The organism is Streptomyces sp. NPDC046900, from assembly GCF_040644975.1.
Taxonomy (GTDB): domain Bacteria; phylum Actinomycetota; class Actinomycetes; order Streptomycetales; family Streptomycetaceae; genus Streptomyces.
In genome coordinates, this window is sequence record NZ_JBEYXD010000039.1 from 1 (window position 1) to 55,623 (window position 55,623).

At 71.0% G+C, this 55,623-nt stretch carries 54 protein-coding genes (1 of these 54 only partly in view); 24 read left to right on the top strand and 30 right to left on the bottom strand.

Annotated features, from left to right (window positions below; translation table 11 throughout):
• Nucleotides 1-318: 318 nt before the first annotated feature.
• Nucleotides 319-960, bottom strand: coding sequence for a DNA-3-methyladenine glycosylase (locus ABZ904_RS30085; protein ID WP_359398936.1), 642 nt, complete (start codon nt 958-960; stop codon nt 319-321).
• A gap of 198 nt (nt 961-1,158) precedes the next feature.
• On the opposite strand from ABZ904_RS30085, the gene ABZ904_RS30090 reads away from it, so the two are divergent.
• From ABZ904_RS30090 to ABZ904_RS30100, 3 genes are all read left to right on the top strand, one after another.
• The gene (locus ABZ904_RS30090) at nt 1,159-1,944 is read left to right on the top strand and encodes a sporulation protein (protein WP_359398935.1); all 786 of its coding nucleotides are present in this window, start codon (nt 1,159-1,161) and stop codon (nt 1,942-1,944) included.
• Between the two features lie 45 nt (nt 1,945-1,989).
• Nucleotides 1,990-2,529 carry a YbhB/YbcL family Raf kinase inhibitor-like protein gene (locus ABZ904_RS30095; RefSeq protein WP_359398933.1) on the top strand — a complete coding sequence of 180 codons (540 nt, stop codon included), beginning with the start codon at nt 1,990-1,992 and terminating at the stop codon, nt 2,527-2,529.
• A gap of 163 nt (nt 2,530-2,692) precedes the next feature.
• Nucleotides 2,693-3,199 (top strand): HNH endonuclease, encoded by a 507-nt coding sequence (locus ABZ904_RS30100; protein WP_361826747.1) that lies wholly within the window; start codon nt 2,693-2,695, stop codon nt 3,197-3,199.
• A gap of 109 nt (nt 3,200-3,308) precedes the next feature.
• On the opposite strand, the gene ABZ904_RS30105 is transcribed toward ABZ904_RS30100, so the two are convergent.
• The 3 genes from ABZ904_RS30105 to ABZ904_RS30115 form a co-directional block, all read right to left on the bottom strand.
• Entirely contained in the window at nt 3,309-4,259 is a 951-nt protein-coding gene (locus tag ABZ904_RS30105) for an SPFH domain-containing protein (RefSeq protein ID WP_359398929.1), read from the bottom strand.
• 155 nt (nt 4,260-4,414) lie between these two features.
• Complete coding sequence (locus ABZ904_RS30110) at nt 4,415-4,843, bottom strand: NfeD family protein (RefSeq protein WP_359398927.1); 429 nt, start codon at nt 4,841-4,843, stop codon at nt 4,415-4,417.
• Between the two features lie 82 nt (nt 4,844-4,925).
• Nucleotides 4,926-5,723 (bottom strand): ABC transporter ATP-binding protein, encoded by a 798-nt coding sequence (locus ABZ904_RS30115; RefSeq protein ID WP_359398925.1) that lies wholly within the window; start codon nt 5,721-5,723, stop codon nt 4,926-4,928.
• 152 nt (nt 5,724-5,875) lie between these two features.
• Between ABZ904_RS30115 and ABZ904_RS30120 the strand changes: the two genes are divergently transcribed.
• A complete protein-coding gene (locus ABZ904_RS30120; protein WP_360999417.1) occupies nt 5,876-6,658 on the top strand; it encodes a hypothetical protein in 783 nt (260 codons plus the stop codon).
• A 325-nt stretch (nt 6,659-6,983) separates the two neighbouring features.
• On the opposite strand, the gene ABZ904_RS30125 is transcribed toward ABZ904_RS30120, so the two are convergent.
• The 3 genes from ABZ904_RS30125 to ABZ904_RS30135 all read right to left on the bottom strand — a co-directional run bounded on the left by ABZ904_RS30125 (nt 6,984) and on the right by ABZ904_RS30135 (nt 9,140).
• The gene (locus ABZ904_RS30125) at nt 6,984-7,232 is read right to left on the bottom strand and encodes a chaplin (protein ID WP_359398921.1); all 249 of its coding nucleotides are present in this window, start codon (nt 7,230-7,232) and stop codon (nt 6,984-6,986) included.
• Between the two features lie 128 nt (nt 7,233-7,360).
• On the bottom strand, nt 7,361-8,002 hold the full coding sequence (locus tag ABZ904_RS30130) for a response regulator transcription factor (protein ID WP_359398919.1): 642 nt from the start codon (nt 8,000-8,002) through the stop codon (nt 7,361-7,363).
• Nucleotides 7,995-9,140: a GAF domain-containing sensor histidine kinase gene (locus ABZ904_RS30135; RefSeq protein ID WP_359398917.1), complete on the bottom strand. Its 1,146-nt coding sequence runs from the start codon at nt 9,138-9,140 to the stop codon at nt 7,995-7,997. Before ABZ904_RS30135 ends, ABZ904_RS30130 begins: the two co-directional genes overlap by 8 nt.
• A gap of 189 nt (nt 9,141-9,329) precedes the next feature.
• Between ABZ904_RS30135 and ABZ904_RS30140 the strand changes: the two genes are divergently transcribed.
• The 3 genes from ABZ904_RS30140 (at nt 9,330) to ABZ904_RS30150 (ending at nt 12,205) form a co-directional block, all read left to right on the top strand.
• On the top strand, nt 9,330-10,025 hold the full coding sequence (locus ABZ904_RS30140) for an SDR family oxidoreductase (protein WP_359398915.1): 696 nt from the start codon (nt 9,330-9,332) through the stop codon (nt 10,023-10,025).
• Nucleotides 10,022-11,179 (top strand): S-adenosylmethionine:tRNA ribosyltransferase-isomerase, encoded by a 1,158-nt coding sequence (locus ABZ904_RS30145; RefSeq protein WP_361826754.1) that lies wholly within the window; start codon nt 10,022-10,024, stop codon nt 11,177-11,179. The genes ABZ904_RS30140 and ABZ904_RS30145 overlap by 4 nt, the downstream gene beginning before the upstream one ends.
• A gap of 312 nt (nt 11,180-11,491) precedes the next feature.
• The gene (locus tag ABZ904_RS30150; protein ID WP_361826757.1) at nt 11,492-12,205 is read left to right on the top strand and encodes a transglycosylase SLT domain-containing protein; all 714 of its coding nucleotides are present in this window, start codon (nt 11,492-11,494) and stop codon (nt 12,203-12,205) included.
• 85 nt (nt 12,206-12,290) lie between these two features.
• On the opposite strand, the gene ABZ904_RS30155 is transcribed toward ABZ904_RS30150, so the two are convergent.
• The gene (locus tag ABZ904_RS30155) at nt 12,291-14,768 is read right to left on the bottom strand and encodes an FHA domain-containing protein (protein ID WP_361826760.1); all 2,478 of its coding nucleotides are present in this window, start codon (nt 14,766-14,768) and stop codon (nt 12,291-12,293) included.
• 240 nt (nt 14,769-15,008) lie between these two features.
• Here ABZ904_RS30155 and ABZ904_RS30160 point away from each other — a divergent pair, with 240 nt between their 5' ends.
• Together ABZ904_RS30160 and serB are read left to right on the top strand one after the other, a co-directional pair.
• Entirely contained in the window at nt 15,009-16,868 is a 1,860-nt protein-coding gene (locus ABZ904_RS30160) for a streptophobe family protein (RefSeq protein ID WP_361826763.1), read from the top strand.
• A 161-nt stretch (nt 16,869-17,029) separates the two neighbouring features.
• Entirely contained in the window at nt 17,030-18,241 is a 1,212-nt protein-coding gene (serB, locus tag ABZ904_RS30165) for a phosphoserine phosphatase SerB (protein ID WP_361826766.1), read from the top strand.
• Nucleotides 18,242-18,317: 76 nt separating this feature from the next.
• On the opposite strand, the gene ABZ904_RS30170 is transcribed toward serB, so the two are convergent.
• The 4 genes from ABZ904_RS30170 to ABZ904_RS30185 all read right to left on the bottom strand — a co-directional run bounded on the left by ABZ904_RS30170 (nt 18,318) and on the right by ABZ904_RS30185 (nt 21,023).
• Nucleotides 18,318-18,836, bottom strand: a complete 519-nt coding sequence (locus ABZ904_RS30170; RefSeq protein ID WP_359398903.1) for a histidine phosphatase family protein — start codon at nt 18,834-18,836, stop codon at nt 18,318-18,320.
• A 162-nt stretch (nt 18,837-18,998) separates the two neighbouring features.
• On the bottom strand, nt 18,999-19,211 hold the full coding sequence (locus ABZ904_RS30175; RefSeq protein WP_359398901.1) for a hypothetical protein: 213 nt from the start codon (nt 19,209-19,211) through the stop codon (nt 18,999-19,001).
• Nucleotides 19,212-19,486: 275 nt separating this feature from the next.
• Entirely contained in the window at nt 19,487-19,603 is a 117-nt protein-coding gene (locus tag ABZ904_RS30180) for an SGM_5486 family transporter-associated protein (protein ID WP_311698178.1), read from the bottom strand.
• 67 nt (nt 19,604-19,670) lie between these two features.
• Nucleotides 19,671-21,023 carry a CynX/NimT family MFS transporter gene (locus ABZ904_RS30185; protein ID WP_361826771.1) on the bottom strand — a complete coding sequence of 451 codons (1,353 nt, stop codon included), beginning with the start codon at nt 21,021-21,023 and terminating at the stop codon, nt 19,671-19,673.
• Between the two features lie 88 nt (nt 21,024-21,111).
• Here ABZ904_RS30185 and ABZ904_RS30190 point away from each other — a divergent pair, with 88 nt between their 5' ends.
• Complete coding sequence (locus ABZ904_RS30190; protein ID WP_359398896.1) at nt 21,112-21,801, top strand: FadR/GntR family transcriptional regulator; 690 nt, start codon at nt 21,112-21,114, stop codon at nt 21,799-21,801.
• 7 nt (nt 21,802-21,808) lie between these two features.
• On the opposite strand, the gene ABZ904_RS30195 is transcribed toward ABZ904_RS30190, so the two are convergent.
• The 3 genes from ABZ904_RS30195 to fabG all read right to left on the bottom strand — a co-directional run bounded on the left by ABZ904_RS30195 (nt 21,809) and on the right by fabG (nt 23,869).
• Nucleotides 21,809-22,180, bottom strand: a complete 372-nt coding sequence (locus ABZ904_RS30195; RefSeq protein ID WP_359398894.1) for a hypothetical protein — start codon at nt 22,178-22,180, stop codon at nt 21,809-21,811.
• A 211-nt stretch (nt 22,181-22,391) separates the two neighbouring features.
• Nucleotides 22,392-23,159 carry an enoyl-ACP reductase FabI gene (fabI, locus tag ABZ904_RS30200; RefSeq protein ID WP_359398892.1) on the bottom strand — a complete coding sequence of 256 codons (768 nt, stop codon included), beginning with the start codon at nt 23,157-23,159 and terminating at the stop codon, nt 22,392-22,394.
• Between the two features lie 5 nt (nt 23,160-23,164).
• Nucleotides 23,165-23,869, bottom strand: coding sequence for a 3-oxoacyl-[acyl-carrier-protein] reductase (fabG, locus tag ABZ904_RS30205; RefSeq protein ID WP_359398890.1), 705 nt, complete (start codon nt 23,867-23,869; stop codon nt 23,165-23,167).
• 269 nt (nt 23,870-24,138) lie between these two features.
• On the opposite strand from fabG, the gene ABZ904_RS30210 reads away from it, so the two are divergent.
• From ABZ904_RS30210 to tyrS, 3 genes are read left to right on the top strand one after another with little or no spacing between them, the layout of a single operon-like run.
• Complete coding sequence (locus ABZ904_RS30210) at nt 24,139-25,662, top strand: TldD/PmbA family protein (protein ID WP_359398888.1); 1,524 nt, start codon at nt 24,139-24,141, stop codon at nt 25,660-25,662.
• Nucleotides 25,659-27,053 carry a TldD/PmbA family protein gene (locus tag ABZ904_RS30215; protein ID WP_359398886.1) on the top strand — a complete coding sequence of 465 codons (1,395 nt, stop codon included), beginning with the start codon at nt 25,659-25,661 and terminating at the stop codon, nt 27,051-27,053. Before ABZ904_RS30210 ends, ABZ904_RS30215 begins: the two co-directional genes overlap by 4 nt.
• Nucleotides 27,054-27,110: 57 nt before the next feature.
• Nucleotides 27,111-28,379, top strand: a complete 1,269-nt coding sequence (gene tyrS / locus ABZ904_RS30220; protein WP_359398884.1) for a tyrosine--tRNA ligase — start codon at nt 27,111-27,113, stop codon at nt 28,377-28,379.
• Between the two features lie 64 nt (nt 28,380-28,443).
• Here the strand turns inward: tyrS and ABZ904_RS30225 are convergent, their stop codons facing one another.
• Complete coding sequence (locus ABZ904_RS30225) at nt 28,444-28,722, bottom strand: GlsB/YeaQ/YmgE family stress response membrane protein (protein ID WP_359398882.1); 279 nt, start codon at nt 28,720-28,722, stop codon at nt 28,444-28,446.
• A gap of 241 nt (nt 28,723-28,963) precedes the next feature.
• Between ABZ904_RS30225 and ABZ904_RS30230 the strand changes: the two genes are divergently transcribed.
• Together ABZ904_RS30230 and ABZ904_RS30235 are read left to right on the top strand one after the other, a co-directional pair.
• Nucleotides 28,964-29,395 (top strand): DUF3099 domain-containing protein, encoded by a 432-nt coding sequence (locus ABZ904_RS30230; RefSeq protein WP_359398881.1) that lies wholly within the window; start codon nt 28,964-28,966, stop codon nt 29,393-29,395.
• Nucleotides 29,396-29,609: 214 nt separating this feature from the next.
• The gene (locus ABZ904_RS30235) at nt 29,610-29,846 is read left to right on the top strand and encodes a hypothetical protein (RefSeq protein ID WP_359398879.1); all 237 of its coding nucleotides are present in this window, start codon (nt 29,610-29,612) and stop codon (nt 29,844-29,846) included.
• Between the two features lies 1 nt (nt 29,847).
• Here the strand turns inward: ABZ904_RS30235 and moaA are convergent, their stop codons facing one another.
• The 3 genes from moaA to ABZ904_RS30250 form a co-directional block, all read right to left on the bottom strand.
• Entirely contained in the window at nt 29,848-30,837 is a 990-nt protein-coding gene (gene moaA / locus ABZ904_RS30240) for a GTP 3',8-cyclase MoaA (RefSeq protein ID WP_359398938.1), read from the bottom strand.
• 148 nt (nt 30,838-30,985) lie between these two features.
• On the bottom strand, nt 30,986-32,605 hold the full coding sequence (locus ABZ904_RS30245; RefSeq protein ID WP_359398877.1) for a cation acetate symporter: 1,620 nt from the start codon (nt 32,603-32,605) through the stop codon (nt 30,986-30,988).
• A complete protein-coding gene (locus ABZ904_RS30250) occupies nt 32,602-32,958 on the bottom strand; it encodes a DUF485 domain-containing protein (RefSeq protein WP_359398875.1) in 357 nt (118 codons plus the stop codon). Before ABZ904_RS30250 ends, ABZ904_RS30245 begins: the two co-directional genes overlap by 4 nt.
• A 289-nt stretch (nt 32,959-33,247) precedes the next feature.
• On the opposite strand from ABZ904_RS30250, the gene ABZ904_RS30255 reads away from it, so the two are divergent.
• The 3 genes from ABZ904_RS30255 to ABZ904_RS30265 all read left to right on the top strand — a co-directional run bounded on the left by ABZ904_RS30255 (nt 33,248) and on the right by ABZ904_RS30265 (nt 37,859).
• Nucleotides 33,248-34,777, top strand: coding sequence for a S8 family serine peptidase (locus ABZ904_RS30255; protein ID WP_359398873.1), 1,530 nt, complete (start codon nt 33,248-33,250; stop codon nt 34,775-34,777).
• A gap of 68 nt (nt 34,778-34,845) precedes the next feature.
• Nucleotides 34,846-36,366, top strand: coding sequence for a S8 family serine peptidase (locus ABZ904_RS30260; RefSeq protein WP_359398871.1), 1,521 nt, complete (start codon nt 34,846-34,848; stop codon nt 36,364-36,366).
• A gap of 92 nt (nt 36,367-36,458) precedes the next feature.
• Entirely contained in the window at nt 36,459-37,859 is a 1,401-nt protein-coding gene (locus tag ABZ904_RS30265) for a CoA transferase (RefSeq protein ID WP_361826781.1), read from the top strand.
• Between the two features lie 654 nt (nt 37,860-38,513).
• Here ABZ904_RS30265 and ABZ904_RS30270 read toward each other — a convergent pair.
• From ABZ904_RS30270 to ABZ904_RS30280, 3 genes are all read right to left on the bottom strand, one after another.
• Nucleotides 38,514-39,560, bottom strand: coding sequence for a zinc-dependent alcohol dehydrogenase family protein (locus tag ABZ904_RS30270; RefSeq protein WP_360999395.1), 1,047 nt, complete (start codon nt 39,558-39,560; stop codon nt 38,514-38,516).
• A 117-nt stretch (nt 39,561-39,677) separates the two neighbouring features.
• Nucleotides 39,678-40,556, bottom strand: coding sequence for a sterol desaturase family protein (locus ABZ904_RS30275; protein ID WP_361826784.1), 879 nt, complete (start codon nt 40,554-40,556; stop codon nt 39,678-39,680).
• Nucleotides 40,557-40,722: 166 nt separating this feature from the next.
• Nucleotides 40,723-41,433, bottom strand: a complete 711-nt coding sequence (locus ABZ904_RS30280; protein WP_360999391.1) for a VIT family protein — start codon at nt 41,431-41,433, stop codon at nt 40,723-40,725.
• 482 nt (nt 41,434-41,915) lie between these two features.
• Here ABZ904_RS30280 and ABZ904_RS30285 point away from each other — a divergent pair, with 482 nt between their 5' ends.
• The 4 genes from ABZ904_RS30285 to ABZ904_RS30300 all read left to right on the top strand — a co-directional run bounded on the left by ABZ904_RS30285 (nt 41,916) and on the right by ABZ904_RS30300 (nt 45,088).
• Complete coding sequence (locus tag ABZ904_RS30285) at nt 41,916-42,926, top strand: DEDDh family exonuclease (RefSeq protein ID WP_360999389.1); 1,011 nt, start codon at nt 41,916-41,918, stop codon at nt 42,924-42,926.
• Between the two features lie 78 nt (nt 42,927-43,004).
• Nucleotides 43,005-43,238, top strand: coding sequence for a hypothetical protein (locus tag ABZ904_RS30290; RefSeq protein ID WP_359398859.1), 234 nt, complete (start codon nt 43,005-43,007; stop codon nt 43,236-43,238).
• Between the two features lie 47 nt (nt 43,239-43,285).
• Nucleotides 43,286-44,074 (top strand): SURF1 family protein, encoded by a 789-nt coding sequence (locus ABZ904_RS30295; protein WP_360999387.1) that lies wholly within the window; start codon nt 43,286-43,288, stop codon nt 44,072-44,074.
• 258 nt (nt 44,075-44,332) lie between these two features.
• The gene (locus ABZ904_RS30300; protein WP_359398855.1) at nt 44,333-45,088 is read left to right on the top strand and encodes an SDR family oxidoreductase; all 756 of its coding nucleotides are present in this window, start codon (nt 44,333-44,335) and stop codon (nt 45,086-45,088) included.
• Nucleotides 45,089-45,127: 39 nt separating this feature from the next.
• Here the strand turns inward: ABZ904_RS30300 and amaP are convergent, their stop codons facing one another.
• The 5 genes from amaP to ABZ904_RS30325 all read right to left on the bottom strand — a co-directional run bounded on the left by amaP (nt 45,128) and on the right by ABZ904_RS30325 (nt 49,857).
• Complete coding sequence (gene amaP, locus ABZ904_RS30305) at nt 45,128-45,697, bottom strand: alkaline shock response membrane anchor protein AmaP (RefSeq protein ID WP_360999385.1); 570 nt, start codon at nt 45,695-45,697, stop codon at nt 45,128-45,130.
• A gap of 15 nt (nt 45,698-45,712) precedes the next feature.
• On the bottom strand, nt 45,713-46,378 hold the full coding sequence (locus ABZ904_RS30310; RefSeq protein ID WP_359398851.1) for a DUF6286 domain-containing protein: 666 nt from the start codon (nt 46,376-46,378) through the stop codon (nt 45,713-45,715).
• Nucleotides 46,379-46,743: 365 nt separating this feature from the next.
• Entirely contained in the window at nt 46,744-47,535 is a 792-nt protein-coding gene (locus ABZ904_RS30315) for an enoyl-CoA hydratase/isomerase family protein (RefSeq protein ID WP_359398849.1), read from the bottom strand.
• A 132-nt stretch (nt 47,536-47,667) separates the two neighbouring features.
• Nucleotides 47,668-47,889 carry a helix-turn-helix domain-containing protein gene (locus ABZ904_RS30320; protein ID WP_009337982.1) on the bottom strand — a complete coding sequence of 74 codons (222 nt, stop codon included), beginning with the start codon at nt 47,887-47,889 and terminating at the stop codon, nt 47,668-47,670.
• Between the two features lie 369 nt (nt 47,890-48,258).
• A complete protein-coding gene (locus ABZ904_RS30325) occupies nt 48,259-49,857 on the bottom strand; it encodes an ABC-F family ATP-binding cassette domain-containing protein (RefSeq protein ID WP_359398847.1) in 1,599 nt (532 codons plus the stop codon).
• 428 nt (nt 49,858-50,285) lie between these two features.
• On the opposite strand from ABZ904_RS30325, the gene ABZ904_RS30330 reads away from it, so the two are divergent.
• Complete coding sequence (locus tag ABZ904_RS30330; RefSeq protein WP_359398845.1) at nt 50,286-50,699, top strand: VOC family protein; 414 nt, start codon at nt 50,286-50,288, stop codon at nt 50,697-50,699.
• A 7-nt stretch (nt 50,700-50,706) separates the two neighbouring features.
• On the opposite strand, the gene ABZ904_RS30335 is transcribed toward ABZ904_RS30330, so the two are convergent.
• The 3 genes from ABZ904_RS30335 to ABZ904_RS30345 form a co-directional block, all read right to left on the bottom strand.
• Nucleotides 50,707-52,161 (bottom strand): hypothetical protein, encoded by a 1,455-nt coding sequence (locus ABZ904_RS30335; protein WP_360999380.1) that lies wholly within the window; start codon nt 52,159-52,161, stop codon nt 50,707-50,709.
• A gap of 201 nt (nt 52,162-52,362) precedes the next feature.
• Entirely contained in the window at nt 52,363-53,487 is a 1,125-nt protein-coding gene (locus ABZ904_RS30340) for an alpha/beta fold hydrolase (RefSeq protein ID WP_361826794.1), read from the bottom strand.
• A 109-nt stretch (nt 53,488-53,596) separates the two neighbouring features.
• Complete coding sequence (locus ABZ904_RS30345; protein ID WP_360999376.1) at nt 53,597-54,322, bottom strand: class II aldolase/adducin family protein; 726 nt, start codon at nt 54,320-54,322, stop codon at nt 53,597-53,599.
• A 231-nt stretch (nt 54,323-54,553) separates the two neighbouring features.
• On the opposite strand from ABZ904_RS30345, the gene ABZ904_RS30350 reads away from it, so the two are divergent.
• Nucleotides 54,554-55,623, top strand: the 5' portion of a protein-coding gene (locus ABZ904_RS30350) for an inorganic phosphate transporter (protein WP_359398837.1). Its footprint extends 190 nt past the window's final position; only the first 1,070 of its 1,260 coding nucleotides appear in the window; it begins with the start codon at nt 54,554-54,556; its stop codon lies off the right edge, out of view.

Below are 55,623 nucleotides of genomic sequence, written 5' to 3' on the forward strand. Positions count from 1 at the left end.
CCCTCTCGGGCTTTCCTCCGGGCGCTTCCCTTCGGTGTTTCCGACTCTATCAGATCTTTTTCTCGATCCGATTCCCGGCCGGAGCGGGTTGTCTTGGGCCCGGTGCTTTTCAGCTCCCGGCCTTTCGACATTCACTACGTTAGCCGATTTCCGTCGCTACTCATAATCGAGTCCGCGGATTCGAATTCGGGCATGCGGGCACGCCGAATTCGCCCTCGATGAGGGTGACGTAGTAGTGGGTTGGCCGCTTCCGGTTGCTGGCTGAAGCCGTACCCGGTTCAGCGGCTCGGGCTACATTACGCATCCTCCAGGGACGCGTCAACTTCGGCGTCGCCGTGGTGTGTGGGCCCGATAGGGACTCACCGTCGGGTCGTTGGCGATCCAGAAGCGCCACGGGTGGACCGCTCCGTCGCCGGCGACGCCGGTCCGCGGACCGTTGCGGACCTGGTCGGGCGGCACCGGTGTGCCGGTCAGGGCGCGCAGCGGGGTCTCCCCCGGGCTGCAGGCGTCCGTACCGTCCAGGGCCCGGTCCACGTCCAGAGCCGTGGCCAGGCGTGCCGGGCCTTTGGCCAGTTCCTTGTCATTGCGGGCCGAGAGTCGACGTGTGTGGGCGAGCTCCGCTCCCTCGGTGATCTCGCCGGCCCGGAGGAGTACCCCGCTGGCCTGCCCCACCGGACCGCACACCAGGTTCATGCAGTGCCACATGCCGTAGGTGAAGTAGACGTACACATGGCCGGGCGGTCCGAACATCACGTCGTTGCGGGGTGTGCGACCCCTATACGCGTGCGAGCCCGGGTCGTTCGGGCCGTCGTACGCCTCGACCTCCGTCAGGCGTAGGACGATCGGACCGTCCGGGGTGCTGCGGACGATCAGACGTCCCAGGAGGTCGGTGGCGACCTCCAGTACGGGCCGGTCGAAGAACTCCCTGGGCAGGGGCGTACGGTCAGGGGTCGCGATCACGGGGTACGAGCGTAGTCCAGACGGGTGCGTGCCAAAGGGTGGTCAAGAGTCCTCCCCCTTGGAAGGGTGAGGACCCGGAACCGGACCCGGCCGGATCGCGTATCTAGGGATCAAGGATCCACCGATGAGGGCGCGCGCGGTACGTGAGCGCGCATGGGGCAGGACGACGGATCAGGCGTTGCCTGGGAGGGAAGATTCATGGGGTTCAAGCGGCTGCTCGCGAGCCTGGGAGCCGGCGGGGCTTCGGTCGAGACGGTGCTGACCGAGGTCAACGTCGTTCCGGGCGGTGTCGTCCAGGGGGAGGTGCGGATCCAGGGCGGGTCCGTGAACCAGGCGATCGAGGGCCTGAACGTCGGTCTGCAGGCCCGGGTGGAGGTCGAGGGGCACGACGACACGGAGCACAAGCAGGACATCGAGTTCACGAAGGTGCGGCTCGGCGGCGCCTTCGAGCTCCAGGCGGGGGGCGTGCACGCCGTGCCGTTCGGGTTCGAGATCCCCTGGGAGACGCCGATCACCATGATCGACGGGCAGGCGCTCCGCGGCATGCACATCGGGGTGACCACGGAGCTGGAGATCGCGCGTGCCCTGGACTCCGGTGACCTGGACCCGATCAACGTGCACCCGCTGCCGGCGCAGAAGACGATCCTGGACGCGTTCATCCAGCTGGGCTTCCGCTTCAAGAACGCGGACATGGAGCGTGGCCACATCCGCGGTACACGGCAGCGGCTGCCGTTCTACCAGGAGATCGAGTTCTACCCGCCGACCCAGTACCGCGGTCTCCATCAGGTCGAATTGAGCTTCGTCGCGGACGAGCACGCGATGGACGTCATCCTGGAAATGGACAAGAAGCCCGGACTCTTCAGCGAGGGCAGTGACTCCTACCGTGCCTTCCAGGTGGGTCTGCACGACTTCCACGCCACGGACTGGGCCGCGTACCTCCACCAGTGGCTGTCCGAGGTCGGCAGCAAGCGCAGCTGGTTCTAGGCTCTGAACTGGAATCGGTTGATCCACTGACTTGGAGGTACCGAGGTGACCGAGTCCCAGAGGCGCCCGCTGCCGCATGACTTCCATCCGCCCGTGCCGTCGTTCACGGTGACGAGCGAGGACGTCGAGGACGGCGCCAGGCTCAAGGACGCACAGGTCTACGCGGCGGGGAACACCTCGCCGCAGCTGCGCTGGGAGGGCTTCCCGGCGGAGACCAAGAGCTTCGCGGTGACCTGCTACGACCCGGACGCCCCGACGGGCAGCGGGTTCTGGCACTGGGTCCTGTTCGACATCCCGGCCTCGGTGACCGAGTTGCCCGTGGGTGCGGGCAGCGGGAAGTTCGAGGGGCTCCCCGAGGGTGCGGTTCACGCACGCAACGACTACGGGACGAAGGACTTCGGTGGCGCCGCGCCGCCGCCCGGGGACGGGTCGCACCGGTATGTGTTCACGGTGTACGCCGTGGACCAGGAGACGCTCGGTCCGGACTCGGACGCCTCTCCGGCCGTGGTCGGCTTCAATCTGCGGTTCCACACGCTGGCGCGCACCCAGCTCATCGGCGAGTACGAGAATCCGGCCGCCGGCTGACGTACGTGCTGAAGACTGACGTTCATTGAACGTTTGCCCGCCTCCGGTCTTGGAAGTGATCGGAGGCGGGCATTTTTTATTGCGTTGTCCATCTCGGCGCGCCCGTCCAGAGTTGATCCAAGCCCGCCAGGGGGTGGGCAGGTGCACACGGGAGGTGGGCTGGATGCGTGACACGCTGGTTCTGAACGCGAGCTTCGAGCCGCTGTCGACAGTGACGCTGAATCGAGCCGTGGTCCTGGTGCTGCAGTCCAAGGCTGTCGTCGAGCAGGCCCACCCCGAGATCCGTATGCGGGGAGCCGATGTGGACATACCAGCGCCCCGGGTCATCAGGCTTTGCAGGTATGTAAGGGTGCCCTTCCGAAGACAAGCTCCTTGGTCGAGGCGGGGTGTCCTCGTACGGGACCGGCACAGGTGCGCCTATTGCGGGAGGCGTGCGACGACCGTGGACCACGTGGTGCCGCGGTCGCAGGGTGGAGGCGACACCTGGCTCAACACGGTGGCCTCGTGCGCGGAGGACAACCACCGCAAGGCGAACCGCACACCGGAGGAGGCGGCGATGCCGCTGCTCAGGAAGCCGTTCGAGCCGACGCCGGCGGACGCGATGCTGCTGTCGCTGGGACACGACAACGTCGACGCGCTGCCGGACTGGCTGGCGCAGCCGGCGGCCTAGGCGGTACACGGCGGCCGTCCTGACGGCCGCCCAGAGGTCGCGGATCCGTACATGAACCGGCGCCCGTCTCCGTGGGAGACGGGCGCCGTTGTCGTACGGGCAGCGCCCGTCAGTCGATCGACGGCTTCTCGCGCCGGTCCGTGTCGCCGCCCGACTTGGCGGAGCCGGAGCCCGAACCCCCGCCCAGCGGGCCGAAGTTGCCGATGGCTCCGGACAGGCCCTTCAGAGCGTCACCGATCTCGCTGGGGACGATCCAGAGCTTGTTGGCGTTGCCTTCGGCGATCTTCGGGAGCATCTGCAGGTACTGGTACGACAGCAGCTTCTGGTCGGGGTCGCCGGCGTGGATGGACTCGAAGACCGTGCGGATCGCCTGGGCCTCGCCTTCGGCGCGCAGCGCAGCGGCCTTGGCCTCACCTTCGGCGCGCAGGATCTGGGACTGCTTCTCACCCTCGGCGGTCAGGATCGCGGCCTGGCGCGTACCTTCCGCGGTGAGGATCGCGGCGCGCTTGTCACGGTCGGCGCGCATCTGCTTCTCCATCGAGTCCTGGATGGAGGTGGGGGGTTCGATGGCCTTCAGTTCGACGCGGTTGACGCGGATGCCCCACTTGCCGGTGGCCTCGTCGAGGACGCCGCGCAGGGCTGCGTTGATCTCCTCGCGGGAGGTCAGGGTGCGCTCCAGGTCCATGCCGCCGATGATGTTGCGGAGCGTGGTGACGGTCAGCTGCTCGATGGCCTGGATGTAGCTGGCGACTTCGTAGGTGGCCGCCCGGGCGTCGGTGACCTGGTAGTAGATGACCGTGTCGATGTTGACCACCAGGTTGTCCTGGGTGATCACCGGCTGCGGCGGGAACGGGACGACCTGTTCGCGCAGGTCGATGCGGTTGCGGATGGAGTCGATGAAGGGGACCACGATGTTCAGGCCCGCGTTCAGCGTCCGTGTGTAGCGGCCGAAGCGCTCGACGATGGCGGCGCTCGCCTGCGGAATGACCTGGATCGTCTTGATCAGGGCGATGAAGACCAACACCACCAGAATGATCAGGACGATGATGATCGGTTCCATCGTGATTCCCCGTACCCCTTCTCCGCCTTGGCGCCCCGTGTTCTCCGCCTCGGCGCCCTGTAGAAGATCTTATGGTTGTTGAAGATCTTGCTGGACGAGTCTGACAGACCGTGCCGTGCCCCGTGGGCTGTTCCGTTCAGTTGAGTCCCACGAGGTCACATGACGATCGCCGTGGCCCCCTCGATCTCCACGACGTCCACTTCCTGGCCGACTTCGTAGGTGAGTTGGGAGTCGAGAGCGCGCGCGGACCAGACCTCGCCGGCCAGTTTGATCCGGCCGCCGCTGCCGTCGACGCGCTCCAGGACCACGGCCTGCTTGCCCTTCAGGGCCTCGACGCCGGTGGCGAATCGGGGTCGTTGGGCGCTGTGCCGGGCGGCGATGGGCCGGACCACGGCGATGAGCGCCACGGAGACGACGGCGAAGACGACGACCTGGAAGACGGCGTCGCCACCGAGGCCGGCGATCACGGCGGCCGCGACGGCGCCCACCGCGAGCATGCCGAGCTCCGGCATCGCGGTGATCACGAGCCCGATCCCGAGCCCCGCCGCGCCGATCAGCCACCACACCCAGGCGTCGATGTCCACGCGGTCATGGTAGGGCCGGGGGTCCGCCCGCGGACAGGGCGCAGATCGGGTCCGAGCGGGCTTCCCAAGGGGTTTGCGGCGGTCAGGACAGGGGCAGGCCCTGGGCCGTCCAGCGCTCGCCGACCTGCTCGACGACAAGCGGGAGACCGAAGCAGAGGGAGAGGTTGCGCGAGGTCAGCTCGAGCTCCAGCGGACCCGCGGCGAGCACCTTGCCCTGACGGATCATCAGGACGTGGGTGAAGCCGGGGGCGATCTCCTCGACATGGTGCGTGACCATGACCATGGAGGGGGCGATCGGGTCCTGGGCGAGGCGTCCGAGACGGCGTACGAGGTCCTCGCGGCCGCCGAGGTCGAGACCCGCGGCGGGCTCGTCGAGGAGCAGCAGCTCGGGGTCGGTCATCAGGGCGCGTGCGATCAGGGTGCGCTTGCGCTCGCCCTCGGAAAGTGTGCCGAACTTCCGGTCGAGGTACTCGCTCATGCCGAGGCGGTCGAGGAAGGCGCGGGCGCGCTGCTCGTCGACTTCCTCGTAGTCCTCCTGCCAGTGGGCCGTCATGCCGTACGCGGCCGTCAGCACGGTCTCGAGGACGGTCTGGCGCTTGGGGAGCTTTTCGGACATGGCGATGCCGGCCACACCGATGCGCGGGCGCAGCTCGAAGACGTCGGTGCCGGGCTTGCCGAGGGTCTCGCCGAGGATGGTGGCGGTGCCCTTGGAGGGGAAGAGGTAGCTGGAGGCGACGTTGAGGAGGGTCGTCTTCCCGGCGCCGTTCGGGCCGAGGATGACCCAGCGCTCCCCCTCCTTCACCGACCAGGAGACCTGGTCCACCAGAGCGCGGCCCTCACGGACCACGGATACGTCCTCCAGCTCCAGAACATCGCTCATGAGCGCGTTGTCTCCCCTTGCAGTGTGGCCGGTATCGGCTCTCGCGTACGCCTGTGGGCGTGGTCCGCCACGCCTGTGGGCGCAGCCCCGCAAGAAATCTACGCCACCTGCCGCCCGGACCATTCCATAGGTCAGGTCCTTAGGGTGGGGGCATGCTCTCGGAACCACGCTCAGGACGGCTGGCCGCATGGGGAAATGCCCTATTGGCCGGACTTGTTTCGCCGGACGACGCCGCGTCCGCCATCGTCGAGGACGACGCGGTGCACCGGGTCGAGGGACTGCCGGCCGAGCCGGCGCCCGTCGGGCTCACGCTCGCGCTGGGGCGGCTGCGGACGCTCGGGGTGAACGGGCTGCGGGTCGCGCTGCCCGCGCCGGGGCATCCGCTGGGGCTGAGCGGTCCGCCGGAGTTCAATGCGCGGGCGCTGGAGGCGGAGGAGGCGGTGGTCTGCCAGGGGGCCGCCTTCGGGCTGGTGCCTGAGGTGTACGAGGCCGGGCCCGACGGTGATGTGCACGTCGAGGTCGTCTGGCACTGTCTGCCGGTGCGCGAGGCGCCGCCCGCCGATGTGCCCTCGCTCGGGGAGGCCGAGCGGGAGCTGGCCGAGGCGCTGCGCGATGCGACGGAGGCGCTGTCGCGGCTGGACGTGGCGGGGTCGGGGCCGGTGGCGGAGGCCGCCGTCGACGCGTACCGGGCGCGGGCCGAGCGGGGGCGTGAGGTCCTGGCGCCGGGCTATCCGCCGCGGGCGGTTCGGGTGCTGGAGCTGGCCCAGCGAGTGGGGCTGCTGATCTCGGTGGCGTCCGAGAACGGGCACGGGGGTGCGGTGAGCGCCTCGGAGATGGCGGCGCGGGCCCAGGCGCTGCGGCCGGTGGAGCGGACGGCTCGGCGGGCGCAGGTGGCGGCGTACAACTCGATCGTGGAGCAGCGGGAGATTCGGTGACGTTGGGTGTCCTGGCGTCCGGCCTTCGGCGTACTGTCCCTGGGGGCTGCCGCCCCCAGGCCCCCGCTTCGGCCTGAACGGCCTCGTCCTCAAACGCCGGACGGGCTGATCCTCGGTTCCCGGTACCCATCCCTGAGGGCTGCCGCCCCCAGACCCCCGCTTCGGCCTGAACGGCCTCGTCCTCAGACGCCGGACGGGCTGATCTTGACTCGGCCCGTCGGTGTGACATTCGACCTCACACGCCGGACCGGCTGTGTCGCATCACACGGCCGGCCTCCCGGGAGTGTCCGGGAGGCCGGTGGTCACAAGGTGCCCCTTGGTGGGCTCAGTGGTTGAGGCCCAGGTTGCCGAAGGCCGGGTTCAGGGCGCCGATCACGTTCACGGTGTTGCCGACCACGTTCACGGGGATGTGCACCGGAGCCTGGATGACGTTGCCCGACACGACGCCCGGGGAGCCCGCGGCCTTGCCGTGGGCATGCGCGCCGCCCTCGCAGGCGGAGGCGAGACCGGTGCTCGCGGCGACCAGACCACCGGCCACCATCGAGACGGCAACGGCCTTCTTCAGGTTCTTCACTTCTGAGCCCTCTCCTTGCGATCACTGCGGCAGTCGCCGCAGCACGCCCTGGAGAACGGCCGGAGTCCGCCGAGGATGCGCCGTCCGGGGGACATACACACGACGGTATGAAGATCCGCTCAGTCGTTTCAGCCGTCGCCGCCGTGCCGCACCGCCCAGAGCGCGGCCTGGGTGCGGTCCGCCAGGTCCAGCTTCATCAGGATGTTCGAGACATGGGTCTTCACCGTCTTCTCCGACAGCACCAGGGCCCGGGCGATCTCCCGGTTCGACCGGCCGTCGGCGATCAGACCCAGCACCTCACGCTCCCGCTCGGTGAGTGAGCCGGCCCTGCCCTGGCCAGAGTTCCCCTCCTCCTGTGAGAGCAGCGCGCCCGCGACCTCCGGTTGCAGCAGGATGTGCCCGGCGTGCACCGAGCGGATGGCTCCGGCGAGCGCGTCGGGGTCCACGTCCTTGTACACATATCCCGCGGCGCCCGCGCGCAGGGCGGGAACCACCGTGCGCTGCTCGGTGAAGCTGGTGACGATCAGCACGCGTGCGGGATTGTCGAGCTGGCGCAGTCTGCGCAGCGCGTCGATCCCGTCCATGCCCGGCATCTTGACGTCCATGAGGACGACGTCCGGCTTGAGCTCCTCGGCGCGGGCCACTCCCTCGGCGCCGTCGGAGGCCTCTCCGACGACCTCGATGTCGTCCTGCACCTCGAGGAAGGTGCGCAGTCCACGGCGGACCACCTGGTGGTCGTCGACGAGCAGCACCTTGATTGCGTCAGCCACCAGGGACCTCCATCTCTATCGTGGTGCCCTTCCCGGGCGCCGATTCCACGGTCAGGGTGCCTCCGACCCCGCCCGCCCGGTCGCGCATGGAGACCAGGCCGAGGTGGCGGCCCGCGCGGCGGATCACCGTCGGGTCGAAACCGCTGCCGTCGTCCGTGACGCGCAGGACGGCGCCTGGTCCGCACTTCTCCAGGGTCACCTCGACCCGTCCGGCGCCGGAGTGCCGCAGGGCGTTGTGCAGGGCCTCCTGGGCGACGCGCAGCAGCGCCTCCTCCTGGGCGGCCGGCAGCGCGCGGACGCCACGGCCGGCGAAGGTCACGCGGGCGGTGTGGGCGCGGTCGAGGACCTGGATCTGGGTGCGCAGGGTGGCGACCAGTCCGTCCTCGTCGAGGGCCGCGGGGCGCAACTCCACGACGGCCGCGCGCAGTTCGTCGACGGCCTCCCCGGCGAGCGTGGCCACCTGGTGCAGCTCGCCCTTGGCGCGCACCGGGTCGCGGTCGATCAGGGCGGCCGCGGCCTGGGCGGTGAGCCGCAGGGAGAAGAGCTTCTGGCTGACCGCGTCGTGCAGCTCGTGGGCCAGCCGGGAGCGTTCCTCGGCGATGGTCAGCTCTCGGCTGCGCTCGTAGAGCCGGGCGTTGGTGAGGGCGATCGCGGCATGCTGAGCCAGGATCGAGAGCAGCTCCTCGTCATCCTCGGTGAAACCGCATCCGCCCTGCGGCTTCGGGCACCTCTTGTTGGCGAGGAACAACGCGCCGATGATCTCGTCGCCGTCGCGGATGGGCAGGCCGAGGAAGTCGGACAGGTCGGGATGGGCGGCCGGCCAGCCCTCGAAGCGGGGGTCCTTGCGGACGTCGGCGAGCCGCTCGGGGCGCGACTCGTGCAGCATGGCGGCCAGGATGCCGTGCTGGCGCGGGAGCGGGCCGATGGCCTTCCACTGCTCGTCGCTGACCCCGTCCACGACGAACTGGGCGAAGCCTCCGTGGTTGTCCGGGACACCCAGCGCCGCGTACTCCGCGTCGAGCAGCTCGCGGGCCGAGGCCACGATCGTCTTGAGGACGTCGCGCACCTCGAGGTGCCTGCTCATGGCCAGCAGCGCGGAGCTCACCGCGTACAGGCCCGACCGGGGTCCATGGCTCATGACCTCACCGTACCGGTGGGATGTGACCGTGCGTATCCGACGTGTGGCGGGCGTATCTGGGGCGAAGGGCCTAGGGCGAAGGACCCCCGTACCTTGCGGCCCGCGTCCGAGGCGGCCGGCAGGGACCGGTTCCTACGTTGAGGTCACCGCCGATCAGCGGTGACCGAGGGACCGAAGGGGACGGTAGTCATGCCGGTTGCGATCATCACAGGGGCTTCCAAGGGGCTGGGGCGGGCGCTCGGCGCGGCTCTGGCGGAGCGCGGCTGGGACCTGGTGCTGGACGCCAGGACCGCACCGGTTCTGGCCGAGACGGCCGAGAAGCTGGCCGGGCACGGGACCAGGGTGGAGGCGCTGCCCGGGGATGTGACGGACGCGGGGCACCGGGCCGCCCTGGTGCGGGCGGCCCGGCGGCTGGGCGGGCTGGACCTGCTGGTGAGCAACGCGAGCGCGCTGGGCGCGCAGCCGCTGGTACGGCTGGAGGAGTTGCCACCGGACGGCTTGCGGCGGGCGCTCGAGGTCAATGTGGTGGCCGCGCTGGGCCTCGTCCAGGAGGCGCTGCCGCTGCTGCGGGCGTCGCAGGCGGGCACCGTCGTCGCCGTCAGTTCGGACGCGGCGGCCGAGGCGTACGAGACCTGGGGCGGGTACGGGGCGTCCAAGGCGGCGCTGGACCATCTGGCGGCGGTGCTCGCCGTGGAGGAGCCGGGACTGCGGGTGTGGGCGGTGGATCCGGGCGACATGGCCACCGACCTGTATACGGCGGCCGTACCGGACGACGGCGGTCCGCGTCCGGCGCCGGAGAGCGTGGTGCCCGCGTTCCTCAGGCTGCTGGACAGGCGTCCGGCGAGCGGCCGCTACGGTGCTTCCTCGCTGCTGGAGACGCGATGAGGACGGGGACGGGGATCCCTCAGGCCGAGCGCGTCCGGAAGCAGTGGACACTCCCGGAGGAGCTGGCGGCGCGGGTCCCGGCCGAGCAGCGCGGGCCGGGCCTGGACCGGGACAGCGTGCGGCTGCTGGTCTCCCGCGGTACCGACGTCTCGCACCACGCGTTCGTGGAGCTGCCGCGGCTGCTGCGGGCCGGGGACCTGCTCGTCGTCAACACATCGCCGACGCTGGCGGCCGCGGTGGACGGCTGGCTCGGGCACGCGCGCGTGGTGGTGCACTTCTCGACGCGCGGGGACGACGGGCGGTGGGCGGTCGAGCTCCGGGATCCGGACGGACGGGGCACCACGCGCGCGCGTGCGTCGATCGGGTCGCGAGGTGCTGCCCGCAAGAGCGGCGGCGGGCGGCGGGCGGCAGGGGCCGCCGGCGCGGAGGTGCGGCTTCCGGGCGACGTGCGGCTCGTCCTCGAGGAGCCGCTGTCGCCGGGGAGCGACCGGCTGTGGTGGGCCCGACCCTCGAACGGGGACCTGGCCGGGCTGCTGGGCCGACACGGGCGTCCCATTCGGTACTCCTACACGGAAAGGGACCAGCCGCTGTCCGCGTACCAGACGGTGTTCGCGCTGCCGTCCGCCGACGGCTCGGGCAGCGCGGAGATGCCGAGCGCGGCTCGGCCGTTCACCTCGCGGACCGTGGTGGAGCTGGTGAGCCGGGGTGTGCAGGTCGCGCCGGTCACGCTGCACACGGGAGTGGCATCGGCGGAGGCACATGAGCCTCCCTCTCCGGAGCGCTTCTCGGTGCCGCAGGCGTCGGCGCGACTGATCAACGCGGTCCGGGCCGGGGACGGCCGGGTGGTGGCGGTGGGGACGACGGCCGTGCGGGCGGTGGAGTCTGCGGTGGGCGCCGACGGGGTGGTGCGGGCCCGGGAGGGCTGGACGGATCTGGTGGTGACGCCCGGGCACGGGGTGCGGGTGGTCGACGGGCTGCTGACCGGCCTGCACGAGCCGCAGGCGTCGCATCTGCTGATGCTGGAGGCGATCGCCGGGAGGGAGGCGATCGACCGTGCCTACGAGGCGGCGCTGGCCGAGCGGTACCTGTGGCACGAGTTCGGTGACGCCCACCTCATCCTGCCCCCGGATTCGCATCACACTGTGCGTTGCTAGAGCAACTGCACGTGAAGAACCCGTGACCTCGATGTGAGGACGCGCATAGGACCCACATCACATACGAAGCAGCATAGGACCGGGATAAGCCCCTCATGAACGGGGAAGACGGGGCGGTCTGCCCTGTTTTGCCCCTCCTGGGCCCACTAGCCGGGGTAGTACGTCACACCTTTGCCTGGTGTTTTTGCGGCCGCTAAGAATTGCTTCCGTCGCTCGGCGCCGTGGCTCATTACCCGCGGCGCTTGTGCTGGAAGCATCCGAATCCACCGGCACCAGAGCGACCTCCGCGCAATTCGAAGAGGTCACTCCGACATGCCCCAGATCACCAATATTCGTAGTCGTGCTCGTGCGCTGACCAAGACGCAGAAGCTGTCGGCCGCATGCTGCGCCGGCCTCGGTATCGCGACCCTCGCGATCACCGCCACGCCGAGCGAGGCGCAGACCACGACCCACGAGGCCCCGGCCGCCGCCGCGGCCCCGGTGACCATAGGCAACCAGCCGGTGAAGGCGATCAAGGCGAGCATCACCGACCAGGAGGCCGCCTCGATGCTGAAGGCCGAGGCGATCGCCGCGAAGCAGAAAGCCGCCCAGAAGCCGGCCGCCCAGAAGGCACAGCAGCAGGCGGTGCAGCAGCGCAGCACGGAGCAGCCCGCGAGCCGCTCCGCCGACCGCGCCCCCGTCCGGCAGTCCTCCCCGAAGTCCTACGCCAACAACCTCGACGGCTGGATCCGCCAGTCGCTCGACATCATGGCGCAGAAGGGCATCCCGGGCTCGTACAACGGCCTGTACCGCAACATCATGCGGGAGTCCTCGGGCAACCCGATGGCCATCAACAACTGGGACATCAACGCCCGCAACGGCATCCCCTCCAAGGGCCTGCTCCAGGTGATCGACCCGACCTTCCGGGCGTACCACGTGGCGGGCACGTCGATGAACATCTACGACCCGGTCGCGAACATCACCGCCGCCTGCAACTACGCGGCGCACCGCTACGGCTCGATGGACAACGTCAACAGCGCGTACTGAGGCCTGCGCGGACCTCTTCTCGCTGAGCAGAAGAAAGGGCGGCACCCTCTGACGGGTGCCGCCCTTCCGCGTTGTACGGGAGTGACTACTTCCGCATGACCTCGGGCTCGTGGCGGCGCAGGAAGCGGGCCACGAGGATGCCGCAGATCACACCGATGGCGATCAGGGCGGCCATGTCCAGGGTCCAGGCGCCCGCCGTGTGGTTCCACAGCGGATCCGTGCTGGTCGGGTCGCTCGTGTTCGGGAAGATGTTGTTGAAGTCGAGCGTCGCACCGGCGGCGCCCACCGCCCAGCGGGACGGCATCAGGTACGAGACCTCGTTGGCTCCGACCGCGCCGTGCAGGGTGAAGAGGCAGCCGGTGAAGACGACCTGGATGATCGCGAACATCACCAGCAGCGGCATGGTCTTCTCGGCGGTCTTCACGAGCGCGGAGATGACCAGGCCGAACATCATCGAGGTGAAGCCCAGCGCCATGACCGGCAGGCAGAGCTCGAACAGCGTCGAGCCGCCCAGGACGACGCCCTCCTTGGGGATCTCGCGGCTGGAGAACCCGATGAGGCCGACCATGAGGCCCTGCAGCACGGTGATGACGCCGAGGACGAACACCTTCGACATGAGGTAGGCGGAGCGGGACAGGCCGGTGGCGCGCTCCCGCTCGTAGATGACCCGTTCCTTGATCAGCTCGCGGACGGAGTTGGCGGCGCCGGCGAAACAGGCGCCCACCGCGAGGATCAGCAGGACCGTGGTGGCCGTGCCGTTCGGGACGGGCACGCCGGTCTTCGGGCTGACCGGGTTGACCAGCAGGCCCTTGTCACTGTCGATGAGCAGGCTGACGGCGCCCAGCACCGCCGGCAGGATCACCGTCAGTGCCAGGAACCCCTTGTCGGAGGCGATGACCGCGGCGTACCGCCGGATCAGGGTGCCCAGCTGGGAGAACCAGCCCTGCGGCTTGGGCGGCTTGATCGCCTGCGGCGGCGGCATGTGCACCGACTGCGGGGCGACGGCGTCGATGTCCGCGGCGTACATCTGGTAGTGCTGCGAGCCCTTCCAGCGGCCCGCCCAGTCGTAGTCGCGGTAGTTCTCGAAGGCGGAGAACACATCGGCCCAGGTTTCGTAGCCGAAGAAGTTCAGCGCCTCCTCCGGCGGGCCGAAGTAGGCGACGGACCCGCCCGGCGCCATCACGAGCAGCTTGTCGCACAGGGCGAGCTCGGCCACGGAGTGCGTGACGACGAGGACCGTGCGGCCGTCGTCGGCCAGGCCGCGCAGCAGCTGCATGACGTCGCGGTCCATGCCCGGGTCGAGACCGGACGTCGGCTCGTCGAGGAAGATCAGCGACGGCTTGGTGAGCAGCTCCAGGGCCACCGAGACACGCTTGCGCTGACCGCCGGAGAGGGAGGTGACCTTCTTCTCCTTGTGGACGTCCAGCTTCAGCTCGCGCAGCACCTCGTCGATGCGGGCCTCGCGCTCGGCGGCCGTGGTGTCGGCCGGGAAGCGCAGCTTGGCCGCGTACTTGAGGGCCCTCTTGACGGTCAGCTCCTTGTGCAGGATGTCGTCCTGCGGGACCAGACCGATGCGCTGGCGCAGCTCCGCGAACTGCTTGTACAGGTTGCGGTTGTCGTAGAGGACGTCACCCTCGTTCGCGGGGCGGTAGCCGGTGAGCGCCTTCATTAGCGTCGACTTGCCGGAGCCGGACGGGCCGATGACCGCGATGAGCGACTTCTCCGGGACGCCGAAGGAGACGTCCTTGAGGATCTGCTTGCCGCCGTCGACGGTCACGGTCAGGTGGCGGGCGGAGAAGGAGATCTCACCGGTGTCGACGAACTCCTCGAGCCGGTCGCCGACCAGACGGAACGTCGAGTGGCCGACGCCGACGATGTCATTGGGTCCGAGCAGCAAGGAGCCGCCCTTGCCGATCGGCATACCGTTGACGAACGTGCCGTTGTGCGAGCCGAGGTCACGGATCTCGAAACGGCCGTCGGGCGTGGCGTGGAACTCGGCGTGGTGGCGGGAGACTTGGAGGTCCGAGACGACCAGTTCGTTCTCCAGCGCACGGCCGATGCGCATCACACGGCCGAGGGCGAGCTGGTGGAACGTGGTCGGACTGCGGTCGCCGTAGACCGGAGGCGCCCCCGCGCCACTTCCGGGGCCCTGCTGTTGCGGGATCTGTGCGGCGGCCTGCGGCGCAGCCTGGTCGGCCCAGCCCGGGTCGGCGCCGTGGGCGGCGTACGGCTGCTGCTGGGGCCTGGCCTGCGGCGCGGCCACGGCGGCCGCGGCACCGGACAGGTTCAGGCGCGGTCCGTCGTTCGCGTTGCCCAGATGCACGGCCGAGCCGGGGCCGATCTCCAACTGGTGGACCCGATGGCCCTGTGCGAACGTCCCGTTGGTGCTTCCGTGGTCCTCGATGACCCAACTGCGGCCGTTCCAGCTGATCGTGGCGTGACGCCAGGAAACCCTGGCGTCGTCGAACACGATGTCTCCCTGCGGATCACGTCCGAGGGTGTATGGCCTGGACGGATCCAGCGTCCAGGTGCGTCCGTTCACTTCGAGTACGAGTTCAGGCACTCCATGCCCCACTGAGTTGTCCCCCGAATTGCCCCCATCACAGGGAGTCTAGGGATGTCGAACATCGTGGGGAACTATTTCAGGCTGAGCCCTCTGACCGAAAGTCAGGCTTTATGACCCATGCGTGGACCCGCAGGAACGCGTCCCGTTGACGGGGTTGAAACCGCCCCGGAGAGTGGTAATCCCCCGCGAGGGGGGACATCCGCGGTGGATCACCGCGGCGCGGACCGGGGGGCAGGCATGGATGTCGGAACAGCGGGAGAGGGCCGGCGGCTGCCGTGGACGGACGTGCTCCTGTCCGCGATCGCCTCGGTGAGCTGGGCCTTGATCGGGATGGCGGGGACGGCCGCGCTCGGACTGCATCTGCTCCAGGCCGACGCCGCGGGCTCGCTCGGCCCGATGACCGCGGCGGTCGTGGCACTTGGGGCGAACGGGTCGGTCACACCCTCCGGCGACGTGTCGGCGTTCGGCCTGAAGGGGGCGGAGGCGACGACCGCCATGGAGATCACGCCCTTGGGTGTGAGTCTGGTCGGGGCGCTGCTGCTCTGCTGGTTCTTCCTGCGTTCCCTGCGTGCGGCGGGAGTTGTGGTCGCGCCCGCCGAACTCCTTGTGCGTGCGGGCGCGGTGGTGGTGCTGTTCGTGGCGATGCTGGGCGGTCTGGCCTGGGCCGGACACGACGTCATCACCATCGACGGGGGCTCCCTCGGGCTCGGTGGGCTGCCGGGCCGGGGCGGCGGCGGGGGCATCGGCATCCCCGGTCTCGGCGACATCGGGGGGCTGCTGCCGAGCCGGATCGGCGACCTGGTCGACGCCAAGGCAGCGGTCGGCTTCTCCGTGGACACGGTGCCCACGCTGTTGGGTGGCGCCGCATGGGCCGCGGGCGTGCTGCTGATCTCCCTGCTCGCGTCCCGGCGCACCCCTCTGCCACGCGGCTGGGACGCGGTGCACCGAGTGGTGCGTCCGGCCGTGTCCGCGCTGGTGACCGCGGTGCTGGTGGCGGTGGTCGCCGGCCTCGCGGCGGCCGCCTACGCCGCGATCGGCGACGACCATCCGGCGCGGATCGCGGGGGCGGCCCTCCTCGGGGTGCCCAACGGAGTGTGGCTGGGCCTGCCGCTCGGCCTGTTCGTGCCCTGGGACGGCAGGGCCACGGGTGAGCTGGCGAAACTGCTGCCCGATCCGCTGGACCGGTTGCTGAGCGTGCGGACACAGCAGCCGGTCACCCTCGGACGGCTGGCCGAACTGGACGGCAAGGTATGGCTGCTGGCGGTCGCCGCGGCCCTCCTGATGCTCTTCGCGGGCGTGCTGACCGCGGCGCGTACGCCTCTGGTACGAGCACGGGATGCCGCGGCCGCACCAGTCCCGCCTGCTGTCGGTGTACGGGACCCCGGTCCTCTCGGCTTCGCAGGGCGCTGTGCGCTGCGGCTCGGGATCGTGACGGCACTGGCGCTGCCGCTGCTGGCCTGGCTGACGGATGTGTCCGTGGACGCCTCGCTGTCCGTGTTCGGATTCGACGCGTTCGGTGCCGGCATCGAGTTGCACGGGCACCTCGCCATGGCGCTGCTGATGGGTGCGGTGTGGGGCGCGGGCGCGGGCGCGGCCGGGGCACTGATCGCGTATGCGACCGGGTCGGCCGGGAGCCGGGCGGCGCGGCAGGCACGCGGTGAGGCCGGGCCGACGGTTCCTCCGCTCCCCTTGTTCGCGCGGGTGCCGCAGGGGCCGGGCCCGTACGAGCCGGTCACGCCGTTCCGCCCGCCGAACCCCGACACGAACCCGTATCTGCGGCTGCCGGAAGGGCTGCGCGAACCGGAGGACGCACGGCCGGACGAGCGCGGGCGCAGGCCCCGCACGTCGCCCGGCGGGGCCGCGCACGGCCCTCGGCCCCCGCAGACGCGGTCCGGCGAGCCGGCGCCGCCTCCGCGCGGCGCTGTGCCGCCCACTTCCGAGGACGTATACGGCGCCCCCACGGTGATCCAGCCGATCGAGCCGCCCGCGCCGTCCCCGGGCCGGCACGGGCGGGGCCCGTCGTCGGACCAGGGCGGCCCGCCCCCGCCTCCCCCGCCCCCGCCTGGGTCACCCGGGCGGCCCCGGGGACGCGGCTGACCGGCCGGGTCTCCCTCCGGGCCGCAGCGGGGATCAAGCCGTGGCCTGCGTCTTCTTCGTCGCTCAAGACACACGTCATCCGTCAGCCACCCACTGTTCCCTGTCCGCTGGGCGGACCGGGAACGCGCAAGGCACTGGGTGCCGGATACGGTGGAAACACCATGAGCGCTTCGCAGACCTCCGACGCCCCCACGCTCCTTGTCAAGATCTTCGGCAAGGACCGGCCGGGTCTGACCGCCGGCCTGTTCGACACCCTGGCCGCCTACAGCGTCGACGTCGTCGACATCGAGCAGGTCGTCACCCGGGGCCGGATGGTGCTGTGCGTCCTCGTGACCGTGCCCCCGTCCGGGCTCGAGGGAGATCTGCGGGCCACCGTCCACAGCTGGGCGGAGTCCATGAAGATGCAGGCGGAGATCATCTCCGGAATCGGCGACAACCGCCCGCGGGGCCTCGGGCGCTCGCTGGTCACCGTCCTCGGCCACCCGCTGACGGCCGAGTCGACGGCCGCCATCGCCGACCGCATCGCGACCGCCGGTGGCAACATCGACCGTATCTTCCGGCTCGCCAAGTACCCGGTGACCGCCGTCGAGTTCGCCGTCTCCGGTGTGGAGACCGAGCCGCTGCGCACCGCCCTGGCGACCGATGCCGCGGCGCTGGGTGTCGACGTCGCCGTGGTCGCGGCGGGTCTGCACCGCCGGGCCCAGCGTCTGGTCGTCATGGACGTGGACTCGACGCTCATCCAGGACGAGGTCATCGAACTGTTCGCGGCGCACGCCGGCTGTCAGGCGGAGGTCGCCGAGGTGACCGCGGCCGCCATGCGCGGCGAGCTGGACTTCGAACAGTCGCTGCACGCCCGGGTGGCGCTGCTCAAGGGGCTCGACGCGTCGGTGGTCGACAAGGTGCGCGCCGAGATCCGGCTCACTCCGGGCGCGCGCACCCTGATCCGGACGCTGAAGCGGCTCGGTTTCCAAGTAGGGGTCGTCTCCGGTGGGTTCACCCAGGTCACGGAGGACCTCAAGGAGCGGCTCGGGCTCGACTTCGCGCAGGCCAACACGCTGGAGATCGTCGACGGGAAGCTGACCGGAAAGGTCGTCGGCGAGATCGTCGACCGGGAGGGCAAGGCGCGGCTGCTGCGCCGGTTCGCGGCGGAGGCGGGCGTGCCGCTGGCGCAGACCGTGGCGATCGGTGACGGCGCCAACGATCTCGACATGCTGAACGCGGCCGGGCTGGGTGTCGCCTTCAATGCCAAGCCCGTCGTCCGTGAGGCCGCGCACACCGCGGTGAACTTCCCCTTCCTGGACACCGTGCTCTATCTGCTGGGCGTCACCCGGGAAGAGGTCGAGGCGGCCGACATCCAGGACGCCCTGCACTGAGTCCGCGCGGGAGCGGCCCAGGACTCCGGGCGGGCCCGGCACCACCGGGGTGCCGGGCCCGATGCCGCTCCCGCGGCTACTCGCTCGGCGCCCAGTAGTCGGACAGCGTGGCCGTGCCCGGCTCCAGTGACTTCCAGGGACCGTCGCAGGAGAGCACGGCGAAGGCGCCGGCCGGGAAGCCGCGCCGGCTCAGCCGTTCGCCGGCCTCCTCCTCGGCCGCACCGGCGAGGATCTCCGCGAGGCCCTGGACGCCCGGGTTGTGCGCGATCACGATCACGTTCCGCGCATCGTCGGGGATCTCGTTGAGCACGGCGATCAGCTCGCCCGGCGAGGCTTCGTAGAGCCGCTCCTCGTAGACCGTTTTCGGCCGGTGCGGGAACTCCTGGACGGCGAGCTTCCAGGTCTCGCGGGTGCGCGTCGAGGTGGAGCACAGGGCCAGGTCGAAGGGGACGCCGGTGTCGGCCAGCTTGCGTCCGGCGACAGCCGCGTCCGTGCGGCCCCGGTCGGCTAGCGGCCGCTCATGGTCGGGAACCTGCGGCCAGTCGGCCTTTGCATGCCGGAAGAGGACAATCCTGCGGGGTTCAGCGGAGCTCATGAGTCCCAGCTTCGCATGAAACACGCCAGGGAGCGCAGGGAGTTGGCGGCACCGGCCACGAGTCCGCGCGCGAGTGGCTCAACCGGTCGCCCGACCGCCCCACCTGCGAGGACGGGGCCGCCGCCGATGGCCGGGCGCCGCCGGGGCCCTGCGCGGACCGGATCACGAGACGCCGTGTGTCAGCGTCTGCCGGATGTGCTCCACAAGGTGGCTGAGGGCGGGACCGCCGCCGGCGTGCGCGTCCGCGGGGTTGAGGATCAGCGCCAGCAGCACGACGAACGCCAGCGTGGGCAGGACGAGAGCCCACCAGGGCAACCGGATGTCGACGCCGCCCGTGGTCGCCGGGTGGGGCCGGGTGTGCGTATGGGCCGACATGCCTGCCTCCGCTGGTCCTCGAGGTGGTCCGCGGGCCGCCCCTCGCGGCCACACTTCGAAGGTAGGGAGTGGCGGGCATCCAACCCATCCGGTGATCCACCCACTTGACCCTGACCCTGGCCCCCTAGGGGATGGTGGGGCCAGCCCCACCATCGACGCCGGGCGCCGATCTCACGGCCGCACCGGGCACGCGGCTGCTCGGCCGCACGGCAGGAGACAGCCGCCACGCGAGCGGGACAAGAGAGAGTCAGGACCTCAGGGTGACCGGTGGTGCGTCACGGGGAGGCGATCGTCGCGATGATGGCGATGATCACGAAGATGGCGAAGAACGCGCCGAAGACGAGCAGCATCTTCTTCTGGCCGTTCTGCGGGTTCGGGTCGAGCACGGGCATGCCCCAAGTTTCGCACCCCTGCTTCGTCCGGCTTCCGCCGGGGTCCGCGACACCCCGGCGCGGCGTGCTACCCGCGGGCCGCCTCGTCCTCCACGGTCCGGTCGCGGCCCGCGAGGACGCCCATCAGCGTCTGCGGCACCATCAGCGCGGCCATGAGCGCGAGCGGCGCGCCCCAGCCGCCGCTGTGCTGGTACAGCACGCCGACCAGCAGCGGTCCCGGGATCGACAGCAGATACCCGGTGCTCTGCGCGAACGCCGACAGCTTGACCACACCCGCGCCCGTCCGCGCCCGCATCCCCACCATGGTGAGTGCCAGCGGGAAGGCACAGTTGGCGATGCCGAGCAGCAGCGCCCACGCCCAGGCACCGGCCGCGGGGGCCCAGTACAGGCCCGCGTAGCCGCCGAGACCGCAGATACCGAGCGCGACCGCGATCGGGCCCTGGTGCGGCAGCCGGGTCGCCAGCCGGGGGATGACGAAGGCGAGCGGAACGCCCATGACCATCGTGACGGCCAGGAGCAGGCCGGCGGTACCGGCGGACACCCCCGCGTCACGGAAGATCTGCGCCATCCAGCCCATCGTGATGTAGGCGGCCGTGGCCTGGAGCCCGAAGAAGACGGCCAGCGCCCATGCGGTACGGCTCCGGGTGATCCGCAGCCCGTCGGGCTCTTCCGGGCTGGAGGCGGCGCGGCCGCCGTCCGCGGAACCGGCACCACGCGCGCGTGCGAAGGGGATCCACGGCAGGACGGCCGCCGCCGCCAGCGCCGCCCAGACGGCGAGTCCCGACTGCCAGTTCCCGCCGAGCGCGTCGGTCAGGGGCACCGTGACCGCCGCCGCCGCGGACGTGCCGAGGGCGAGCGCCATCGAGTACAGGCCCGTCATGGAGCCCACCCGGTGCGGGAACCAGCGCTTGACGATCACCGGCATCAGGACGTTGCTGACGGCGATGCCCATCAGGGCGAGCGCGCTCGCGGCCAGGAATCCGGCGGTGTTGCCCACGTAGGGGCGAATGACCAGACCGGCGGTGATGGCCACCATTCCGGCGCAGACCACGGCGCCCGGGCCGAAACGGCGGGCGAGCCGCGGCGCCATGACTCCGAAGGCGGCGAAGCAGAGCGGCGGCACCGAGGTGAGTACTCCGGCGACACTGCCGCTCATGCCGAGCCCGTCGCGGACCTCCGGCAAGAGGGCGCCCAGGCTGGTGATGGCCGGACGCAGGTTGAGGGCCGCGAGGACGATGCCGACGACGAGTACCCGCGTCGTCCACGCGCGCGTGGCGGACGTCTCCGTCCCTGTCGTGGTCTCCGTCACCGCTTTCGTCGCCGTTCCCCTTGTCGTCGTCGTCTCTGTGCGCACCCCGTCGGGGCTGCCGATCGGTGGGGACGCGGTCCCGGTCTCCTCGCCTGTCATGCGACCCATCATAGATTCATGGGATGATTGGCTGTCCACTCCCGCTGGGTCAGGCTCCGGATCATCCGGCCCTGACCCCAGGCCCGTACGAAGGACCCTCATGCCGCTGAGCCATCCGCGCCGATCCGCGCTGTCCGAACAGGTCATCGCCGAGCTGCGGAACCAGATCGCCTCGGGCGAGTGGCCGGTGGGCTCCCGGATCCCCACCGAACCCGAACTCGTCGAGCAGCTCGGGGTCGCCCGCAACACGGTCCGCGAGGCCGTCCGCGCGCTCGCGCACAACGGTCTGCTGGACATCCGCCAGGGGTCGGGCACCTATGTCGCGGCGACCAGCGAACTGGCCGGGGTGATGCACCGCCGGTTCGCCGGCGCCGACCCGGACCACGTCGCCGAACTGCGCTCGACCCTCGAGTCGGGCGCCGCCCGGCTGGCCGCCGAGCGGCGTACCGAGCGTGACATCAAGCAGCTCGACGGGCTTCTCCTGCGCCGCGAGGAGGCCTGGCGGTCCGGTGACGCGGAGGCGTTCGTGACCGTCGACGCCACCTTCCACATGGCGGTGGTGGCCGCTTCCCACAACGACGTGATGACGGCGATGTACGCGGACCTGGGCGAGGTCCTGCGGGATTGGCTGCGCGGCGACGTCGGCGAGGAGCTGACACCGGAGTCGTACATGGACCACACGGGTCTGGTGGACGCCATCCGTGCGGGTGACGCGGCCGCGGCGGCCACGGCGGCGGCCGGCTATCCGGTGGTGTGCCGTCCGGGGCGCGGGAAGCCCGCCGGTCGCTGACCGCGGCTCACCGGGCGTGGCCCACCCACGCCGAGCGCACGTTCTGCCAGCACCGGCCGCTCAGTCGTACGGTCATCGCGGGCCCCGCGTCCACGGGCGCGGTGTCGGTGTCGATGTCCCACCACTGGTCGCATTCGATGTGCAGACTCACGTGGTCGGTGTCGGGATAGGCGTTGTGGCAGTCGGCGACGACCTCCGAGCCGGTGACGCGGACACGGCAGTCGGATCCGAAGGGCTGCGGATCCTGGGTCTTTCCGGCCTTTGCGCGCGCGTGCGCAGCGGCGTGCTTCCCGGGCGTCTGCGGCATGGCGTCGTACGGCAGGACCGTCAGCAGGGCGAGGGCGAGGAACGCCGGACCGAAGCGGCGGGACAAGCGCACAAGGGGAACCTCCTGGGCCGTTCGGCTGCGTGGCGGTGCGTACTCCCAGCCTGCGTGCTGCGCGGCCCGCGGGTCGCCGTCAGTTGCTCCGAACGGGCGACGCCCCGTCCCCCGCGTTCGCGGGGGACGGGGCGTCGGCGCCCGTGGGCCGAGAGGGATCACAACGGGCCCTGAGCACCCGTGCGGTCGCCTCTGCGGCGATCGCGGACCGTCAGGCGCCGATGGCGTGCAGACCGCCGTCCACGTGGACGATCTCGCCGGTGGTCTTCGGGAACCAGTCGCTGAGCAGGGCGACGACTCCGCGGCCGGCCGGCTCGGGGTCCGTGAGGTCCCACTCCAGCGGGGCACGGTTGTCCCAGACCGAGGCCAGCTCGGAGAAGCCCGGGATGGACTTGGCGGCCATGGATCCGATGGGGCCGGCGGAGATGAGGTTGCAGCGGATGTTCTGCTTGCCCAGGTCGCGCGCCATGTAGCGGCTGGTGGCCTCCAGGGCGGCCTTGGCGGGGCCCATCCAGTCGTACTGCGGCCAGGCGTACTGCGCGTCGAAGGTGAGGCCGACGACCGAGCCGCCGTTCTGCATGAGCGGCAGGCAGGCCATGGTCAGCGACTTCAGGGAGAACGCCGAGACGTGCATGGCGGTGGCCACCGACTCGAAGGGCGTGTTGAGGAAGTTGCCGCCGAGCGCGTCCTGGGGCGCGAAACCGATGGAGTGGACGACACCGTCGAGGCCGCCGAGCTCCTCGCCGACGATGTCGGCCAGGCGCCCGAGGTGCTCGGCGTTGGTGACGTCGAGCTCGATGACCTTGGTGGGCTTGGGGAGCTTCTTGGCGATGCGCTCGGTCAGCGTGGGCCGCGGAAAGGCGGTCAGGATGATCTCCGCACCCTGCTCCTGAGCCAGCTTCGCGGTGTGGAACGCGATGGAGGACTCCATCAGCACACCGGTGATCAGGACACGCTTGCCCTCGAGAATTCCGCTCATGGTGATCAGTGACCCATTCCCAGTCCGCCGTCAACGGGAATGACGGCTCCAGTGATGTACGAGGCGTCGTCGGAGGCGAGGAACCGCACCGTTGCGGCGATCTCCTCCGGCTTCGCGTACCTGCCGAGCGGTACCTGCGACGTGATGTTCTCGCGCTGCTCGTCGGTGAGCACCCGGGTCATGTCCGTGTCGACGAAACCGGGGGCGACGACATTGAAGGTGATGTTGCGCGAGCCCAGCTCACGGGCGAGTGAACGGGCGAATCCGACCAGAGCCGCCTTGGAGGCGGCGTAGTTCGCCTGCCCGGCCTGGCCGAGCAGCCCCACGACCGACGAGATCAGCACCACGCGCCCCTTCCTGGCCCGCAGCATGCCGCGGTTGGCGCGCTTGACGACGCGGAAGGTGCCGGTGAGGTTGGTGTCGATGACCGAGGTGAAGTCCTCCTCGGACATGCGCATCAGAAGCTGGTCCTTCGTGACGCCGGCGTTGGCGACGAGGACCTCGACCGGGCCGTGGGTGGCCTCGATCTCCTTGTAAGCCTGCTCCACCTGCTCGGTGTCGGTGATGTCGCACTTGACGGCGAGGAAGCCGGCCGGCGGTTCACCCGAGCGGTATGTGATCGCGACCTTGTCGCCGGCGTCGGCGAACGCGCGGGCGATGGCGAGGCCGATGCCCCGGTTGCCTCCAGTGACGAGAACCGAGCGGCTCAACGGATCACCCTTTCGATAGCGGTCTGTAAACCCCTGCAAGCAGGTGCCTTCGCCAAAAACCTATCGGTCCGGCCCGCCGCGCGGACAATCGGGCACCGACAGTGGCTAACGGGACTCACTGTCGGATCCCTACAGAATTAACGGCCACGATCCGCCCGGGGAGGGCCACCGGGGGCGAAGGCCGGGCCGCGGAACGCAAACGTGTGGTCCGGGCGCCCGCCCGCGCGACATGATCGGACCCGACAGGCCACGACAGCAGGGAGACCTCCGTGCCTCATTCCATCGACGAAGCCTTCACGGCACTGCCGCTGCGGGCACTGGCCGACGCCGCGCTGGCACGAGCGCGGTCGCTCGGGGCCGAGCACGCGGACTTCCGGTTCGAACGGGTGCGCAGCGCCGCGTGGCGGCTGCGGGACGGCAAGCCCTCGGGGTCCTCGGACACGACCGACCTGGGGTACGCGGTACGGGTCGTGCACGGCGGGACCTGGGGGTTCGCCTCGGGTGTCGATCTGACACCGGACGCCGCCGCCAAGGTCGCGTCCCAGGCGGTGGCGATGGCGAAGCTGTCGGCGCAGGTGATCAAGGCCGCGGGTTCCGACGAGCGGGTCGAGTTGGCCGACGAGCCGGTGCACGCCGAGAAGACTTGGGTCTCGTCGTACGAGATCGACCCCTTCACCGTGCCCGACGAGGAGAAGACAGGGCTGCTCGCCGAGTGGAGCGCGCGGCTGCTGGCGGCCGAGGGGATCAACCACGTGGACGCCTCACTGCTGACCGTCCACGAGAACAAGTTCTACGCCGACACCGCGGGAACCGTGACGACCCAGCAGCGCGTGCGGCTGCACCCGCACCTCACCGCGGTCTCCGTGGACGAGTCGACGGGCGAGTTCGACTCCATGCGCACCCTCGCGCCGCCGGTCGGCCGCGGCTGGGAGTACCTGACGGGAACCGGCTGGGACTGGGACGCGGAGCTGGCCGGCATGCCGGAGCTGCTCGCCGAGAAGATGCGCGCGCCGAGCGTCGAGTCGGGCATGTACGACCTCGTGGTCGACCCGTCCAACCTGTGGCTGACCATTCACGAGTCCATCGGGCACGCCACCGAGCTGGACCGGGCCCTCGGGTACGAGGCCGCCTACGCGGGCACCTCCTTCGCCACCTTCGACCAGCTGGGCAAGCTCAAGTACGGCTCCGGGCTGATGAACGTCACCGGTGACCGCACCGCCGAGCACGGCCTCGCGACGACCGGGTACGACGACGAGGGCGTCGCGGGCCAGTCCTGGGACCTGGTCAAGGACGGGACGCTGGTCGGGTACCAGCTGGACCGGCGCATCGCCAGGCTGACCGGGTTCGAGCGGTCCAACGGGTGCGCCTACGCCGACTCGCCCTCGCACGTGCCGGTGCAGCGCATGGCCAACGTGTCGCTCCAGCCGGATCCCGCGGGGCTGTCCACCGAGGACCTGATCGGCGGTGTGGACCGCGGGATCTACGTCGTGGGCGACCGTTCCTGGTCCATCGACATGCAGCGGTACAACTTCCAGTTCACCGGTCAGCGCTTCTTCAAGATCGAGAACGGGCGGATCACCGGCCAGCTGCGGGATGTCGCCTACCAGGCGACCACCACCGACTTCTGGGGCTCGATGGCGGCCGTCGGCGGTCCGCAGACCTATGTCCTCGGCGGTGCCTTCAACTGCGGCAAGGCCCAGCCGGGCCAGGTTGCGTCGGTCTCGCACGGTTGCCCTTCGGCCCTCTTCATGGGCGTCAACATTCTGAACACCACGCAGGAGGCCGGCCGATGACCGCCCGTACGAACAAGCCGCACGAGATCGTCGAGCGTGCCCTCGACCTGTCCCGCGCGGACGGGTGTGTGGTCATCGCGGACGAGCACTCCACCGCCAATCTGCGGTGGGCGGGCAACGCACTGACCACGAACGGTGTCACGCGCGGGCGCACCCTCACCGTCGTCGCGACCGTCGACGGCAAGGAGGGCACGGCGTCCGGGGTCGTCTCCCGTTCCGCCGTCACCACGGACGAGCTGGAGTCGCTCGTACGGTCGGCGGAGGCCGCCGCCCGCGGCGCGGGGCCGGCCGAGGACGCGCAGCCGCTGGTCACGGGGGTGCCCCAAGCGCCGGACTTCACCGACGCGCCCGCCGAGACCTCGTCGGCCATCTTCGCGGACTTCGCTCCGGCGCTCGGCGAGTCCTTCGCCCGCGCGCGTGCGGGCGGCCGCGAGCTGTACGGGTTCGCCAACCACGAGGTCGTCTCGACCTATGTGGGTACGTCGACGGGGCTGCGGCTGCGGCACGATCAGCCGAGCGGCACGCTGGAGCTCAACGCCAAGTCGCCGGACCGGGCGCGCTCGGCCTGGGCGGGACATTCGACCCGGGACTTCAAGGACGTCGACCCGGCGGCGCTGGACGCGGAGCTCGCCCGGCGTCTGGCGTGGGCGGAGCGCCGGATCGAACTGCCGGCGGGCCGGTACGAGACGCTGCTGCCGCCGACCGCGGTGGCGGATCTGCTGATCTACCAGATGTGGTCGGCCGCGGCCCGGGACGCGGCCGAGGGCCGCACGGTGTTCAGCAGGCCCGGCGGCGGCACCCGCGTCGGCGAGAAGCTCTCCGAGCTGCCGCTCACCCTGCGCAGCGATCCGCACGAGCCCGGTCTCGAGACGTCGCCCTTCCTCATCGCGCACGCCTCGGGCGACGACGCGTCCGTGTTCGACAACGGCCTGCCGCTGAACGCCACCGAATGGATCAGCGCGGGCGAGCTCAGGCATCTGACGACGACCCGGCACAGCGCGGGACTGACCGGTCTTCCGCTCGCGCCGTCGATCGGGAACCTGATCCTGGACGGCGGCGCCGACCGGTCCCTCGAGGAGATGGTCGCCGGCACCGAGCGCGGGCTGCTGCTCACCTGCCTGTGGTACATCCGGGAGGTCGACCCGGCGACCCTGCTGCTCACCGGCCTGACCCGGGACGGCGTCTACCTGGTCGAGAACGGCGAGGTCACCGGCGAGGTCAACAACTTCCGCTTCAACGAGTCACCGGTGGACCTGCTGGGCCGGGCGGCGGAGGCCGGGCGCACGGAAAAGACGCTGCCGAGGGAATGGAGCGACTGGTTCACTAGGGCCGCGATGCCCGCCCTGAGGGTGCCGGACTTCAATATGAGCTCCGTCAGTCAGGGCGTATAACCTCGTAGCCGGTGGTCGTTCGACTGCCCCAGGATCATCCAAGGAGATACGAGAACCGTGACGGACATCGTCGACGAGCTGAAGTGGCGCGAGCTCATCGCCCTCTCCACGGACGAGGACGCACTGCGCAAGGCGTTCGCGGACGGTCCTGTCACGTTCTATTGCGGCTTCGACCCGACCGCGCCCAGCCTGCACCTCGGCAACCTCGTGCAGATCCTGACGATGCGCCGGATCCAGCAGGCGGGCAACCGCCCGCTGGGCCTGGTCGGGGGCGCCACGGGGCTGATCGGCGACCCGAAGCCGACCGCGGAGCGCACGCTGAACGATCCCGAGGTGGTGGCCGGCTGGGTGGCGCGGCTGCGCGGCCAGATCGAGAAGTTCCTGGACTTCGAGGGCCCGCACGCCGCGACGATGGTCAACAACCTGGACTGGACCCAGGGCCTGTCGGCCATCGACTTCCTGCGGGACATCGGCAAGCACTTCCGGGTCAACAAGATGATCTCCAAGGAGGCCGTTTCCCGGCGGCTGCACTCGGACGCGGGTATCAGCTACACCGAGTTCAGCTACCAGATCCTGCAGGGCATGGACTTCCTGGAGCTCTACCGGAGGTACGGCTGCACGCTGCAGACCGGCGGCAGCGACCAGTGGGGCAATCTCACGGCGGGCGCGGACCTGATCCACAAGGTGGAGCCGCACGTCGCGGTGCACGCACTGGCGACGCCGCTGATCACCAAGGCGGACGGCACCAAGTTCGGCAAGACGGAGTCCGGCACGGTATGGCTCGACCCGGAGCTGACCACGCCGTACGCCTTCTACCAGTTCTGGCTGAACGCCGACGACCGGGACGTCTCGAAGTTCCTGCGCATCTTCAGCTTCAGGTCCCGCGAGGAGATCGAGGAGCTGGAGAGGCAGACCGAGGAACGCCCGCAGGCCCGCGCCGCCCAGCGCGCGCTGGCAGAGGAGCTGACGACGCTGGTGCACGGCGCCGACCAGACGACCGCCGTGGTCGCCGCGTCCAAGGCCCTCTTCGGCCAGGGCGAACTGGCCGAGCTGGACGACAGGACGCTGACCGCGGCCCTCGCCGAGGTGCCGCACATCCAGGTCGCCGAGCCGGGCCCGGTCGTGGACCTCTTCGCGGAGGTCGGTCTGGTGGCCAGCAAGTCCGCCGCGCGGCGCACGGTCAAGGAGGGCGGCGCGTACGTCAACAACGTCAAGGTGACCGCCGAGGATGCGGTCCCGGCGACGGACGACCTGCTGCACGGCCGCTGGCTGGTGCTGCGCCGCGGCAAGAAGAACCTGGCCGCGGTCGAGATCACCGGCGCCTGACCCCACGCCCGTACGCCTCGAGAAGGGGGCGGTCGCTCCGGCGGCCGTCCCCTTGTCCGCGGCGTCATGCCCGCTCTCTGCGCCTCCCCCTCATCGACGTGTACACCATCTCGCCCAGGAAGACGAGGACGACCGCGGCGGCGAGCTGCAGACCATGGCGGCCCCAGTCGATACCCCGGGTCTCCGCGATACCGATGGAGCGAGCGATCGCGTTGCCGATGATGCCGCCGATCAGGCCCATCAGAGTGGTCAGCCAGAGCGGGCTGTGCTGTTTGCCCGGCAGGATGAGCTTGGCCAGCAGGCCCAGCACGAATCCGACGATGATCGCCCACAACCAGCCCATGGCTGCCTCCTCGTACGGTGCGTGAGCAGTACGCCCAGTTTCGGGCTGTCCGCCATACGGCGCATGTCGGGTACGCCCGTACGCGGTAGACCGCAGCGCCTTCGCGCAGACAGACCGTGCCCCGGTCTCGAAGGCGGCGGATGCGCGGCGTAACGTTATGGGTGTTCGGGCCCGGCTTCTGACAGGGCGCGGGCGCGGTACGGGCTGGGGAGTGTCCGAGGCAGGCGGGTGGTGGAATGTGATGCGGAAGCTGAACAGCGGCGGTCACGCCGAGGTGTTCCGGATCACGGGTGCCCGGCAGGGTCTCGCGGCGGACGTACGCGGCCGGCAGCGCCGCTATGTCATCTCGATGGGCATCCGCACGGTCTCGGTGATCCTCGCGGCCACGCTGTGGAACGTCTCCCGGCCGGTCGCCGTGGTCGCACTCGTCCTGGGGGCCGTCCTCCCCTATGTCGCGGTCGTCATCGCCAACGCGGGGCGGGAGAACGCTCCGTCACTCCCGTCGACGTTCGTCAGTGCCCCGATGCGCCCCATGATCACTTCGCAGCAGGAGGAAGGCACCTCACGCCCGGGCGAAGCCACCCATGACAAGGGCGCCGCGGAATCCATCCCGGAAGACGTCCAGGCCGAATCCGCGGCGGGCGTCCGGAGCGAAACACGCGAAAGAACCTGATCACGGGCCCTCGCCAGGCGCTGAATCGCACCCGGCGCCAAGCTCAGGAAAAGCTCAGATCAATCATGTTGTTCCGGTGCCGGGCAATGGGTTACCCGTGACATACTGCGTACGCGCTCCGCATCCCCCGTCGGAGCGACAGACCGACGCCGGGCAGCTCCCCCCGTGGCTGCTCGGCGTCGCCTTTGATGAGCACGTTAGGGTCGTGGATGTGATGGTCCCTGACCCTGAATCGCCCATGTGTTCCGCCAAGGGCTGCCGTGCGGACGCCGTGTGGGTGCTCGCCTGGAACAACCCGAAACTGCACACGCCCGAGCGGCGCAAGACGTGGCTGGCGTGCGAGGAGCACCGCGAGCATCTGTCGAAGTTCCTGAGCGTGCGGGGGTTCTTGAAGGACGTGGTGAAGCTGGAGGAGTGGGAGTCCCCCGGCACCGGCACACCGACGGACTGAGTCAGCCGCCGATCGCCGACATCGGCCGCTCGGGCTGCAGGAACGACGGGTCGTCGAGCCCGGAACCGGCCTTCTTCCCCCACATCGCGAGCCGCCAGATCCGGGCGATCTCCTCGTCCGGGGCACCGGAGCGCAACGCCCCGCGCAGATCGGTCTCCTCGGTGGCGAACAGGCACGTCCGTATCTGGCCGTCGGCCGTCAGCCGCGTACGGTCGCAGGCCGCGCAGAAGGGCCGGGTCACCGAGGCGATCACGCCGACGCGGTGGGGGCCGCCGTCCACGATCCAGCGCTCGGCCGGGGCGGAGCCACGTTCCCCGGCGCCCTCGGGGGTCAGTTCGAAGCGGGTGCGCAGCGAGGCCAGGATGTCCCCCGCGGTGACCATGCCCTCGCGCTTCCAGCCGTGCTGGGCGTCCAGGGGCATCTGCTCGATGAAGCGAAGCTCGTAGTCGTGCTCGACGGCCCAGGCCAGCAGGTCGGGGGCCTCGTCGTCATTGAGGCCCGGCATCAGCACGGAATTGACCTTGACGGGCGCCAGCCCCTCCTCGCGGGCGGCCATGAGTCCCTCGATGACGTCCTTGTGGCGGTCCCGGCGGGTCAGCGCCTTGAAGACGTCCGGCCGCAGGGTGTCCAGTGAGACGTTCACCCGGTCGAGGCCCGCCGCCTTCAGAGCCGCCGCCGTCCGCCTGAGGCCGATGCCGTTGGTGGTGAGGGACATCTGCGGGCGGGGACTCAGCGCGGCGGCCCGCTCGACGATGCCGACGAGACCCGGGCGCAGCAGCGGCTCGCCGCCCGTGAAGCGGACCTCCTCGATCCCGAGGGAGGTGACCGCGATGTCGATCAGGCGGACGATCTCGTCATCGGTCAGCAGATCGGGCTTGGCCAGCCACTGCAGGCCCTCCTCGGGCATGCAGTACGTGCATCGCAGATTGCACCGGTCGGTCAGCGAGACTCTCAGGTCGGTGGCCACCCGGCCATAGGTGTCGATGAGCACGTGGGCCCCCTCCCTCGTCGCGATCACACATTTTCCGTTCACTGCGAGCCTACGTGACCGCACCGACACAGACCTCGGAACGAACCCACCAGACACACGGCGGCCGCGTCGTAGGGATCTACGACGCCGGCCGCCGTGTGCGGGTCCGTCAGTGCGCCCCGGTGCCGGTCAGCGACCGGACCTCCAGCTCCGCGTACTTTCCGGCGTCCGGCTCCTCCTTCGACAGGAGCGTGCCGAGCCAGCCCAGCAGGAAGCCGACCGGGATGGAGATGATCCCCGGGTTCTCCAGCGGGAACCAGTGGAAGTCGACGTCCGGGAACATCGACGTCTCCTTGCCGGAGACCACTGGCGAGAACAGCACCAGGCCGACGGCCGTGACCAGGCCGCCGTAGATCGACCACAGTGCGCCGCTGGTGGTGAACCGCTTCCAGAACAGGCTGTAGAGGATCGTCGGCAGGTTGGCGGAGGCGGCGACCGCGAAGGCGAGGGCGACCAGGCCCGCCACGTTCAGGTCACGGGCGAGGGCGCCCAGGGCGATGGACACGGCGCCGATGCCGACCGTCGCCCAGCGAGCCGCCCTCACCTCCTGCTGTTCGCTCGCCTGTCCCCGCTTGATGACGTTCGCGTAGATGTCGTGCGCGAACGACGAGGAGGAGGCCAGGGTCAGGCCGGCGACCACCGCGAGGATCGTGGCGAAGGCGACGGCCGAGATGGAGGCCAGCAGGATCGCGCCCCAGTTGGAGTCGACGCCTCCCAGATGCAGGGCGAGCAGGGGCGCTGCCGTGTTGCCCGCCTTGTTGGAGGCGATGATCTCGTCCGGCTTGATCAGCGCGGCGGCGCCGAAGCCAAGGGCGAGGGTCATCAGGTAGAAGGCGCCGATGAGGCCGATGGCCCAGTTCACGGACTTCCGGGCGGCCTTGGCGGTCGGCACCGTGTAGAAGCGGATCAGGATGTGCGGCAGTCCTGCGGTGCCGAGGACCAGGGCGATACCCAGGGAGATGAAGTCCAGCTTGGTCGTGCTGCTGGCGCCGTACTTCAGGCCGGGCTCCAGGAAGGCCGAGCCCTTGCCGCTGTTCGCCGCGGCCTTGCCGAGCAGGTCCGAGAGGTTGAAGTTGAACTTGAGGAGCACCAGGAAGGTCAGCAGCAGGGCGCCCACGATCAGCAGGACCGCCTTGACCATCTGCACCCAGGTGGTGCCCTTCATGCCGCCGATGGTCACGTACACGATCATCAGAACGCCGACGAGGGCGACGATGCCGATCTTGCCGCCGTCGCTGGTGATGCCGAGCAGCAGGGAGACCAGGACGCCCGCGCCCGCCATCTGCGCGAGCAGGTAGAAGATCGACACGACGATCGTGGAGGTGCCGGCCGCCGTGCGCACCGGGCGCTGACGCATGCGGTACGCCAGCACGTCGCCCATGGTGAAGCGGCCGGAGTTGCGCAGTGGCTCGGCGACCAGGAGAAGGGCCACCAGCCAGGCGACCAGGAAGCCGATGGAGTACAGGAAGCCGTCGTAGCCGGCGAGGGCGATCGCGCCCGCGATGCCGAGGAAGGACGCCGCGGACATGTAGTCGCCGGAGACGGCGAGACCGTTCTGGAAGGCGGTGAACTGGCGGCCGCCCGCGTAGAAGTCGACGGCGTTCCTGGTCTGGCGGCCCGCCCAGACAGTGATGACGAGGGTCGCGAGGACGAACACCGCGAACAGGGTGATGATCAGCGACCGGTGCTCGCTCGCCTCACCGGCGGCCAGGACGAGTTGGGGACTCATGCGTCGCCCTCCATCCGGGACTTGATGGCTTCGGCCTTGGGGTCGAGCTGCGCGGCCGCGTGCCGGGAGTACCACCACGCGATGAGGAACGTGGTGAGGAACTGGGCGAGGCCGAGCACCAGGGCGACGTTGACGTTGCCGAAGAGCTTGGTGCCCATGAAGCCGCCCGCGTAGTTCGACAGCAGGACGTAGACCAGGTACCAGGCGATGAACGCCACGGTCAGCGGGAAGGCGAACGACCGGTGGGAGCGGCGCAGTTCACCGAATTCGGCGCTCTCCTGGACCGTTGTGAACTCCTCGGTGGACGGCAGGCTGCGTGCTGCCCTCGAGGGGGGAGGTGCGTCGGTAGCCACGGAGTCTCCTCGCGTTGCGGGTGCGGTGACGGCGGTGGTCGGTCGGCGGCGAGTGTCGGTCGCCGATGGTCCGACAGGGGGCCTCGATGGTCCTCGTGCTCCCTGCACAAGGTCACGGCGCGGCGCGTGCACCGGTTCAACTCGCTTTAATTCTTTTTTACGTCGTCCTCCGAAGTCATTGCTGATCAGTCGGAGCGGCAGATAGCTTCGCCCTGCACCACCCGTCATGCACCTGCCGGACACCACCCGTGTTCCGGCTCGTTCAGTTTCCGGATGATGTGGAGATCCCATGGCTCATCTGCGTTCCAGACGCCGGCTCGCTCTCGCTGTGCCGGTCGTGCTGTCGCTCACCGCCTCCCTGGGCTTCCTGCCGGGTGCCGCGTCGGCGGCCCCGCGTGGCGCCACCACCGCTCAGAGCGCCGAGGGAACGGAACTCGCCTACGTCGTCAACACCCGGACGGACCGTCACACCATCTCCTCCGTGCAGCACGCGATAGCCGCGGCCGGCGGCTCGATCGTGGTGACGTACGACAAGATCGGTGTGATCGTCGTCCACTCCGCGAACCCCGACTTCGCCAAGACCCTGCGTACCGTTCGCGGGGTGCAGTCCGCGGGCGCGACCAGGACGGCGCCGCTGACGGCGGCCGGCACGACGGACGAGGGCGCCGCGCAGTACCTGACGAAGGCGCAGGCGACGAAGCTCGGGAACGCCTCGGCCGCCGCCGGTGAGAGCGAGCCCCTCGAGGCCGACCAGTGGGACCTGCGCGCGATAGGCGCCGACAAGGCGGCGAAGATCAACCCCGGCAGCCGCAAGGTCACGGTCGCCGTCATCGACACGGGCGTCGACGACACCCACCCGGACCTCGCCCCGAACTTCTCCGCGTCGCAGTCCGCGAACTGCGTCGGCGGCAAGGCGGACACCTCGTACGGCGCCTGGCGCCCGGCGAACCCCGACCACTACCACGGCACGCACGTCGCCGGTGAGATCGCGGCCGCCCGCAACGGCATCGGCGTCGCCGGTGTCGCCCCGAACGTCAAGGTCGCCGGCATCAAGGTGGCCGACCCGGTCACCGAGCTCTTCTACCCCGAGAGCGTCGTCTGCGCGTTCGTGTTCGCCGCCGACCACGGCGTCGAGGTCACGAACAACAGCTACTACGTGGACCCGTGGCTCTACAACTGCATGGACGACCCCGACCAGCGGGCCATCGTCGACGCGGTCGACCGGGCCCAGCTGTACGCCCAGCGCAAGGGCACCCTCAATGTGGCCTCTGCGGGCAACTCCAACGACGACCTCGACTCGCACGCCCTCGTCGACGCGTCCAGCCCCGACGACTCGACCGCGGTGACCCGCACGGTCGACCCGCACGAGTGCTTCGACGTCCCGACCCAGCTCCCGGGCGTCGTCACGGTCAGCGCGACCGGGGTCACGAACGCCAAGTCGTACTACTCCAGTTACGGCGACGGTGTGATCGACGTCGCGGCCCCGGGCGGCGACAAGTTCAAGATCCCGGACACGCCGTCGAAGAACGGCCGCATCCTCTCCACGATGCCGAACAACCAGTACGGCTTCCTGCAGGGCACCTCGATGGCGTCACCGCATGTCGCGGGCGTGGCCGCCCTTCTGAAGTCCGCCCACCCGTGGGCGACCCCGGCCCAGCTCCAGGCGCTGCTCAAGGCGCAGGCGGACAACCCGGGCTGCCCGACCGACCCCTACGACGGCGACGGCAACGGCGTCGTGGACGCGACCTGCGTCGGCGGCAAGCGCGTGAACGGGTTCTACGGCTTCGGGATCGTCAACGCCCTGCGTGCCGTCAAGTAGCCCTTCACCAACACCGAACCCCCCGCACGGCTTGCGACAACCGGTACAGCGAACGAACTGGAGACTCCATGACAGCGCCGCGCAAGCGCTCCCGCCGCCTCGTCGCTCTTCCCCTCGGGATGGCGATGGCGACCGCCCTCGCCTTCCTGCCCAACGTCACCGCGTCCGCCGCGGAGACGGCCCCGAAGGCGTCGACGGCGGATGCCACCTCGCTCAGCTACGTCGTCAACGTCCGGCCCGGGCACGGCACCTCGGCGCGTGTGAATCGGGCCATCGCCGACGCGGGCGGCACGGTCGTGGTCGCCTACGACGAGATCGGCGTGATCGTCGTCCACTCGTCGAACCCCGACTTCGCCAAGACCCTGCGCACGGTTCCCGGGGTGCAGTCGGCGGGCGCCACCCGCAACGCGCCCCTGCCCGCGCAGTCGACGACCGACGTGGGCACGCCCAAGGCGCTCACCGCCGAGGAGGTCGCGAGCGCGCAGGCGACCGACGGGCAGGACCCGCTGGAGCCCTTGCAGTGGGACCTGCCGGCCATCAAGGCGGACAAGGCGCACGAGAAGACGCTCGGCAGCCGCAAGGTCACGGTGGCCGTCATCGACACCGGCGTGGACGACACGCACCCCGACATCGCACCGAACTTCGACCGTGACGCGTCCGTCAACTGCGTCACGGGCAAGCCGGACACCACCGACGGGGCCTGGCGGCCGACCGCGGCGGAGAGCCCGCACGGCACGCATGTCGCGGGCGAGATCGCGGGCGCCAAGAACGGCGTCGGCATCACCGGTGTCGCGCCGGGGGTGAAGGTCGCCGGCATCAAGGTGGCGACGACGGCGGGCTACTTCTACACCGAGGCCGTCGTCTGCGGATTCGTCTGGGCGGCCGAGCACCACGTCGACGTCACCAACAACAGCTATTACACCGACCCCTGGTACTTCAACTGCGCCGACGACCCGGACCAGAAGGCGCTCGTCGACGCCATCACCCGGGCCTCGCGGTACGCGGAGCACAAGGGCACGGTCAATGTCGCGGCCGCGGGCAACGAGAGCTACGACCTCGACGCGGACTCCATCACCGACCCGGTCTCCCCGAACGACGGCACGCCGAGCGACCGGGTGATCGACCCGCACAAGTGCTTCGACGTCCCGACCCAGCTGCCCGGTGTGGTGACGGTCGCCGCGACGGGCGCGAAGGGCATCAAGTCGTCCTTCTCCAACTACGGCCTCGGTGTCATAGACGTGGCCGCTCCCGGCGGTGACTCCACCGCCTACCAGACCCCCGCCCCGCCGGCCACCAGCGGTCTGATCCTCGGCCCGCTGCCCGGCGGCAAGTGGGGCTACATGGCGGGCACGTCCATGGCGACCCCGCATGTCGTCGGGGTGGCCGCCCTCATCAAGTCGACGCATCCGCACGCGTCCGCCGAGCTGGTGAAGGCCATGCTGTACGCCGAGGCCGACGCGACGCCGTGCACGGACCCGTACGACATCAACAAGGACGGCAAGATCGACGCGGTGTGCAAGGGCTCGAAGAACCACAACGGGTTCTACGGGTGGGGCACCGTGAACGCGCTGAAGGCCGTCACGAAGTAGCCGTGCCGGCATAGGACCGCACACGTCGGGAGGGCCCGCCAGGGCCGGGCCCTCCCGACGTGTTGATCCAATACACCCTGCATAGTGCCCTCATGACGGATATCGACGTGGCGTGGGCGGCACTGGGCGGGGATCCGGCTCTGACGGCGAGGATCTCGACCGTCGTACGGGAGGGGGCGCTGCCCTCGCGGCTGACCGTACGGGAGATGGCGCGGGCCTGCGTCGGGGTGTGCGCGCTGGCCGCCGCCGAGTGGGGCGCGCGGCGGGCCGGACTGTCGGCGGTACCTGGCGTCCAGGCCGACGACGCGGCCGTGGCCACGGCTTTCCACAGCGAGCGGCATCTGCGGCTGGACGGCCGGGAACCCGTCAACTTCGCCCCGCTGTCCCGTTTCTGGCGCACCGCGGACGGATGGGTGCGCACGCATGCGAACTATCCCCATCACCGGGAGCGGCTGCTGGCGGTGCTCGGACTGGCGGCGGACGCGTCCGTGGAGACGGTGGCCGCGGCACTCTCCGAGCGGTCGGCCGTCGAGGTGGAGGAGAGCGTGTACGCGGCCGGCGGACTGGCGATCGCGCTGCGCACGCCTCAGGAGTGGGCGGCGCACGAACAGGGGCACGCCGTCGCCGCACACCCGCTGGTGGGCCGTGAGCGGCTCGACGACGCGCCCGTACGACCGCTCGTGCCGCTCTCCGGTGAGCCGCTGCTGCCGGCCGCGGGCCTCCGGGTGCTGGACCTCACCCGGGTCATCGCCGGACCGGTGGCCACCCGCACACTGGCGCTGCTCGGCGCGGACGTGCTGCGCATCGACAGCCCGCAGCTGCACGAACTCCCGGACCAGCACGCCGACATGGACATCGGCAAGCGGTCCGCCGTGCTCGACCTGGCGGCGCCCGCGGACCGCCGGAGCTTCGAGGAACTGCTCGCGCAGGCGGACGTGGTCGTCACGGGTTACCGGCCCGGCGCGCTCGAGCGGTTCGGGCTGGCTCCCGGGCACCTGGCCGAGCGGCGCCCGGGCCTGGTGGTGGCGCAGTTGTCGGCGTGGGGCGCGTACGGACCGTGGGGCGGGCGGCGCGGCTTCGACAGCCTGGTGCAGGTCGCCACCGGGATCGCGGTGACCGAGGGGTCCGCCGAACGTCCTGGCGCGCTGCCCGCGCAGGCCCTCGACCACGGCACGGGGTATCTGCTGGCCGCGGCGGTCCTGAGGTCCCTCACCGACCAGTCGGAGGAGGGCGGCAGCCGCGCCGTGCGGCTCGCGCTCGCACGGACGGCGGCCTGGCTGACGGACGAGACCACCGAGGACGCGGGGCACCCCGGGCACGGCGAAGCGGCGTACAAGGACGCCGGCCCCTGGCTCGCGGAGACCGGCAGCGTGCTGGGCAGACTCCGGTACGCCCGCCCACCGGTCCGCTTCACGGACGGCCCCACGGACTGGACCCGCCCACCGGGCCGGTGGGGCCGGGATCCCGCACGGTGGAGTGCCTCTACCGTCTGAGTCGGGTGAGTCAGGAGGCCGTCTCCACGTCCTGCTTGCCGCCATGCTGCCGCAGGTGGGGCGGGCTGCCCCGGCGGGCGCCCTGCCCGGAGAGGCGCTCCGACGCGCCACCGGGCCGCGGCCGGTCTGCCCCACGCCCCGGGACACCGCGGCACGGGCCCTGCGCGCCGGGGCGCGCCGCCTGCGCGGGTGCCGTGGCCGCCGGCGGGCTGCCGCTGGGCTACTCCAGCGCGCGTCCCACGTGCCGGGGCGCCCCGTCGTGCGAAGTGCGGCAGCCACACGACCTGCCCGCCGCACCGCCGCCACTGGCCGCGGACGTCCTGCCCCACGCCCCGGGACACCGCGGCACGGACCCTACGCGCCCGGACGCCCCGCCGTGCGAAATGCGGCAGCCACACGACCTGCCCGCCGCACCGCCGCCACTGGCCGCGGACGTCCTGCCCCACGCCCCCGGACACCGCGGCACGGACCCTACGCGCCGGGGCGCCGCGCCGGTGCAGCGGCGATCCTGCTTCTCGCTGCGCTGGTGCCGTGCGCGCTCGCTTCGGCCGCACCGGTGCGGATGCGGCCCGCTGCCGACACGCGGGCCTTGGTTCCGCCGCGCCGGTCCGGAGCCGCTACGGATCGTCGGCGCCGGCCCGCGGGGCGGCGTGATCAGGCGCCAGCGACGAGCACCTTGAGGGCGGTGCGCTCGTCCATCGCCTTGTAACCCTCCGGTACGCCCTCCAGACCGACCGTCCGGTCGAAGACCGGCGAGGGGTCGATGGTGCCGTCGAGGACGTCGGGCAGCAGCTCGGGGATGTACGCGCGGACGGGGGCCACGCCGCCGCGCAGGGCTATGTTCCGGTCGAACATGACGCTCAGGTCCACACCGGTGCCGCTGCCGTGCGGGACGCCCACGAAGCCGATGGCACCGCCGTCACGGGTGATGTTCACCGCGGTCCGCATGGACTGCTCGGTGCCGACGGCCTCGACGACGGCGTGCGCCCCCTGGCCGCGGGTGAGCTCGCGGACGGCCTCCACGGCCGCTTCCCCGCGCTCGGCGACGACGTCCGTGGCTCCGAAGCGGCGCGCGATGTCGGTCCGGACCTCGTGGCGGCCGAGCGCGACGATCCGCTCGGCGCCGAGGCGCTTGGCGGCCAGCACGGCGCACAGTCCGACGGCCCCGTCACCGACCACGGCGACCGTGGTGCCCGGACGGACTCCCGCCCCGAGGGCGGCGTGGTGCCCGGTGCCCAGGACGTCGGAGAGCGTCAGCAACGCGGACAGCAGACGGTCGTCGGAGGCGGCCTCCTTGGGCAGCCGGACGAGGGTGGCGTCGGCGAAGGGCACGCGCACCGCCTCGCCCTGTCCGCCGTCGGAGCCGACCGAGCCCCAGAAGCCACCGTGCTCGCAGGAGGTGGTGAGGCCCTCACGGCAGTAGTCGCAGGCGCCGTCGGACCACATGAAGGGCGCCACGACGAGGTCGCCACGCTGGATGCCGGTCACCTCGGAGCCGGTCTCCTCGACCGTGCCGAGGAACTCGTGACCGATGCGCTGCCCGGGCTTCCGGGACGCCTCACCGCGGTACGCCCACAGGTCGCTGCCGCAGATGCAGGCCCGCAGCACCCGGACGACCGCGTCGGTGGGCCGCTGCACCACGGCGTCGGGCACGTCCTCCACGCGCATGTCGTAGGGGGCGTGGATGGTGGTGGCGCGCATGTCGAGGGTCCTTCTCGTGCGATCGGTACTGTGCGGGTGCGCTCAGGGGGTGGGCGAGCGCACTTCACCGTACGTCGCCGTCGGCGCCCGTCGTCGTCGAGGGTGCCCGCGGCGGTCTCACCCGGCGGGCTCCCCCGCGACCAGTACCGCCGTGCCGACGGGCGCCGCCGCCGGCTGCCAGCCCGGACCGCGGAAGACCCGCCCGGCTCGCTCGCGCCAGCTGCTCGCCGCCCTGATGTCCTGGGCGATGGCCACGTACTCGTGCGTGGCGACCTTCAGCGGGTTGTACGTGTCGATGTTCTTGGTCAGCCCGTAGACGGGCCGGTCGGTCTCCGGGACGAAGGAGTGGAACAGCCGGTCCCAGACGATGAGGATGCCGCCGAAATTGCGGTCCAGGTAACCGCCTTGGGACGCGTGGTGGACCCGGTGGTGCGAGGGCGTGTTGAAGACGAACTCGTACCAGCGGGGCATCCTGTCGATGCGCTCGGTGTGGATCCAGAACTGGTACACCAGGTTCACGGAGGAGCAGAACGCCAGCGCGGCCGGGTGGACGCCGGCGGCGACCAGGGGCACGTAGAAGGGCCACGCGGTGAGCGACGTCCAGGGCTGGCGCAGCGCGGTGGAGAGGTTGAACTTCCGACTGGAGTGGTGGACGACATGGCACGCCCACAGGATCCGGATCACATGGTGCCCGCGGTGGGACCAGTAGTAGAAGAAGTCCTGCGCGAGCAGCATGAGCAGGACGGTCCACCACAGGACGGGGATGCGCAGGGGAGTCAGCTCGTAGACGGCGCTGTAGATCAGGACGATCGGGATCTTCCACAGAAGGTCGAAGAAGAGGCTGCCGAACCCCATGCCGATGCTGGTCGCGGCGTCCTTGGCGTCGTATCCCGCGGCGTCCTCGTCGGGATGGAACCGGTAGCTCACCATCTCGACCACGGTGAGCAGCACGAAGGCGGGTATCGACAACAGCACGGCATCGGGCAGATTCGGCATGGGTGCACGGTAGAGCCGCCGGTCGGCCGGGGCCAGAGGTCGTTACCGACAAGTATGGCCGGGCGTGTGCGCACGCCCGCCGGTGCACCGGCCTACGAGCCGGCGTGACCGGACGACAGGCGGGTCGCTTCCCGGGGGAACGTCTCCGGTCCCCCGCTTCGTGGCCTCACGCCCCGACCGCCCCCAGCAACGTCCCGGCGGCATAGGTGACCCCCATCGCCAGCGCCCCGCCCGCCATGTTCCGCGCCACGGCCTGCCCCGGCCTCGCCGCTCCCAGCCGGGCGCTGGTCCAGCCGGTGACGAACAAGGCGGCCAGGACCGACACCACTGTCACCGGCACCCTCAAGGCCGCGGGCGGCAGGACGATCGCCAGCAGCGGCAGCAGCGCTCCCACCGTGAACGCCAGGAAGCTCGCCCACGCCGCGTGCCAGGGATTGGTGAGCTCGTCGGGGTCGATGCCGAGCTCCACGCGGGCGTGGGCGCGCAGCGCGTCCCGTGCCGTCAGCTGGACCGCCGCCTCGCGGGCGACCTCCCGGGACAGACCCCGGTCCTCCAGCAACTCGGTCAGCTCCTCGAGTTCGGCTTCCGGCTGTTCCCGCAGTTCCCGCCGCTCCAGTGCCAACGCGGCCTTCTCGGAGTCCCGCTGGGCCGACACCGACACGTACTCGCCCGCCGCCATGGACATCGACCCGGCCAGCAGCCCCGCCAGCCCTGCCGTCAGGAGGGTGGAGCGTGCGGTCGTCGCACCCGCCACGCCCACGACGAGGCCCGCGGTCGAGACGATCCCGTCGTTCGCACCGAGGACGGCGGCCCGCAGCCAGTTCAGCCGGGAGCCCAGTGCGCCTGCGTGGGCTTCGTCGTGCGTGGGTTCCATCACATCGGGAGGATGGCACCCCGAACGCCCCCTCCGCAGCACCGACTCGGCCCGCCGGTGCCCCAGCGGCATCGAGATCGTCGCGTCCGCCCGAGGTTCCGGTAGTGCGGCCCTCGCCGTCCGCTCCTTGTCGCGACGGTCCGCGAGCGCCGTCTGACGGGACGAATGTTCCTGCCTGCTCAACAGGTGCGTGGGACGACGGGCGGCTGTTCGTCACATCCGTACGGGCGTTGGTCCGGGACTCGGGCACCCCGTGCCCCACGCGAGGGGCGCCCGCGGTTTCCGACACTCCGGCAGATTCCCTTCCTGAAAGTCCCACAGGGGAACAACCCGGACATCGGCGGGCGTCCCCGCCCTCGGGCGGGATGCGAACTCACGTGCAGGGCTGAGGGGTTGTGCTCCTCGCGCGCGAGCGGGGCGTGAACCGGCCGTCCGGGTGCGGGCGCGCGCGGGACTGTCGGTCGCGGCCCGTATCCTCAATGACCATGCTCGAAGACCCTACGACCGCAGCGTCTCCGGCCTCTTGGCCCGCCGCCTATCCGGAGGGGTACGCGGTCGTCGACGTGGAGACCACCGGCCTCGCCCGGGACGACCGGATCATTTCGGCGGCCGTCTACCGGCTGGACGCGCGCGGCGAGGTCGAGGACCACTGGTACACGCTGGTCAACCCGGAGCGCGATCCGGGCCCCGTATGGATCCACGGGCTGACGAGCGATCTGCTCGAAGGTGCGCCGCTCTTCGGCGACATCGCCGAGGAGTTCGCGGGCCGGCTCGCGGGCCGGGTCCTCGTCGCGCACAACGCGGTCTTCGACTGGTCGATGATCGCCCGGGAATACGCGCGCGCGGAGCGCGAGGCACCGGTCCGTCAGCGGCTGTGCACCATCGCGCTCTCCAAGGAACTGGGCCTGCCGCTGGCCAACCACAAACTGCAGACGCTGGCGGCGCACTTCGGTGTCGTCCAGCAGCGGGCGCACCATGCCCTGGACGACGCCCGCGTACTGGCCGAGGCGTTCCGGCCCAGCCTGCACGCCGCCGCACGCGGGGGTGTACGGCTGCCGCTGCTGGAGTGCCGCCCGCTGACCGAGTGGTCCGCCTCCACCACCATCGGCCGGCAGGCCTCCGGCGGCTACCGGCCGGTCACCTGGCGGCCCTCCCGCAGGCGCCCCGCCTGCCCCTACCCCAACCCGGGCCGTTACGAAGAGGGCAAACCGCTCAAGCAGGGCATGCGGGTGGCGTTCTCCGGCGACACGTCCGTCGACCGCGAGCTGCTCGAGGACCGGGCCGTCGAGGCGGGGCTGCACGTGGCGACGAGTCTGTCCCGGCTCACCAGCCTGCTCGTGACCAACGACCCCGACTCGGGCACCACCAAGACGGTCAAGGCGCTCCAGTACGGAACGCCGGTGGTGGACGAGGCGGCCTTCGGTCAGCTGCTGCGGGATGTCGAGCCCGCGGATACGCGGGCGAAGGCGGCCGCCGCCGCGCCGGAGGGCCGCTGACGGACGTACGGGTGATTGCCGTGCGACTCGCCCCGCGCCCGCTCGCCCGCGCGACGGCGAGAGCCCAACCTGTGGCGCATGGCGAGATGTGAAGTGTGCGGCAACGACTACGGAATGACCTTCGAGGTGCATGCGCAGGGCGAGGTGCATGTCTTCGACTGCTTCTCCTGTGCCATCCACCGCATGGCACCGATCTGTGAACACTGTCGTGTTCAGATCATCGGTCAGGGAGTCGAAGCGGACGGCCACTGGTACTGCGGAGCCCACTGCGCCCGGGCGGAGGGGAGGGTGGGGATCGTCGACCGGGTCTGAGACACCCCGGTGACGGCACCCCACGTTCCGAGATGTACGGTCGTGGGGTGTACCGCTTCCTGTTGTCCCGGCAATGGGTGATCCTCACCCTTGTCGCTCTCGCGCTCATCCCGACGATGATCGAGCTGGGCTTCTGGCAGCTGCACCGCCACGAGCACAAGGTGGCGCTGAACAAGGTGATCGCCGACTCGCTCGCGGCGATGCCGGTACCGGCCGAGTCGCTCACCTCGCCCCGGGCGACCGTCGCCCACAAGGACCTGTACCGCCGGGTCACGGCCAAGGGCACCTTCGACACCGCGCACGAGGTCGTCGTACGCCGTCGTACCAGCTCCTCCGGCGAGGTCGGTTACCACGTCCTGACCCCCTTCGTCCTGGACGACGGCAAGGTCCTGCTGGTCAACCGGGGCTGGATCCCGGCGGACGGTCCGCAGACCGCGTTCCCCAAGATCCCTGCGCCCGCTCCGGGTGAGGTCACCGTCACGGGCCGGCTGATGCCGGACGAGACGACCGCGGAGAGCGGGATCAAGAACGTACGGGGTCTGCCCGACCGCCAGGTCATGCTGATCAACAACACCCAGCAGGCCCAGAGCCTCGGCAAGCAGGTCCTCGGCGGCTACATCGAAATGACCGCGCCCGCCCCCAAGGGCGGGAGCCCCGAGCTGATCCCCGCCCCCGAGCACAGCGACATCGGGCCGCACATGGCCTACGCCGTCCAGTGGTGGCTGTTCTCGGCGGGCGTGCCCTTCGGCTGGTTCGTCCTGGCCCGCCGGGAGGCCCGTGAACGCGCCGAGGCGGCCGAGGAGCCGAGCGAGGAACCGGCGCCGGCCACGGTCTGACCGGCCACCTTTCGACGGCACTCGGGCGCCGGGAGCACCTGTCCGCCGTACGGGACGCACGGAACCGCTGCGGCGAGGAATGTGCGAGACCGGGAAAACCGGGCAGACGCAGAACGTGCGGGGCGGACGCAGGCGTCAGGGCTGGGCGGTGCGTCCGCCTCGCGGCCGAGTACACGGCGGGAACCTCCCCGGGCCTGCGGCGATCTCCGCATGGGGACCGCACTCGCCCTCGAAGAGGCGAGACGGCAGGATGGGGCCATGGATCTTGGACTGAAGGACCGTGTGTACGTCGTCACCGGCGGCACCCGCGGGCTGGGCAACGCCACCGCGCGGGAGCTCGTCTCCGACGGGGCGAAAGTGGTTCTCACGGGCCGCGACGAGAAGCGGGTCGCGGAAGCCGCGGCCGAACTGGGGGCCAACGCGGTGGGGGTGGCCGCCGACAACGCCGACGCCGGGGCGCCGGACCGCCTGATCGCCGCGGCCCGCGAGCACTTCGGCGGCTTCGACGGCATCCTGATCAGCGTCGGCGGACCGGCTGCCGGCTATGTCGCCGACAACACGGACGAGCAGTGGACGGCCGCCTTCGAGTCGGTGTTCCTGGGCGCGGTGCGACTGGCCCGTGCGGCCGCCGCGGAGCTTGCAGAGGGCGGCGTCATCGGTTTCGTGCTGTCCGGGTCCGTGTACGAGCCGATCCCGGGCCTGACCATCTCCAACGGTCTGCGTCCGGGGCTCGCGGGCTTCGCCAAGTCCATCTCCGACGAGCTGGGCCCTCACGGCATCCGCGTCGTCGGTCTGCTCCCGGCCCGCATCGACACGGACCGGGTGCGCGAACTCGACGCGCTCTCCGCCGATCCGGAGGCCACACGCGTGGCCAACGAGTCCCGCATCCCGCTGCGCCGCTACGGCACAGCGCAGGAGTTCGGCCGCACGGCCGCGTTCCTGCTGTCCCCCGCGGCGTCGTATCTGACGGGCATCATGGTTCCGGTGGACGGCGGGGCCCTGCACGGCTTCTGAAGCACGGGCACACCCCGGCGGCCCCCGGCCGCCGGGGTGTCAGCTCACCCGCTGGGCCCGGCGCCTGACCCCGGCCAGCCGCACCTCGGCGGGCAGCGCCGCAAGTCCGGCGGAGTCGCGGGCGCGGGCCAGCGCACCGGTGGTCAGGCGGTGCAGCACATCCCCGGGGTCCGCGTGGGGCGCCAGCAGCAGTCGTACCCGCGCCTCGGGTGCGCTGCGCCGTCCGGTCAGCACCACGTGCGCCCGTTCGACGCCGTCCAACTGCCCTGCCTCACCGGCGAGTACGCTCTCCAGGGCCCGCCCGCGCAGCAGGGCGCCCTCGCCGTCGCCGGTGTCGACGAGCACTTCCATGAGCCGGTGCCGGCGCAGCACCGCCCACAGCCACACCAGGGCGAGCAGAACGGCCACGGCGAGCACGGCGATGACGGTCGGCCACCACCAACCCTGGTCACGCCACCGGGTGCGCTCGGCGTCGCTCAGCAGGACGTCGTGCGGGCCCTGGTGGATCCACCAGGAGGACGGCCGCACACCGAGGCCGACGGCGAGCACGGAACCACCGAGGACGACCAGGACCAGGCCGACCACTCCGATCAGTACACGGTTGACCATCCGCAGCACCGCGCCTCACCCCTTCCGTCCGGCTCGCCGCACGTGCACCGACAGCGCGGGCGGTCTGCGGAGCCCGAGACTCCGGACCGTGTCGGTGAGCTTCCTGTCCAAGTCGGCGCGTACGTCGTCCAGTTCCCGGGAGCGGGCCACCGCCCGCACATCCGCCCTGTCGCGTCCCAGGCGGACGTGTACCGACTGCACTCCGGAGACCTCCATGGCCCGCTCGCGCAGTACCCTCGCGGCGGCGTGCCGGTGCAGACCGGCCCTCACGTCGGTGTGCGCCGGGTCCATCGTCAGTACACCGCGCAGTCCGGGCGCCACGGCGAGCACCAGCAGCGCGACGCCGAGGGCCGCGACCACGCCCCCGCCGACCAGTACCCAGGTGCTGTCGAGGGGCTGCTCGGCCAGCCTGTGGGCGAGGGTCCGGCGCCAGGGCATGGCCGACCGGTGAGCCCTGACGGCCACCACGTCGTACAGGAAGAGGCCCCCGCCGATCAGGAGGAGCAGCGCGACGACGCACGCGGGACCCCGGCGCACCGACCAGAAGCGGCTCCCTCCGCGGCCCGCGCCGTCCACCGGTTCGTACGCCGCAGCGGACGCGGACTGCCCGAGCCGGCTGTCCGCGGTCTTCTCCATGACCGGGAGCCTCTGGGTGCTCCCGGTGCCTTGGGACTCGCTCATTGCGTCCTCCCGTGTGCCGGGACGGGATGCGGCCGCTCCACCCGGACGGCGACCTCATGCACCTCCGTCCCCCGCCAGAGCGCCTACCCGCTCGGAGCCCTGCCGACGCACCGCACGGCGTCGGCCGCCCCTGTCGTGGGCGTGGCCGAGTTCGACGCCGCCGCCGAAGCGGGCCGTGCGGGGTGGACGACGACGGTGGCGCGCGGCGGCACGGCGCCGGGCGACAGGGGCCGAGCGCCACCTGCCGCGCCCGCGCCGCCTGCGCGGCGATCTTCGCGACGACGCGGTCCGCCGACCGGGGGGCGCCGTGCTCGGCCGGAGCAACGACGCCGGGACGCCCGGGTCAACGAGCCCGCAGGCCGTCCCTAGTCGCCGATCCCGGCCAGGTCCCGCAGCCGGCGGGCCTGCGCGGCCCGCTCCGCGGCGCGCTGCTCCTCGTACGTCCGCTCGGGGGCGCCGCGCAGCAGCGTCTTGGTCTCGATCACCGCGTCCCGGGGCGCGGCGAGCAGTGCGGACGCCAGGTCCCGCACGGTGTCGTCGAGCTGCTCACGCGGCACGGCGAGGTTCGCGAGCCCGGTGTTCACGGCCTCCTCGGCCAGGACGAAGCGGCCCGTCACACAGATCTCCAGGGCGCGGGCATAGCCGACGAGGCCCACCAGCGGACGGGTGCCTGTGAGGTCCGGTACGAGGCCGAGGCTCGTCTCGCGCATGGCGAACTGCACGTCGTCCGCGACGACGCGCAGGTCACAGGCAAGGGCGAGCTGGAACCCCGCGCCGATCGCGTGGCCCTGAACCGCGGCGATGGACACGATGTCGTTGCGCCGCCACCAGGTGAACCCTTCCTGGAACTCGGCGATGGCCGCGTCCAGCTCCGCGTCGCTGCCGCGCGCGAGATCCACGAAGGTGGGTTCGCCTTCGATCCCCTCGGGCGTGAACATCTGCCGGTCGAGCCCCGCCGAGAACGACTTGCCCTCGGCGCGCAGCACGACCACCCGCACGGAACCGGGCAACGCACGCCCGGCCTCCGCCAACGCCCGCCACAGAGCGGGGCTCTGGGCATTGAGCTTGGCCGGGTTGACCAGCGTCACCGTGGCGATCGCCTCGTCGACGGCGAGCTGTACGCCGTCCTTGTCGAGTACCGGTTTGAGTGAAGCCATGGGGCGCCTCCGATGGGTACGGTCAGGAGCGGGTGCCGTCCCGCGGCATCCACAAGTGACTGCACAGTAACCACCCGGCCGATCACCTGACCGACCGGGTGGCCACCACCGAAGCCGATGGGCCGCCCGGCGTCAGGCCGACGTGGCCTTCTTGCCCCGCGTCGCCCCGCCACGCCCACGAAGCGTGACGCCCGACTCGCTGAGCATCCGGTGCACAAAGCCATACGAGCGGCCGGTCTCCTCGGCCAGCGCCCGGATGCTCGCACCGGAGTCGTACTTCTTCTTCAGGTCTGCCGCGAGCTTGTCGCGCGCGGCGCCGGTCACCCGGCTGCCCTTCTTCAGAGTCTCGGCCACCCGTGCCTCCTCATGGGAAGTGCGCTCTGGTCCCCTCATGATCACCCCTCGGGAGCGCGATGGCCACCCATTCGGCAAGGTCCGTGCGACACGGTTTTGACGACAGGAGCCCATCCCCACGAGTGGAATCCACGATTCCGCCCGGTGGTGTCCGTGCGCCCGAACGGGTTTTTCCGGGAACCACCAGGTCAGCGGCACACACCGGCCGAACCCGTGCGGTGAAAGGGCTCGGCGGCAAAATCGGTGTACGACACACCTCGGTACGAGGAGATCTCACACAGATGATGGATCACGGATCGGCCGAATGATCCATACGTCGTGGATCAACCATTCGATCAAACGGCTCTGACCGCCCCGAGCACGGAAGGGTCAGGCCAGCGTGACGAGGTCCGCGTAGTCCGAGCCCCACAGGTCCTCGACGCCGTCGGGCAGCAGGATGATCCGCTCCGGCTGGAGCGCCTCGACCGCGCCCTCGTCGTGGGTGACGAGGACGACCGCGCCCTTGTAGGTGCGCAGCGCGCCGAGGATCTCCTCGCGGCTGGCCGGGTCGAGGTTGTTCGTCGGCTCGTCCAGGAGCAGCACGTTCGCCGAGGACACCACCAGGGTGGCGAGGGCGAGACGGGTCTTCTCGCCGCCGGAGAGGACACCGGCCGGCTTGTCGACGTCGTCGCCGGAGAACAGGAACGAGCCGAGCACCTTGCGGACCTCGACGAGGTCCATGTCGGGGGCGGCGGAGCGCATGTTCTCCAGGACCGTGCGGTCCGGGTCGAGGGTCTCGTGCTCCTGGGCGTAGTAGCCGAGCTTGAGGCCGTGACCGGGCACGACGGCACCGGTGTCCGGCTGCTCCACACCGCCGAGCAGACGCAGCAGGGTGGTCTTGCCGGCGCCGTTGAGGCCGAGGATGACGACCCGGGAGCCCTTGTCGATGGCCAGGTCGACGTCGGTGAAGATCTCCAGCGAGCCGTACGACTTCGACAGTCCCTCGGCCATCAGCGGGGTCTTGCCGCAGGGCGCGGGCTCCGGGAAACGGAGCTTGGCGACCTTGTCGGACTGGCGGGCGGCCTCCAGTCCGGCCAGCAGCTTGTCCGCACGGCGGGCCATGTTCTGCGCGGCGACCGTCTTGGTGGCCTTGGCGCGCATCTTGTCCGCCTGCGCGTTCAGCGCGGCGGCCTTCTTCTCGGCGTTCTGCCGCTCGCGCTTGCGGCGCTTCTCGTCGGCCTCGCGCTGCTGCTGGTAGAGCTTCCAGCCCATGTTGTAGATGTCGATCGCGGCACGGTTGGCGTCCAGGTAGAACACCTTGTTGACGACCGTGTCGACCAGGTCCACGTCGTGCGAGATGACGATGAAGCCGCCGCGGTAGGTCTTGAGGTAGTCGCGCAGCCAGACGATCGAGTCGGCGTCCAGGTGGTTCGTCGGCTCGTCGAGCAGCAGCGTGTCCGCGTCGGAGAACAGGATGCGGGCCAGCTCGATACGCCGGCGCTGACCGCCGGAGAGCGTGTGCAGGGGCTGGCCCAGCACACGGTCGGGCAGGTTGAGCGCGGCGGCGATGGTGGCGGCCTCGGCCTCGGCGGCGTACCCGCCCTTGGTGAGGAACTCGGTCTCCTGGCGCTCGTACTGCTTGAGGGCCTTCTCGCGGGTCGAGCCCATGCCCGTGGCGATGCGCTGTTCGTTGTCGCGCATCTTGCGGATCAGCACGTCCAGGCCGCGCGCGGAGAGGATGCGGTCCCGGGCCAGCACGTCCAGGTCGCCCGTGCGCGGGTCCTGGGGGAGGTAGCCGACCTCGCCGGAGCGGGCGACGGTGCCCGCGGCGGGGATGCCCTCGCCCGCGAGGACCTTGGTGAGCGTGGTCTTGCCTGCTCCGTTGCGGCCGACGAGGCCGATGCGGTCGCCCTTGGCGACGCGGAAAGTGGCGTTCTCGATGAGGATGCGGGCACCGGCGCGCAGCTCGATACCGGAGGCGGAGATCACGGACAGACTCCAGAGCGGGTGAGGACGGGACGGACGGCTGAGGGCGTTCCCGCCGTCTAATGCGCGAGGAGAATGGCCATGGGCCCAGTCTAACGGGGTCGGGCAAGCGCTTTTCGGGTGTGCGGACGTTCGGGACTGTGATGCTCGTTGCCCTGTCCGCCGCGCCTCCGCGCACGCCCGGCGCGCAATGCAGGCGCGACGCCGCGCATAAGGCTGCGACGCGCCCGGTGTGTCCCCCGTTCGTGCCATGGGCCCGGCGCAGGGCTTCTGGGAGGGTACGAGGATGGCGTCACGGGACGGCGTGCTGCGCCCGGCAGGGGGCCCGCCGGGCGTACCGGCCGGGTCCGGGGGCGTTGTCAGTGCCCGGTGCCAGACTGACCGGCAGGCCGTGGTTCCGGCCGACCGGACGAACCGAGGGAGTGATCGGGATGGCGGGTATGGACGGCAGGCGTCCGAGCATCTACCCGACGCTGCTGTATGCGGACGCCAAGGCGGCGATCAGGCAGCTGACGGAGGCCTTCGGCTTCACGGAGCTGTCGGTGTACGAGGGGGAGGACGGCTCGGTGCTGCATGCGGAGCTGGTCCAGGGCAACGGAGCGGTGATGCTCGGCTCGAAGGGCCGGGGCGGCACCTTCGACCAGGCGATGAAGGGCGCGGGCCCGGGCGGGGTCTACATCGTCGTGGACGACGTCGACGCGCACCACCGGCGGGCCGTGGAGCACGGCGCGGAGATCCTCATGCCGCCGACGGACCAGGACTACGGCTCGCGGGACTACATGGCGCGGGACGCCGAGGGCAACATCTGGAGCTTCGGCACCTACGCCCCCGAGATCCCGGCCTGACCCACGGTCAGCTGCCTCCCGTGTGGACCTGGAACGCGGCCCGGCGCACGGCCTTGGCAAGCGCCGGGTCCGGGTGGGCGGCGGCGAGCGCGACCAGGACCTGCACGGTGCGGGGATGCCCGATGGCACGCACTTCGTCGAGCAGCGCGGGCACGGTGGGCTGCACGGCGGATTCCAAGTGACGGACGAGCAGGGGGGCTTCGCCGTGGTCGGCGACGGCCGCGGCGGTGTCGACCCAGAGCCAGGTGGACTCCTGGCGGGTGAGCACCTCGTGGGCTTCCTCGGGGTCGGCGCCCTCCTGCTCGGCGAGCCAGAGCAGGGCGTAGGGGCGCAGCGGGGTCTCGTCCGAGGCGGCGCGCACCTCGGGTTCGGCGGGCGCCCCGACCACGCGCAGCGCCTCGAAGGCCAGGCCGCGCAGCAGGGCGTCCTCGCCGCGGGCGGCGTCCAGGAGCTCGGTGACGGCGCTGCCGACCGTGCGCGCCGCGAGCCAGGCCCGGTACTCAGCGCGGGCCGCGTTCGGTCGCAGCTGTGCGCAGCCGCGGAGCATGTCCTCGGCGTTCTGCTCGATGTTCCCGGCCGGGCTCTGCGCGGCGACGCAGATCTGCTCCAGCTTCACCCAGACCGCCCAGCTGCCGAGCGGGGTGAGGGTGGCCTGCCCGTCGGCGCAGGTGAGGGCGCCGACGTAGGCGAGCGCGTCGAGGGCCCAGTCGAGCAGAGGCGCGAGCTCGGCGCCCTCCGCCGGGTCGTGGACCGGCGCCTCGCCGGATACGGAATCAGCAGACGCGGCGTGCAGCACCTGCGGATAGGGGTCGTGGGCGGCGGACGGGGCGTACGGCACCTCGCACCGTTCCGTGCGCAGTTCGGTGACCCGCTGGCGAAGCAGGTCGAGCAGCTGCTCGACGGGCACGGGGCCCGCGGACAGCTGCAGGAAGGAGAGCACCTGGGGCATGGCCGAGACGGCCTCGGCGACAGCGGCGTGCTCCCGGTCGGCGGGTTCGGGACAGGCGAGCGACCAGGCGTCGAAGAGGGCGACCCAGCCGCGCAGCACCGCGGAGTCGTCGCGGTTCCAGGCACGCAGCCGCCAGCCGGGCCGGGCGCTGTCGCCGTGCACCTCGACGAGTCCGGCCAGCCGGGCGGTGTCCCAGTCGGCCCGTACCTGAGCGGCGCTCAGGCCGAGGTCGGCGGCGGCCCGTTGCGCGGTGGCGTCGGAGAGGGTGCCCGTGCCGTCGGGGGCGGCGCCGTCGCGGCCCGGGCCGAGCGCCGAGTCGGCCCAGCGGGCGACACGGGCCGAGTCGGCCAGCCGGGTACGGGCCATCCTGGCCAGTTCCGCGGGCGGGGGTGTCCCCTCGGGCGGACGGGGCGCGGGGCGCGAGCGGTGCGGGGTCACCGCTCGGGGAGCGGCTGCAAGCGGCCGCGGGCGGACGAGTCGGAGCCTGGAGTCGCGCGGGGTACGGGACGTCACAGGTGCAGTCTTGCGGTTGACGGTCCGAAAACCCAAACGGAATGTCACAGCGGGCGACGAGGCAGGCCGACGCACAGGGCCCCGCGAGGGGGTGCATACGGAGAAAGCGCCTTCCAAAGGGACCAAGCGGAAGGCAGTGCGCCAGCTCGGTACGGCGAAGGGGTTTTCGGGGTGCGCGGCAGCACGGCCCTCGGGGCGGCCTCACATGAGCGGGGTCAGAAAACGCCGCATGGCCTCCTCATAGGCTCCGGGGTCCACGTTCCACATGGCGCCGTGCGATGCGTTGCGCACGGTCTGCAGGGTGACCAGGTCGCCGCGGCGCTCGGCGAGGCGGCGTGAGGGCCCCCATGGGGCGACCGTGTCGCCGGGGCCGTGGAAGATCAGAACCGGCACCTGCAGCTGGTCCGGGTCGGCGGGCTGGAGGCGGTCGCCGTGCAGACCGGTGCGGCCCTGTGCGGCACGGACGGCCAGCGGCAGCAGCGCTCCGGGGGTGCGGCGGGCGGCGGCGAGTGCGCGCAGCGTGGCCTCCCAGCTGAGCACCGGCGAGTCCAGGATGAGCCCGGATATCCGCTCGCGCAGCGGGCACTGCGCTGCGGCGCGCAGCGCCATCGTGGCCCCGGTGGACCAGCCGTGCAGGACGACGCGCTCGGCGCCGGAGCGCACGGCGTAGCGGATGGCGGCGTCCACGTCGCGCCACTCGCTCTCGCCGAGGTGGTTCAGGCCGTCCGGCGGGCGGGGTGCGCCGAGATCCCCGCGATAGGTGATGTCGAGCACGGGAAAGTGGTGACGGTTGAGGAAGCCCATGACGTTCATGGGGTGTTCCCGAGTGGCGCCGAGTCCGTGCACGGTGATCACCCAGGTCTCGCGGACACCGGGCACGAACCAGGCGGGAAGGGTCCCGAGTTCGCCGGGCACGTCCACGTCGGCGTGGTCGAGGCCGAGTGCGGTGCCCGGGTCGCCGATGTGCAGATTCGGGGTGAGCCACGCCTTGTCGCCGGGTTCGAGCGTGCCGTGGGTGACGCGTTCCAGGCGGCGTACGACGGTGTCGGCCGAGCGGGGCGCGGTGTCGATGACCGGGCCGACGACCGCGTGCGAGCCGTTGCCGGCGAGGCCGTAGGTGCCAGGGCGCTGGGAGGCCAGATCGCGGGTGAGCGCGATCCGCCCGGCCGCCAGAGAGTGCACGGTGAGGCGGGGTTCCGTGGGCAGTGGCCGGCCCGGGGGCGCCTTGAGGGCGGCGTCGCTGGCCAGGCGGCCCGCGGCGACGCCGGCCGCGCCGGCTGCTATGGCTACCGTGACGGCTGCGGCCGCCGCTTTGACAGTGCGCACCCATCCAGTCTCCCGGTGGAGGCCGCCCCCGGCCAGCGGGCGACACCACCGCGTTCGCCGAGGGCGCGCCCGATGCGGCGACCGTGCGAAGAAGGTTCCGGCCGGCTTCCTACTGCCCGCGCTGGCCGTAGCCCCGCAGCCACTCCCCCACCTCGGCCACCTGCTCCCGGGTGAGCAGTGCCGGCGACAGACCCGGCACCGACGAGGCCGTCAGCCACACACGGCACATCCACTCCAGCTGCGCCGTGCGGTCGTGGGCCTCGGTCAGGGACGACCCGTAGGCGATCGTGCCGTGGTTCTGCAGGAGGCACGCACTGCGTTGCGCGAGGGCGCGGAGCATGTTCTCGGCCAGCTCCGGGGTGCCGTAGGTCGCGTAGGGGGCGACCCGGACCGGACCACCGAGGGCTGCGGCCATGTAGTGGATCAGCGGCAGTTCCCGTACCAGGGTGGAGACGGCCGTCGCGTGCACGGCGTGCGTGTGGACGACGGCGCGTGCGTCGGTCGTGCGGTAGACCGCCAGATGCATCGGCAGCTCGCTCGTCGGCCGCAGCGAGCCGAGCACCTGCCCGCCGTCGAGGCCGACGCCGACCACGTCATCGGGCGTCAGCCGCTCGTACGGCACTCCCGTCGGTGTGACCAGGACGACGTCGCCGACCCGCACGGAGACATTGCCGGACGTGCCGACGACCAGGCCCTCGGCCACGGTCCGGACGGCGGTCGCGACGAGTTCCTCCCAGGCCCGGGCCACCTCGTCCGCAGTGCCGGGAGCGCCCGGCACGGGTCGCCCCGCCGCGTCCTCCCGTGCTTCCCGCGCGTCGCGTCCTTGCTCAGCCATGGCGCGATCCTGCCAGGCGGAGAACCGGGCCGCCTGTGACCTCGCGCACTGGGGCTCGCGACGGGCCGCCGTCCCGTGAACTGCACGAGAGCCCGATATACCGCGCGCCCGAGGTGAACCGAGCAACGACACATCGGGCGATACACTCCCAAGACTCCTTCAGTTCATCTTCTATTCACTTAGGTTGCCTACGGTTCACGCGCCACTGACCTCCCACAGAAGCCTGGGTAAATGGAACACATCACGCTCCTCATTGGAATCGTGATCGTCACCGCTCTCGTGTTCGACTTCACGAACGGTTTCCACGACACAGCCAACGCGATGGCGACGACCATCTCGACCGGCGCCCTGAGGCCCAAGACGGCGGTGGCGATGTCCGCCGTGCTGAACCTCGTCGGTGCCTTCCTCTCCGTCGAGGTCGCCAAGACGATCTCCAGCGGCATCATCAACGAGCAGGGCATACGCGTCGAAGTGATCTTCGCGGCCCTGGTGGGCGCCATCCTCTGGAACCTGCTGACCTGGCTGCTGGGCCTGCCCTCCAGCTCCTCCCACGCCCTCTTCGGAGGTCTGATCGGCGCCGCCGTCTCCTCGGCCGGCTGGTCCGCCGTGAACGGCTCGACGATCGTCACCAAGGTCCTGATCCCCGCGGTCGCGGCACCGATCGTGGCGGGCCTCGCCGCCCTGCTCGCCACGCGCCTGTCGTACGTCATCGGCAGCCGCGCCGACGGCAAGGCGACCGCGAAGGGCTACCGCGCCGGATCGATCGCCTCGGCGGGCCTGGTCTCCCTGGCACACGGCACGAACGACGCCCAGAAGACGATGGGCATCATCACCCTGGCGCTCGTCACCGGCGGCGTCATCGCCCCCGGATCGAACCCTCCCACCTGGGTCATCGTCTCGGCCGGCCTGGCCATCGCGCTCGGCACCTACCTCGGCGGCTGGCGCATCATCCGCACCCTGGGCAAGGGACTGACCGACCTCGCGCCGCAGCAGGGCTTCGCCGCCCAGACCAGCGCGGCGACCGCGATCCTCGCCTCCTCGCACCTCGGCTTCTCCCTCTCCACCACCCAGGTCTGCTCCGGTGCCGTCATGGGTGCGGGCCTCGGCCGCAAGGGCGGCGTGGTCCGCTGGTCCACCGCGACCCGGATGTTCGTCGCCTGGTGTCTGACGCTCCCGGCCGCAGGACTCGTCGGCGCGGGTGCCGAGCTCCTCACCAAGCAGGGCACGTGGGGCACCGTCCTCACCGGTGTGCTGCTGGTCACGGGCGCCGGCGTCATCTGGACCCTGTCCCGCCGCAAGCC

Coding starts and splice junctions, on each gene's coding strand:
- ABZ904_RS30090 (WP_359398935.1), top strand. CDS start 1,159: ATGGGGTTCAAGCGGCTGCTCGCGAGCCTGGGAGCCGGCGGGGCTTCG.
- ABZ904_RS30100 (WP_361826747.1), top strand. CDS start 2,693: ATGCGTGACACGCTGGTTCTGAACGCGAGCTTCGAGCCGCTGTCGACA.
- ABZ904_RS30105 (WP_359398929.1), bottom strand. CDS start 4,259: ATGGAACCGATCATCATCGTCCTGATCATTCTGGTGGTGTTGGTCTTC.
- ABZ904_RS30115 (WP_359398925.1), bottom strand. CDS start 5,723: ATGAGCGATGTTCTGGAGCTGGAGGACGTATCCGTGGTCCGTGAGGGC.
- ABZ904_RS30120 (WP_360999417.1), top strand. CDS start 5,876: ATGCTCTCGGAACCACGCTCAGGACGGCTGGCCGCATGGGGAAATGCC.
- ABZ904_RS30135 (WP_359398917.1), bottom strand. CDS start 9,140: ATGAGCCATGGACCCCGGTCGGGCCTGTACGCGGTGAGCTCCGCGCTG.
- ABZ904_RS30140 (WP_359398915.1), top strand. CDS start 9,330: ATGCCGGTTGCGATCATCACAGGGGCTTCCAAGGGGCTGGGGCGGGCG.
- ABZ904_RS30145 (WP_361826754.1), top strand. CDS start 10,022: ATGAGGACGGGGACGGGGATCCCTCAGGCCGAGCGCGTCCGGAAGCAG.
- ABZ904_RS30150 (WP_361826757.1), top strand. CDS start 11,492: ATGCCCCAGATCACCAATATTCGTAGTCGTGCTCGTGCGCTGACCAAG.
- ABZ904_RS30160 (WP_361826763.1), top strand. CDS start 15,009: ATGGATGTCGGAACAGCGGGAGAGGGCCGGCGGCTGCCGTGGACGGAC.
- serB (WP_361826766.1), top strand. CDS start 17,030: ATGAGCGCTTCGCAGACCTCCGACGCCCCCACGCTCCTTGTCAAGATC.
- ABZ904_RS30170 (WP_359398903.1), bottom strand. CDS start 18,836: ATGAGCTCCGCTGAACCCCGCAGGATTGTCCTCTTCCGGCATGCAAAG.
- ABZ904_RS30175 (WP_359398901.1), bottom strand. CDS start 19,211: ATGTCGGCCCATACGCACACCCGGCCCCACCCGGCGACCACGGGCGGC.
- ABZ904_RS30180 (WP_311698178.1), bottom strand. CDS start 19,603: ATGCCCGTGCTCGACCCGAACCCGCAGAACGGCCAGAAGAAGATGCTG.
- ABZ904_RS30185 (WP_361826771.1), bottom strand. CDS start 21,023: ATGATGGGTCGCATGACAGGCGAGGAGACCGGGACCGCGTCCCCACCG.
- ABZ904_RS30190 (WP_359398896.1), top strand. CDS start 21,112: ATGCCGCTGAGCCATCCGCGCCGATCCGCGCTGTCCGAACAGGTCATC.
- fabI (WP_359398892.1), bottom strand. CDS start 23,159: ATGAGCGGAATTCTCGAGGGCAAGCGTGTCCTGATCACCGGTGTGCTG.
- ABZ904_RS30215 (WP_359398886.1), top strand. CDS start 25,659: ATGACCGCCCGTACGAACAAGCCGCACGAGATCGTCGAGCGTGCCCTC.
- ABZ904_RS30225 (WP_359398882.1), bottom strand. CDS start 28,722: ATGGGCTGGTTGTGGGCGATCATCGTCGGATTCGTGCTGGGCCTGCTG.
- ABZ904_RS30230 (WP_359398881.1), top strand. CDS start 28,964: ATGCGGAAGCTGAACAGCGGCGGTCACGCCGAGGTGTTCCGGATCACG.
- ABZ904_RS30235 (WP_359398879.1), top strand. CDS start 29,610: ATGGTCCCTGACCCTGAATCGCCCATGTGTTCCGCCAAGGGCTGCCGT.
- ABZ904_RS30245 (WP_359398877.1), bottom strand. CDS start 32,605: ATGAGTCCCCAACTCGTCCTGGCCGCCGGTGAGGCGAGCGAGCACCGG.
- ABZ904_RS30255 (WP_359398873.1), top strand. CDS start 33,248: ATGGCTCATCTGCGTTCCAGACGCCGGCTCGCTCTCGCTGTGCCGGTC.
- ABZ904_RS30260 (WP_359398871.1), top strand. CDS start 34,846: ATGACAGCGCCGCGCAAGCGCTCCCGCCGCCTCGTCGCTCTTCCCCTC.
- ABZ904_RS30265 (WP_361826781.1), top strand. CDS start 36,459: ATGACGGATATCGACGTGGCGTGGGCGGCACTGGGCGGGGATCCGGCT.
- ABZ904_RS30270 (WP_360999395.1), bottom strand. CDS start 39,560: ATGCGCGCCACCACCATCCACGCCCCCTACGACATGCGCGTGGAGGAC.
- ABZ904_RS30275 (WP_361826784.1), bottom strand. CDS start 40,556: ATGCCGAATCTGCCCGATGCCGTGCTGTTGTCGATACCCGCCTTCGTG.
- ABZ904_RS30285 (WP_360999389.1), top strand. CDS start 41,916: ATGCTCGAAGACCCTACGACCGCAGCGTCTCCGGCCTCTTGGCCCGCC.
- ABZ904_RS30290 (WP_359398859.1), top strand. CDS start 43,005: ATGGCGAGATGTGAAGTGTGCGGCAACGACTACGGAATGACCTTCGAG.
- ABZ904_RS30300 (WP_359398855.1), top strand. CDS start 44,333: ATGGATCTTGGACTGAAGGACCGTGTGTACGTCGTCACCGGCGGCACC.
- amaP (WP_360999385.1), bottom strand. CDS start 45,697: ATGGTCAACCGTGTACTGATCGGAGTGGTCGGCCTGGTCCTGGTCGTC.
- ABZ904_RS30310 (WP_359398851.1), bottom strand. CDS start 46,378: ATGAGCGAGTCCCAAGGCACCGGGAGCACCCAGAGGCTCCCGGTCATG.
- ABZ904_RS30315 (WP_359398849.1), bottom strand. CDS start 47,535: ATGGCTTCACTCAAACCGGTACTCGACAAGGACGGCGTACAGCTCGCC.
- ABZ904_RS30330 (WP_359398845.1), top strand. CDS start 50,286: ATGGCGGGTATGGACGGCAGGCGTCCGAGCATCTACCCGACGCTGCTG.
- ABZ904_RS30345 (WP_360999376.1), bottom strand. CDS start 54,322: ATGGCTGAGCAAGGACGCGACGCGCGGGAAGCACGGGAGGACGCGGCG.